This is a genomic window from Mesorhizobium sp. LEGMi-168a, assembly GCF_058312955.1.
Genome location: NZ_JBZEGV010000042.1, coordinates 1 through 44,041, shown reverse-complemented (window position 1 = coordinate 44,041; position 44,041 = coordinate 1). Strand labels below are relative to the sequence as shown.

At 63.9% G+C, this 44,041-nt stretch carries 56 protein-coding genes and 2 tRNA genes; 32 read left to right on the top strand and 26 right to left on the bottom strand.

Annotated features, from left to right (window positions below; all coding sequences use genetic code 11):
* Together AC4FWB_RS31755 and AC4FWB_RS31750 are read left to right on the top strand one after the other, a co-directional pair.
* Positions 1-252 (top strand): CrcB family protein (locus AC4FWB_RS31755; protein ID WP_491030182.1); only part of this gene is annotated, 252 nt, incomplete at its 5' end.
* 14 nt (positions 253-266) lie between these two features.
* A complete protein-coding gene (locus tag AC4FWB_RS31750) occupies positions 267-605 on the top strand; it encodes a DUF190 domain-containing protein (RefSeq protein WP_491030181.1) in 339 nt (112 codons plus the stop codon).
* A gap of 18 nt (positions 606-623) precedes the next feature.
* Here the strand turns inward: AC4FWB_RS31750 and AC4FWB_RS31745 are convergent, their stop codons facing one another.
* Together AC4FWB_RS31745 and ndk are read right to left on the bottom strand one after the other, a co-directional pair.
* The gene (locus AC4FWB_RS31745) at positions 624-830 is read right to left on the bottom strand and encodes a hypothetical protein (protein WP_491030179.1); all 207 of its coding nucleotides are present in this window, start codon (positions 828-830) and stop codon (positions 624-626) included.
* A 172-nt stretch (positions 831-1,002) separates the two neighbouring features.
* Entirely contained in the window at positions 1,003-1,425 is a 423-nt protein-coding gene (gene ndk / locus AC4FWB_RS31740) for a nucleoside-diphosphate kinase (RefSeq protein ID WP_491030178.1), read from the bottom strand.
* A gap of 180 nt (positions 1,426-1,605) precedes the next feature.
* On the opposite strand from ndk, the gene AC4FWB_RS31735 reads away from it, so the two are divergent.
* Positions 1,606-1,827, top strand: a complete 222-nt coding sequence (locus tag AC4FWB_RS31735; protein WP_491030176.1) for a hypothetical protein — start codon at positions 1,606-1,608, stop codon at positions 1,825-1,827.
* A 3-nt stretch (positions 1,828-1,830) separates the two neighbouring features.
* Here the strand turns inward: AC4FWB_RS31735 and AC4FWB_RS31730 are convergent, their stop codons facing one another.
* Positions 1,831-2,127, bottom strand: a complete 297-nt coding sequence (locus AC4FWB_RS31730; protein ID WP_491030174.1) for a DUF1905 domain-containing protein — start codon at positions 2,125-2,127, stop codon at positions 1,831-1,833.
* 93 nt (positions 2,128-2,220) lie between these two features.
* Positions 2,221-2,913 (bottom strand): glutathione S-transferase family protein, encoded by a 693-nt coding sequence (locus AC4FWB_RS31725; protein WP_491030172.1) that lies wholly within the window; start codon positions 2,911-2,913, stop codon positions 2,221-2,223.
* 54 nt (positions 2,914-2,967) lie between these two features.
* Between AC4FWB_RS31725 and AC4FWB_RS31720 the strand changes: the two genes are divergently transcribed.
* Together AC4FWB_RS31720 and AC4FWB_RS31715 are read left to right on the top strand one after the other, a co-directional pair.
* A complete protein-coding gene (locus AC4FWB_RS31720) occupies positions 2,968-3,480 on the top strand; it encodes a DinB family protein (protein WP_491030170.1) in 513 nt (170 codons plus the stop codon).
* Between the two features lie 144 nt (positions 3,481-3,624).
* Positions 3,625-4,410, top strand: coding sequence for a GGDEF domain-containing protein (locus AC4FWB_RS31715; RefSeq protein ID WP_491030168.1), 786 nt, complete (start codon positions 3,625-3,627; stop codon positions 4,408-4,410).
* A 31-nt stretch (positions 4,411-4,441) separates the two neighbouring features.
* Here AC4FWB_RS31715 and AC4FWB_RS31710 read toward each other — a convergent pair whose 3' ends face one another.
* The 6 genes from AC4FWB_RS31710 to AC4FWB_RS31685 form a co-directional block, all read right to left on the bottom strand.
* Positions 4,442-4,861: a hypothetical protein gene (locus AC4FWB_RS31710; protein ID WP_491030167.1), complete on the bottom strand. Its 420-nt coding sequence runs from the start codon at positions 4,859-4,861 to the stop codon at positions 4,442-4,444.
* A gap of 255 nt (positions 4,862-5,116) precedes the next feature.
* A complete protein-coding gene (locus AC4FWB_RS31705) occupies positions 5,117-5,419 on the bottom strand; it encodes a DUF982 domain-containing protein (RefSeq protein ID WP_491030165.1) in 303 nt (100 codons plus the stop codon).
* Between the two features lie 161 nt (positions 5,420-5,580).
* Complete coding sequence (locus tag AC4FWB_RS31700) at positions 5,581-5,766, bottom strand: hypothetical protein (protein WP_491030163.1); 186 nt, start codon at positions 5,764-5,766, stop codon at positions 5,581-5,583.
* A 51-nt stretch (positions 5,767-5,817) separates the two neighbouring features.
* A complete protein-coding gene (locus AC4FWB_RS31695) occupies positions 5,818-6,129 on the bottom strand; it encodes a hypothetical protein (protein WP_491030161.1) in 312 nt (103 codons plus the stop codon).
* 137 nt (positions 6,130-6,266) lie between these two features.
* Positions 6,267-8,348 (bottom strand): ATP-dependent helicase, encoded by a 2,082-nt coding sequence (locus tag AC4FWB_RS31690; RefSeq protein ID WP_491030159.1) that lies wholly within the window; start codon positions 8,346-8,348, stop codon positions 6,267-6,269.
* A gap of 66 nt (positions 8,349-8,414) precedes the next feature.
* Positions 8,415-8,582: a hypothetical protein gene (locus tag AC4FWB_RS31685; protein WP_491030157.1), complete on the bottom strand. Its 168-nt coding sequence runs from the start codon at positions 8,580-8,582 to the stop codon at positions 8,415-8,417.
* 135 nt (positions 8,583-8,717) lie between these two features.
* Here AC4FWB_RS31685 and AC4FWB_RS31680 point away from each other — a divergent pair, with 135 nt between their 5' ends.
* Entirely contained in the window at positions 8,718-8,894 is a 177-nt protein-coding gene (locus AC4FWB_RS31680; protein WP_491030155.1) for a hypothetical protein, read from the top strand.
* A gap of 232 nt (positions 8,895-9,126) precedes the next feature.
* Here the strand turns inward: AC4FWB_RS31680 and AC4FWB_RS31675 are convergent, their stop codons facing one another.
* Both AC4FWB_RS31675 and AC4FWB_RS31670 read right to left on the bottom strand, forming a co-directional pair.
* A complete protein-coding gene (locus AC4FWB_RS31675; protein ID WP_491030153.1) occupies positions 9,127-9,279 on the bottom strand; it encodes a hypothetical protein in 153 nt (50 codons plus the stop codon).
* A 151-nt stretch (positions 9,280-9,430) separates the two neighbouring features.
* Positions 9,431-10,399: a LysR substrate-binding domain-containing protein gene (locus AC4FWB_RS31670; RefSeq protein ID WP_491030152.1), complete on the bottom strand. Its 969-nt coding sequence runs from the start codon at positions 10,397-10,399 to the stop codon at positions 9,431-9,433.
* Between the two features lie 112 nt (positions 10,400-10,511).
* On the opposite strand from AC4FWB_RS31670, the gene AC4FWB_RS31665 reads away from it, so the two are divergent.
* The 5 genes from AC4FWB_RS31665 (at position 10,512) to AC4FWB_RS31645 (ending at position 13,785) form a co-directional block, all read left to right on the top strand.
* Entirely contained in the window at positions 10,512-11,345 is an 834-nt protein-coding gene (locus tag AC4FWB_RS31665) for a hypothetical protein (protein WP_491030151.1), read from the top strand.
* Positions 11,346-11,452: 107 nt separating this feature from the next.
* Positions 11,453-12,457, top strand: coding sequence for a DMT family transporter (locus AC4FWB_RS31660; RefSeq protein ID WP_491030188.1), 1,005 nt, complete (start codon positions 11,453-11,455; stop codon positions 12,455-12,457).
* A gap of 17 nt (positions 12,458-12,474) precedes the next feature.
* Positions 12,475-12,684, top strand: coding sequence for a hypothetical protein (locus tag AC4FWB_RS31655; RefSeq protein ID WP_491030186.1), 210 nt, complete (start codon positions 12,475-12,477; stop codon positions 12,682-12,684).
* 367 nt (positions 12,685-13,051) lie between these two features.
* Positions 13,052-13,492 (top strand): Ros/MucR family transcriptional regulator, encoded by a 441-nt coding sequence (locus tag AC4FWB_RS31650; protein ID WP_491030150.1) that lies wholly within the window; start codon positions 13,052-13,054, stop codon positions 13,490-13,492.
* An 11-nt stretch (positions 13,493-13,503) separates the two neighbouring features.
* Positions 13,504-13,785, top strand: coding sequence for a hypothetical protein (locus AC4FWB_RS31645; RefSeq protein ID WP_491030149.1), 282 nt, complete (start codon positions 13,504-13,506; stop codon positions 13,783-13,785).
* Positions 13,786-13,800: 15 nt separating this feature from the next.
* Here the strand turns inward: AC4FWB_RS31645 and AC4FWB_RS31640 are convergent, their stop codons facing one another.
* The 3 genes from AC4FWB_RS31640 to AC4FWB_RS31630 all read right to left on the bottom strand — a co-directional run bounded on the left by AC4FWB_RS31640 (position 13,801) and on the right by AC4FWB_RS31630 (position 15,216).
* Complete coding sequence (locus AC4FWB_RS31640; RefSeq protein ID WP_491030148.1) at positions 13,801-13,992, bottom strand: hypothetical protein; 192 nt, start codon at positions 13,990-13,992, stop codon at positions 13,801-13,803.
* Positions 13,993-14,293: 301 nt separating this feature from the next.
* A complete protein-coding gene (locus tag AC4FWB_RS31635; protein ID WP_491030147.1) occupies positions 14,294-14,929 on the bottom strand; it encodes a lysozyme inhibitor LprI family protein in 636 nt (211 codons plus the stop codon).
* A gap of 149 nt (positions 14,930-15,078) precedes the next feature.
* Positions 15,079-15,216 carry a hypothetical protein gene (locus AC4FWB_RS31630; RefSeq protein ID WP_491030145.1) on the bottom strand — a complete coding sequence of 46 codons (138 nt, stop codon included), beginning with the start codon at positions 15,214-15,216 and terminating at the stop codon, positions 15,079-15,081.
* Between the two features lie 146 nt (positions 15,217-15,362).
* On the opposite strand from AC4FWB_RS31630, the gene AC4FWB_RS31625 reads away from it, so the two are divergent.
* From AC4FWB_RS31625 to AC4FWB_RS31615, 3 genes are all read left to right on the top strand, one after another.
* Entirely contained in the window at positions 15,363-17,240 is a 1,878-nt protein-coding gene (locus tag AC4FWB_RS31625; protein WP_491030144.1) for an ABC-F family ATP-binding cassette domain-containing protein, read from the top strand.
* Between the two features lie 144 nt (positions 17,241-17,384).
* Positions 17,385-17,882, top strand: a complete 498-nt coding sequence (locus tag AC4FWB_RS31620) for a DoxX family protein (RefSeq protein ID WP_491030143.1) — start codon at positions 17,385-17,387, stop codon at positions 17,880-17,882.
* 261 nt (positions 17,883-18,143) lie between these two features.
* On the top strand, positions 18,144-20,249 hold the full coding sequence (locus AC4FWB_RS31615) for a molybdopterin-containing oxidoreductase family protein (protein ID WP_491030185.1): 2,106 nt from the start codon (positions 18,144-18,146) through the stop codon (positions 20,247-20,249).
* 52 nt (positions 20,250-20,301) lie between these two features.
* Here the strand turns inward: AC4FWB_RS31615 and AC4FWB_RS31610 are convergent, their stop codons facing one another.
* A complete protein-coding gene (locus AC4FWB_RS31610; RefSeq protein ID WP_491030142.1) occupies positions 20,302-23,067 on the bottom strand; it encodes an SEL1-like repeat protein in 2,766 nt (921 codons plus the stop codon).
* 210 nt (positions 23,068-23,277) lie between these two features.
* On the opposite strand from AC4FWB_RS31610, the gene AC4FWB_RS31605 reads away from it, so the two are divergent.
* The 5 genes from AC4FWB_RS31605 to AC4FWB_RS31585 all read left to right on the top strand — a co-directional run bounded on the left by AC4FWB_RS31605 (position 23,278) and on the right by AC4FWB_RS31585 (position 28,025).
* On the top strand, positions 23,278-24,087 hold the full coding sequence (locus tag AC4FWB_RS31605) for an arginase family protein (RefSeq protein WP_491030141.1): 810 nt from the start codon (positions 23,278-23,280) through the stop codon (positions 24,085-24,087).
* Between the two features lie 62 nt (positions 24,088-24,149).
* Entirely contained in the window at positions 24,150-24,926 is a 777-nt protein-coding gene (gene dapB / locus AC4FWB_RS31600; RefSeq protein ID WP_491030140.1) for a 4-hydroxy-tetrahydrodipicolinate reductase, read from the top strand.
* A 188-nt stretch (positions 24,927-25,114) separates the two neighbouring features.
* Positions 25,115-26,116 (top strand): ABC transporter substrate-binding protein, encoded by a 1,002-nt coding sequence (locus AC4FWB_RS31595; protein WP_491030184.1) that lies wholly within the window; start codon positions 25,115-25,117, stop codon positions 26,114-26,116.
* 164 nt (positions 26,117-26,280) lie between these two features.
* On the top strand, positions 26,281-27,135 hold the full coding sequence (locus AC4FWB_RS31590) for an ABC transporter ATP-binding protein (protein ID WP_491030139.1): 855 nt from the start codon (positions 26,281-26,283) through the stop codon (positions 27,133-27,135).
* 14 nt (positions 27,136-27,149) lie between these two features.
* Positions 27,150-28,025, top strand: coding sequence for an ABC transporter permease (locus AC4FWB_RS31585; RefSeq protein ID WP_491030138.1), 876 nt, complete (start codon positions 27,150-27,152; stop codon positions 28,023-28,025).
* Here AC4FWB_RS31585 and AC4FWB_RS31580 read toward each other — a convergent pair.
* Both AC4FWB_RS31580 and AC4FWB_RS31575 read right to left on the bottom strand, forming a co-directional pair.
* Entirely contained in the window at positions 28,006-29,394 is a 1,389-nt protein-coding gene (locus tag AC4FWB_RS31580; RefSeq protein ID WP_491030137.1) for a sensor histidine kinase, read from the bottom strand. The genes AC4FWB_RS31585 and AC4FWB_RS31580 overlap by 20 nt on opposite strands.
* Before the next feature lie 21 nt (positions 29,395-29,415).
* Positions 29,416-30,084: a response regulator gene (locus AC4FWB_RS31575; protein ID WP_491030136.1), complete on the bottom strand. Its 669-nt coding sequence runs from the start codon at positions 30,082-30,084 to the stop codon at positions 29,416-29,418.
* Positions 30,085-30,566: 482 nt separating this feature from the next.
* Between AC4FWB_RS31575 and AC4FWB_RS31570 the strand changes: the two genes are divergently transcribed.
* From AC4FWB_RS31570 to AC4FWB_RS31555, 4 genes are all read left to right on the top strand, one after another.
* Positions 30,567-30,830, top strand: coding sequence for a DUF680 domain-containing protein (locus tag AC4FWB_RS31570; protein WP_491030135.1), 264 nt, complete (start codon positions 30,567-30,569; stop codon positions 30,828-30,830).
* A gap of 52 nt (positions 30,831-30,882) precedes the next feature.
* On the top strand, positions 30,883-31,089 hold the full coding sequence (locus AC4FWB_RS31565) for a DUF680 domain-containing protein (RefSeq protein ID WP_491030134.1): 207 nt from the start codon (positions 30,883-30,885) through the stop codon (positions 31,087-31,089).
* Positions 31,090-31,370: 281 nt separating this feature from the next.
* Positions 31,371-31,616 (top strand): DUF680 domain-containing protein, encoded by a 246-nt coding sequence (locus AC4FWB_RS31560; protein ID WP_491030132.1) that lies wholly within the window; start codon positions 31,371-31,373, stop codon positions 31,614-31,616.
* A 57-nt stretch (positions 31,617-31,673) separates the two neighbouring features.
* Positions 31,674-31,916, top strand: coding sequence for a DUF680 domain-containing protein (locus AC4FWB_RS31555; protein ID WP_491030131.1), 243 nt, complete (start codon positions 31,674-31,676; stop codon positions 31,914-31,916).
* A 226-nt stretch (positions 31,917-32,142) separates the two neighbouring features.
* Here AC4FWB_RS31555 and AC4FWB_RS31550 read toward each other — a convergent pair whose 3' ends face one another.
* The 5 genes from AC4FWB_RS31550 to purM all read right to left on the bottom strand — a co-directional run bounded on the left by AC4FWB_RS31550 (position 32,143) and on the right by purM (position 35,099).
* Positions 32,143-32,652 (bottom strand): SixA phosphatase family protein, encoded by a 510-nt coding sequence (locus tag AC4FWB_RS31550; protein WP_491030130.1) that lies wholly within the window; start codon positions 32,650-32,652, stop codon positions 32,143-32,145.
* A 9-nt stretch (positions 32,653-32,661) separates the two neighbouring features.
* Complete coding sequence (locus AC4FWB_RS31545; protein ID WP_491030129.1) at positions 32,662-33,003, bottom strand: type II toxin-antitoxin system HicB family antitoxin; 342 nt, start codon at positions 33,001-33,003, stop codon at positions 32,662-32,664.
* Positions 33,000-33,254 carry a type II toxin-antitoxin system HicA family toxin gene (locus AC4FWB_RS31540; protein WP_491030128.1) on the bottom strand — a complete coding sequence of 85 codons (255 nt, stop codon included), beginning with the start codon at positions 33,252-33,254 and terminating at the stop codon, positions 33,000-33,002. Before AC4FWB_RS31540 ends, AC4FWB_RS31545 begins: the two co-directional genes overlap by 4 nt.
* 61 nt (positions 33,255-33,315) lie before the next feature.
* Entirely contained in the window at positions 33,316-34,023 is a 708-nt protein-coding gene (purN, locus tag AC4FWB_RS31535) for a phosphoribosylglycinamide formyltransferase (RefSeq protein WP_491030127.1), read from the bottom strand.
* Positions 34,020-35,099 (bottom strand): phosphoribosylformylglycinamidine cyclo-ligase, encoded by a 1,080-nt coding sequence (purM, locus tag AC4FWB_RS31530; protein ID WP_491030126.1) that lies wholly within the window; start codon positions 35,097-35,099, stop codon positions 34,020-34,022. The genes purN and purM overlap by 4 nt, the downstream gene beginning before the upstream one ends.
* Positions 35,100-35,433: 334 nt before the next feature.
* Between purM and AC4FWB_RS31525 the strand changes: the two genes are divergently transcribed.
* Genes AC4FWB_RS31525 through hdaA form a run of 3 tightly spaced genes read left to right on the top strand, consistent with a single transcriptional unit; the run spans position 35,434 to position 37,862 of the window.
* A complete protein-coding gene (locus tag AC4FWB_RS31525) occupies positions 35,434-36,006 on the top strand; it encodes a CDP-alcohol phosphatidyltransferase family protein (RefSeq protein WP_491030125.1) in 573 nt (190 codons plus the stop codon).
* Positions 35,963-37,156 carry an AI-2E family transporter gene (locus AC4FWB_RS31520; protein WP_491030124.1) on the top strand — a complete coding sequence of 398 codons (1,194 nt, stop codon included), beginning with the start codon at positions 35,963-35,965 and terminating at the stop codon, positions 37,154-37,156. Before AC4FWB_RS31525 ends, AC4FWB_RS31520 begins: the two co-directional genes overlap by 44 nt.
* 1 nt (position 37,157) lies before the next feature.
* A complete protein-coding gene (hdaA, locus tag AC4FWB_RS31515) occupies positions 37,158-37,862 on the top strand; it encodes a DnaA regulatory inactivator HdaA (RefSeq protein WP_491030123.1) in 705 nt (234 codons plus the stop codon).
* 265 nt (positions 37,863-38,127) lie between these two features.
* Here the strand turns inward: hdaA and AC4FWB_RS31510 are convergent.
* Positions 38,128-38,204: transfer RNA gene (locus tag AC4FWB_RS31510), tRNA-Pro, on the bottom strand.
* Between the two features lie 74 nt (positions 38,205-38,278).
* Complete coding sequence (locus AC4FWB_RS31505) at positions 38,279-39,475, bottom strand: flavin-containing monooxygenase (RefSeq protein ID WP_491030122.1); 1,197 nt, start codon at positions 39,473-39,475, stop codon at positions 38,279-38,281.
* 369 nt (positions 39,476-39,844) lie between these two features.
* Between AC4FWB_RS31505 and AC4FWB_RS31500 the strand changes: the two genes are divergently transcribed.
* The 4 genes from AC4FWB_RS31500 to AC4FWB_RS31485 all read left to right on the top strand — a co-directional run bounded on the left by AC4FWB_RS31500 (position 39,845) and on the right by AC4FWB_RS31485 (position 40,866).
* Positions 39,845-40,150: an ETC complex I subunit gene (locus AC4FWB_RS31500; RefSeq protein ID WP_126084876.1), complete on the top strand. Its 306-nt coding sequence runs from the start codon at positions 39,845-39,847 to the stop codon at positions 40,148-40,150.
* Between the two features lie 56 nt (positions 40,151-40,206).
* Positions 40,207-40,283 (top strand) — tRNA-Arg (locus AC4FWB_RS31495).
* Between the two features lie 70 nt (positions 40,284-40,353).
* Positions 40,354-40,662, top strand: a complete 309-nt coding sequence (locus AC4FWB_RS31490) for a HigA family addiction module antitoxin (RefSeq protein ID WP_491030121.1) — start codon at positions 40,354-40,356, stop codon at positions 40,660-40,662.
* Between the two features lie 51 nt (positions 40,663-40,713).
* Positions 40,714-40,866: a hypothetical protein gene (locus tag AC4FWB_RS31485; RefSeq protein WP_491030120.1), complete on the top strand. Its 153-nt coding sequence runs from the start codon at positions 40,714-40,716 to the stop codon at positions 40,864-40,866.
* A 106-nt stretch (positions 40,867-40,972) separates the two neighbouring features.
* Here AC4FWB_RS31485 and AC4FWB_RS31480 read toward each other — a convergent pair whose 3' ends face one another.
* Positions 40,973-41,758 (bottom strand): hypothetical protein, encoded by a 786-nt coding sequence (locus AC4FWB_RS31480; protein ID WP_491030119.1) that lies wholly within the window; start codon positions 41,756-41,758, stop codon positions 40,973-40,975.
* A gap of 250 nt (positions 41,759-42,008) precedes the next feature.
* On the opposite strand from AC4FWB_RS31480, the gene AC4FWB_RS31475 reads away from it, so the two are divergent.
* Together AC4FWB_RS31475 and AC4FWB_RS31470 are read left to right on the top strand one after the other, a co-directional pair.
* Positions 42,009-42,590: a CatB-related O-acetyltransferase gene (locus AC4FWB_RS31475; RefSeq protein WP_491030118.1), complete on the top strand. Its 582-nt coding sequence runs from the start codon at positions 42,009-42,011 to the stop codon at positions 42,588-42,590.
* 94 nt (positions 42,591-42,684) lie between these two features.
* The gene (locus AC4FWB_RS31470; protein WP_491030117.1) at positions 42,685-43,647 is read left to right on the top strand and encodes a glycosyltransferase family 8 protein; all 963 of its coding nucleotides are present in this window, start codon (positions 42,685-42,687) and stop codon (positions 43,645-43,647) included.
* Positions 43,648-44,041: the final 394 nt, after the last annotated feature.

Genomic DNA, 44,041 nt, shown 5'->3' with positions numbered 1-44,041 from the left:
CCCGCCCCGCGCCCCCGCCCGCCGGGCCCCAGCGGGGCCGCCCCGCCCGCCCGCCAGTTCGTCACTGGCGGCTTCTGCGGCGGCCTCACCACCTTCTCGGCCATGAGCCTCGACACCTTCATCCTGCTTTTCGAGGGCGACTTCCGGCTGGCCGCGACCTATCTCATCAGTGTGGTCGGGCTGTCGTTGGCGTCCGCCTGGCTTGGCTATGTCATGGCAGCGAGGTTCAACCGCTTGCCGGTCAACAGGTGAGGAGGGAGGAAAACATGGAACTTCCCGCGCAATGCGTGCTGCTCAGGATCTTCTTCGGCGAGGACGACAGGGCGGCCGACGGCATGCCGCTGCATGAGGCAATCGTCATCAAGGCACGCGAGACCGGCATGGCTGGCGCGACAGTGCTCAGGGGACCGCTCGGCTTCGGCCGTTCGAGCGTGCTCCATACCGCCAAGATCCTGCGGCTGTCGCAGGACCTGCCCATCGTCGTCGAGATCGTCGATGCGCCGGAGAAGATCGATGCGCTGATCCCTCAGATCAAGGCGCTGACCATGAGTTGCCTGATCACCAAGGAGAAGGTTGAAGTGATCCGCTACGGCGACGGGGATTGAACTCGGCCGGCCGCGCGGTCAGCAATGGCGAAGACGACGGCCGATCGTGCCTTCGTCGAAAATGCCGGCGGAAAACAGCCTCATGGCCTCGATGGCCAGCTCCGATGCCTCCGGGCTGCCGGGGATAATACCCCGCTCCTCGCAGACCTCGTCATAGATGCGCTTCAACAGGACGAGATCGTCCGGATATGCAACGCCGCTCTTGGAAACATGGGGTTCGATCATGCTTCCCTCCCTGTTGTTAGACGGAAGCGCGATGGTCGCTCGCAGCCGGCGACGGCCTGGTCATTTGTCGCCGATCGAACGGACCTAGGGCGCCCGGCCAGCCTGCCCAGCCCATTGCGACAAAAAAGGCGGCCGAGGGCCGCCTTCATTGCGTGAGCGGAAAACTTCCGGCTCAGCCGACGATCTCGGTATCGGAGAACCAGTAGCGGATCTCCTGCGCGGCGGTTTCCGGCGCGTCCGAGCCGTGCACCGAATTCTCGCCGATCGACAGCGCATGCACCTTGCGGATGGTGCCATCGGCCGCGTTGGCCGGGTTGGTGGCGCCCATCACGTCGCGGTTCTTGGCAATGGCGTTCTCGCCCTCCAGCACCTGCACGATTGTCGGGCCCGACGACATGAACTCGACGAGCTCGCCGAAGAACGGGCGTTCCTTGTGGACGGCGTAGAAGCCTTCGGCCTCGCGGCGGCTCATCCACACGCGGCGCGACGCGATGACGCGCAGGCCGGCGTCTTCCAGCATCTTGGTGATGGCGCCGGTCAGATTGCGCTTGGTCGCATCCGGCTTGATCATGGAGAAGGTGCGTTCGGTCGCCATTGGGTCGTCCTTGTTCTGGGAATGGAAATTGGAGTGGCGGGCTCTATACAAGCCGCCCGGCGGCTTGCCAAGGGGACGGCTTGCCTCGCCTGCTCTGGCCAAAGCCTGCCCCTTGCGCGACAATGGAGCGCTTGCGCACGCAAGCCAAAAGCGATCCCGCCTGGGACCCGGAGGCAGACAATGAACTGGCCTCACCTCAGACCAGGAGACATCACCGGCATTCTCTTCGTGGTCGTCCTTGTTGGTATCGTCGTCCTTCTGCTGTTGCTTTTTCGCGGGCTGAAGCGGAACGAGAATTTCGGTTTCGGCCCGGAATGGCAGTGCACCCGCATGGAGCAGGGCGATCCGATCTGCGTCAGGCTGGTCGACAAGGATACGCCAAACAAGGGCGCGCCAAGGTAGAGGCTAGAGCTCGACCTCTATGATCAATGCCGGCGTGTCGCCGGCCTTCAGCCCTTCACGCTGCCGCACCGAGGCTTTGATCGGCAGAAGCAGGCTGCCGGACGCCTTGTCGGGGAAGAGCGACGTGCTCCATCTTGTCTTGCCGATGACGGCCGTCACGCCGAGCGAGCCCCAGGGCCGCGCCAGCCCCGCCATCGCCGCCTTGATCCGCGCCGCGAACTCGGCCGGCAGCGTCACGAAATGCCAGCCGCCCTTGCCCGGATAGACCCAGATCGCGGCCCGCATCTCATAGCGCAGCATGACGATCCTGCCGCTCGCGGCCTCCTATGCATGTCGCCCAAAAAGTGCGTAGCGGTTTTGGGAGAACGAGATGCATCAAAACCAAGACTTCCGTCACGCCGCCGCCGCAACCTGCCGGCCGATCCCGCCATGCAGGTCGAGGCAGCGCTCGAACCATTGGGATACGCTGTCGCTGTCCTCGAGCAGCCGGTAAGGCGAGGAGATGCGCGCCCATTGCAGCGCGCCGAACACGATGTAATCGGCAAACAGCGGCGAGGCTCCGCCGATGAAGGGCTGGTAGGTGAGCATCGAGCGCAGCGGCTCCAGCGAGGCGCGGAAGCCGGCGAGCCCCGCGTCGCGACCGGCCACCACGTCTTCCAGCCGCTTGCCGTAGCGCTGCTCGCGGTTTTCGCGGAAATAGGCGGCGTTCGTCTCATCCTGCATGGCGTTGAGATCGGTGAGCGCCACCGTGGCGACGTAAGGGTGGATGGTGAGCTGCGACCAGCGTTCGATGAAGCGCGCCATCGCCTTGCCGCCATCGCCGGAAAACAGCGTCGGCCGTTCGGGATAGGCCTCGTCGAGATAAAGCGCGATGGCGAAGGAATCGGCCACCACGCGGTCGCCGTCTCGGATCACCGGCACCGTCTTCGACACGCCGCCTTCCACCTTGGGCACTTCCAGGAAGCGCGTCGGCACCTTGGTGGCGTCGAGCCCCTTGTGGGCCAGCGCCATCTTGGTCTTCCAGCAATGCGGACTGAACGGGCGTTGGGTGTCGTGGCCGACGAGATCATAGAACAGAATGGTCATTGCCGTTCCTGCGGGTTACGAAGAGCCGGGATTCGTTGCGAACCGGATGGAAGAATGAAACAGCATTTCATGATGTTTGCGGCCTACAATCAATGGGCCAATGCGCGCATCTACGATGCCGCTGCCGATCTCAGCGACGAGGAATTCAACCGCGATACCGGCGCCTTCTTCGGCTCTATGATGGGAACGCTCAACCATATCCTGACCGCCGACCGTATCTGGATGAAGCGTTTCACTGGCGAGGGACACGCACCATCGTCCCTTGACGCCATTCTTTACAAGGCGTTGCCACCTTTGCACAGCGCGCGCGAGGCGGAGGACAAGCGGATCATGGACTGGGTCGGCGGCATGAGCGAGAAGGCGCTCGCCGGCCGCTTCTCCTACATGACGCTTTCCGACATGCGCACCGTCTCGCAGCGGCTGGCGCCGGCGCTCAGCCATTTCTTCAACCATCAGACCCACCATCGGGGCCAGGCGCACATGATCCTCACCGTGCTCGGCCGGCCTTCCGTGCCGCTCGACCTGATGCTGTTCCAGCGCGCCGAGGAAGGCCGCGCTTACGCCTGAGGCCATCGTTGGCGGGCCTTCTGGCGCCAGCCTTCGCGAAATCGGCACGACGGCCGGTTAACCAAGCTTGCATCGAAGCTAATGTATTAGGACTTCGTTTGTGCTCGCGCTGCACAATGAGTGAGTTGCAGTGGGAGCAATGACATGCGCATCGATTTGTCTGCCACCAGTTGGGGCAGGGTCGCGCTGGTCACCGTCGCCGGCACGGCTTTCTTCATTGCGGCTGCCTTCTTTGTCGATTCCTTCAACTTTCCCTCGCTGTCGCCCGATGCCCTGCTTTGGGCCAAGCTCACCGACCTGTTCCTGCCGCTTGTGCTTGGCGGCTCCTTCCTGTTCTTCCTGATGTGGAAGATGCGCCAGCTGGCGATCGCCCAGAAGGAACTCAGCATTGTCGCCGCGACCGACAGCCTGACGGCGGTCTTCAACCGCGGCGCCTTCTCGATGCTGGTCGAGGCCTATCTCGAGCAGGCGCGCTGCCATGACGTTGCCGATGCCGGCGCGCTGCTGATCGTCGATGCCGATCATTTCAAGTCGATCAACGACCGTCTCGGCCACGATTGCGGCGACCAGGCGCTGAAGCTGATCGCCAGGACGATCCAGGGCCAGCTCCACGGCGCCGACATCGTCGGACGCATCGGCGGCGAGGAATTCGCGGTCTTTCTTCCGGGCGCCGACGCGACGCGCTCCTTCCTGGTCGCGGAGACTATCAGGCTGCGCATCCGCGAGGCCGAGTTCGCGCCCGGCGGCCAGCGATGCCCGCTCTCGGTCAGCATCGGCGGCATCGCCTTCAGCGGGCCCACCACCTATCACGACATGTTCAAGGTCGCCGACAGGCATCTCTACAAGGCGAAGTCGAACGGACGCGACCAGGTGAGTTTCGAAAGCCCGCGCGGCGTACCGTCGGACGACGTCGCCAGCACGTTCCATTGATCGGCTCCGCGCGGCAGAGACCTGGCCGGCATCACCGGTGGTTGCGGTTGAGCAGCGGCCTGTATCGGCGGATCAGCTGGCGCTCGACGTCGATATACGGCCTGATCAGCCCGGCTGCCGTCAATGTCGGCTCAGGCTGATGGACGACTGCCGTCAGCATGCCATGCGCGGTCAGCAGGCCCAGCCACTTCAACGCTTCCCATTTCGGCGTTGTGCCGCCGCGTCCGGCCAGGCTCCGGTTGATGTAGCCTGGATAGGAGAGCAGGCGCTTGCCCGCCGATGAGCCGCAGGCGCCGATCCTGACCGGCTTGCCGTCGGCGGTGATCCAGGCATAGACGGCCTCGCTGGACTCGCACGCCTTCTGGTCCACGATCGTGACGCGGATCGACGTTTTGTCCCGGGCGAGCCTCATCTCCGCCGCCGGCTTGAACTGGTCGCGATCGAGAAACATTCGCCCCCCGCAGCATGTGCGCAAACCTGCATGGGGCGCGCGAATGTTCTGTGCGATGTTTCACGCAACGGGTCGTTCTGTGCGATGTTTCACGCAGCGGCCTGTTCCATGCGATGCTTCACGCAGTGCCGGAAAAGTTTGCGGCCGAGGCAGCGGCATGCAGTCGAAAGGTCAGGTCAAACAAAAAACCCGCCCGAGAGTCGTCCCAGGCGGGTTGTGTGAGGGGCCTCTGTTGGCCGCGCCGGCTGGCTGATTTCAGCCGGCGAAGCCGCTATGGCCGCGCGCGGCTGATTTCACCGAGACAATCGGCTGGTCCGCCGGCCACAGGATGCCGGCGGTCACCGCAAAGGTGATCAACGCGTCGCGCGCCGATTCGGCGGAGATTTCTCCGGCCCGCGCGGCTTCGCAGGCCCTCACCGCGGCGCCGTAGCTCAGCCGCCGGCGCGACGGCGGGAACTCGGTCAGGAACTCATGCATGTCGGACAGCGAGGCGATCATGCGCTTGTGGCCGGCGCCGACACTGACCACGACCGGGGTGAAGAACATCCTGTCGTGCATCTGGACCTCTCGGATTGGAGCGGAGGATGGCGGGGCCGCCACTCTCCGTCTTGGGGTAGGCGCCGGACAACGCGCCTTGCGGGGGGAGGTTCCATGGGTTGGGCATTCTTTCGCTCCGCCGCCGGAGGGCTGCAGGTGCGGGCAGGCACGACAGGCGGCTGTTACGGGCCGGAGCCAGCTGTGATTGTCACTCCCGCAGGGGGTTGCGGAACCTGGTAGTGCGCCGACGATGCCAGCAGGAGGATCGCGACCCCTGCGATCAGTGCCGTGACGATGTTGACGAAAAGCTGACCGGCCAGCTCACCGAGTCGTTGACGCCAGCTCATCGCCGATGGGATGAAGCGCATTTTCCACCTGTTCTCATGGTACGCGTCACGTTTCGATGACCGGGTCTAGCCTCAGCGGTACCAGCCTCTGTGGAGGCCGCAGCTCGAGACTCTCTTCACGACCCAATGATGGTGATGCCAGCGCTTGTGCACCCTGACCATGCAGTCGCGATGGTGGCGATAACCGCGCCAGTCGCGCATCTCGTATCGGCCACGGTAGCGCCAACTATCGTCGCGCATGTGATGGCGGCGCCAGTAGTAATCGTCATTATATCGGCCCATGCCGTCATCGGTGGTGATGGTCAGGCTTGTTGCCTGTGTCGGAACCGTCATTGGCGCCAAAGTAGCCATGCCCAGCATGGCGGCGAGAATGAGATTCTTCATAACTGCCTCCTTGCATTAGATTTTACTAACGGAAATCCACTATCGGGTGAAAAGTTCCATGGCGAGCCGCGGGGCGCCGGGTCGCGGCGGCTTGGCGAGTTGGTGTGGAAGACCGTCCAGCGATGTTTCGGCGCGCGCTATTTCCACATGCCGCGCATGCGCGCGCCGAGGTCGATCTTGACGCCCGGCCGTTGGCGCGGGTCGTCCTTGATCGCAGCGCTTGCCCACGAGCTCTGCTCGAAGGCTGAAAGCATCGAAGCCGGGATGAAGCGGGTGCGCGAGGCGTAGACGTGGCGGTCGCCGCGCGCCGGCTGGTTGTGCGGATAAAAGCGCTGCGGCACCACCAGATGCAGGCTGTCCTTCGCCCGCGTCATTGCCACATAGAGCAGCCTGCGCTCCTCCTCGATGTCCTCCTTGGTGCCGACGCCGAGATCGGCCGGGATGCAGCCGTCGACGGTGTTGAGCACGAAGACGTTCTTCCACTCCTGGCCCTTGGCCGAATGGATGGTCGATAGGATGAGATAATCCTCGTCGCGATGCGGCGGGCCGGCCTGGTCGCTGGTGGCGTCGGGCGGATCGAGCGTCAGCTCGGTCAGGAAACGCTCGCGCGACGGATAGCCCGACGCGATCTGCTCGAGCTGCAGAAGGTCGGCCCGGCGCGTGATCGCGTCCTCATGGATGCGCTCCATATGCGGCTCGTACCAGAGCCTGACGCGCTCGAGGTCGGCGGGCCATTTCGGGCCGGCGCGCAGCCCGCTGTAGATGTCGAGGAAGACCGGCCAATCTTCAGCCGCGCGCTGCGGCGGCCGGAAGCGGGCAAGGCCCAGCGTCTCGTCCAACGAGGTCGCCATTGCCTCGACGATCTGCGAGGCGGCCGAAGGGCCGATGCCCGGCATAAGTTGCAGCACGCGAAAACCGGCGACGCGGTCGCGCGGATTCTCGGCAAAACGCAGCATCGCCAGCATGTCCTTGACATGCGCGGCGTCGAGGAATTTCAGCCCGCCGAATTTCACGAAGGGAATGTTGCGGCGTGTCAGCTCGATCTCCAGCGGACCGCTGTGATGCGAGGCGCGGAAGAGCACCGCTTGCGCCTTCAGCGCCGTGCCCACCTCGCGCTCGGCGAGGATTGCCTGGCAGACATAATTGGCCTGCTCGGCCTCGTCGCGCACGCTCACCAGTTGCGGCCTGTGCGACGATCTTCGCTCGGTCCAGAGGTTCTTGGTGAAGCGCTCGCTCGCCTCGCCGATCACCGTGTTGGCGGCGGCAAGGATCGTCTCGGTCGAGCGGTAGTTGCGTTCCAGCATGACGATCTCGGCGCCTTGCGCGAATTGCTTTGGAAAGTCGAGGATGTTGCGCACTTCCGCGGCGCGGAAGGAATAGATCGACTGGGCGTCGTCGCCGACCACGGTCAAGCCCGCGCCGTCCGGCTTCAATGCCAGCAGGATCGAGGCCTGCAGCCGGTTGGTGTCCTGGTATTCGTCGACCAGCACATGGTCGAATCGGCTGCCGAGATGCGCCGCGATCTCCGGCTCGGCCGCCATCTGCGCCCAGTAGAGCAGGAGGTCGTCGTAATCGAGGACGTTCTGCGCCTGCTTGGCCTCGACATAACGGGCGAACAGCTCTTTCAGCTGTTCTGCCCAACCTGAGCACCACGGAAAGGCCGAGCCCAGCACCTCGCCGAGCGGCGCCTGGGCATTGACCGCGCGGGAGTAGATTTGGAGACACGTGCCCTTGGTCGGGAAGCGGCTCTCGGTCTTGGAAAAGCCGAGCTCGTGGCGCGTGAGGTTCATCAGGTCGGCGGAATCCTCGCGGTCGTGGATGGTGAAGGCGGGATCGAGGCCGATCTGCTCGGCATAGTCGCGCAAAAGCCTGGCGCCGATGCCGTGGAAAGTGCCGGCCCAGGCGAGCGCGTCGGCGATGATCGCGGCGTCGCGCCCCAGCACCTCGCCGGCGATGCGCTCGACGCGCTTGGCCATTTCCGACGCCGCGCGGCGCGAGAAGGTCATCAACAGGATGCGGCGCGGGTCGGCGCCCTTGACGATGAGATGGGCGACGCGATGCGCCAGCGTGTTGGTCTTGCCTGAGCCTGCGCCGGCGATCACCAGCAGCGGTGCGGCCACCTTGCCGTCGCCATGCACCACCGCCAGCCGCTGCTCGTCATTCAGTCGGGCAAGATAGGCGGGCGCTTCGAAGGACGAATCACGGGCGGCGATGTTCATCGCCCATCAAGCATCGTTTCCGCTTTGTTCGCAACGCAATTGATCTCCCCCTCAAGCGGGGAGATCCTACCTTTTCGGCTCGACCCCCATCGCGGCCGACTGGCGCCGTAGCGCATGCCGTTCATCGCCCGGCATGTCCAGCGGCGCGACGTCGCCTGGCACTTCCTTGATGATCCTCATCGTGACGCGGTACGTCGCATAGACGAACAGGCCGATAAGCAGCAGGCGGATCATAGCCACCTCCTTGCGCGGTTCGAAATCATTGTGAATTCAACCGGGACTTGGGTGATTGGTTCCCGCCGGCGCACGCAACCAAACCGCCACCGCCTCGTTTGCCTCATGAAAAGGGGCGAACGAGAGGAGGTCGTCATGAAGAAGCTTCCTGTGCTGCTGGCCCTTGCGGCAGGGCTCGCGCTCGCCGCCTGCGACAACAGCATACCGCCCACCAAGGCGCCCGCCGTCGACCAGAACCCGCAGGTCGACAAGAACCCGGTGCCGAAATCGACCACCGGCGGCGACCAGCTGGGCACTCCGCCGAAGCAATGATCGCGGCGGATCGGCCACGCGATCTCAACTGGGAATTCTGTACGGGCGGTGTCGGCTGCAAATCGCCGCCGCCACAGAAGAAGGCCGGCGCTGCTTGGGAGGAAGCTGGAAAGCGCCGGCCAAGCGGGAAATCAGGCCCGCCGCACAGTCAAAGATAGCTGAGTCTCTGCGCCGCGTCATGGTGCGATCGCGCTAGCCGGCTTTGCAGGTTATTGGTGTGCAGACTTGCCGATCAGATCGGTATGCCGTCAACATAGATTTGCTCAACGATTTTCGACCAGCCGGGGTTCATACGTATGCCCGAGCCGGGGTTGGTGCGCAGGAAAGCTGCTGCATCGTCCAACGTAGCGAACGGAATTGCCAGCTTGTTAGAACCGTCGGCCAAGCAAACATATTTTCCTCTATGGGCTCCGCGGCTGGCTCTCTCGGCTGACAAGACAACAGAGCCGCCAACTATCTTTTCAATTCTGCTAACTGGCATTTCGGAGCCCGGAAAATAGATGTGGACGCGGTCAGCCCGCTTTACCGATGACCCCTCACGCCATCGCCACTCGTTTCACCGGTATGCTGGCGATCTCAATGTCCAGCTGGCGCTGCGTCAGTGCTGCCTCGGCCATGATCCACTGCTTGAACAGCTCCACCTTGCGCGCGCCGAGCGCGTTGATCGGGCTGACGAAATACCAGCCGGCGGTGTTGGGATGATGCACCGCGAAGGGCGCCACCAGCCGCTCGGCGCGGATGTCGCTCGCCATATAGGCGCGGTTGGCGACGGCAAAACCCATGCCGGCATTGGCCGCCTCGTAGGACATCATGCAGGAATCGAAATAGATGCTCTTGGTCTCGCCGAGCACGAAGCTCGCGCCGGCAAAGCCCAGCCACGATTGCCAGTTCTGGGTGCAGGTGTCGGAGTGGAGCAAAGTGAAGTGCCTAAGGTCTTCGGGCGTCACTCTGGACAGCGGCTTGTCGCCCAGCACCTCGTGGAACAGCTTGCGGCTGCACACCGGCGTCAAATCCTCCTTGAACAGCAGCTCGGAATTGAGGCCCGGGAAGTTGCCGTCGCCGTAGCGGATTTCGAGGTCGTATTCGGAGGCCGAGAATTCATGCGTGGCGTAAGAAGTCGAGACCCGCATCTCGATGTCCGGATACTGCCGCTGGAAAGTGGAGAGGCGCGGAAACAGCCAGCGCGCCGCAAAGGTCGGCAGCACGCAGATCTTCAAGACATGCGCTTGGGATTGCCCGGTCGCCTCCATGCTGGCCGCCACGATCCGCTCCAGCGCCTCGCGCACGCGCGCCACATAGGTCTCGCCCTCCGGCGTCAGCGACACCGCATTGCCGCCGCGCTGGAAGATCTTGAATCGCAGCTGGTCCTCCAGGCTCTTCACCCGCTGGCTGACGGCGGAGGCGGTGATGAACTGCTCCTCGCCGGCGCGCGTGAAGTTCTTATGCCTGGCAGCGCTCTCGACGATTTTCAGCGAGTTTAGGTTGACCTGACTGAGCAGACGCACGGGGTTTCGACCTTTAGCTGGGCTTAAAGTAGCACCAGCATTCCTAAATTTACAGGGGCGGGCGGCTTAATCGACTGTTTACCAAGTGTTGCCCCCACCTTGGAGAAGTAGAATGAACGCCCATACAATCCCCGAATTGCGCTATGCGATGAGCCGTGAAGCCATCATCGGCCATGATACGGCGTGGAAAGTGTCGAGCTTCGGCGTCGCCCAGTATCTTCACGGCTACGATCCCGCGCTGCTCGCCGCGATCGAGGAGGCGGCGCTCAAGCTCAAGGCCAGCCATGCCGTGCACAAGCATCTCGACCTCACCTTCATCACCGGCGCCGACCGCTACATTCCGGAGATCAAGGAGCTGCTCAACGACAAGCTGCGCCTGGAACGGCTGTCCGACATGATGGGCACCAAGCTCGAACCCTATCCGCTGTCGATCGTCGGCTCGACCGTCACCTTCATGAACCCCAAGGACGGCGCCGTCGAATGGCACTGCGACGGCGTTCCGGTGACGGAGCTCATTCCGCTCTCGATCAGCGACCCTCTGATCGGCGGCCATCTTGAAATCTATTGCGACGATTCCGAGACCGGCCGCGCCCTTCTCGAATCCGGCCGCGACCTGCCGCGCAACAAGGTCATGCGCATCGACCACAAGATGAATTATGCCACGCTCGGCCAGTTCCTCGGCGTGCTCCATCGCACCGCGCCCATCCAACTCGGCTCGCGCGTCACCCTGGTGCTCAATCAACGCTCGGTGACCAAGCCTTATGTCGACGACAACCGCATGTTCTACCTCGCCGCCGACAACGACCAGGATCGCACCTGGGTGAGCGAACTCGCCGACGACGTCTGGACGAACCAGCTGCCCGCCTATCGCCGTCATGCCGAAGAGCATCCCGTGCCGAAGCCGGCTGTCGAGCCCGTCTCGGGCGGAGCCAGGGAATCGTGGTAGTGGATGATGACCTGGCCGGGCGCCGGCCGCCTTCGGCGTCGCTGGGCCTCGGCCCGGCCACGGCCGCCAGGCAGAAGAACCGGTCCGGTGCTGCTTCCTCGGAGGGACTGGCCTTCGCCTTCGGCGCGGTGGCGCTCTGGGCGACCAATGCCCTGGTCGGCAAGACGCTGCTTGCCAGTCACCCGGTATCGCATGTGCAGTTCCTGCAGTTCTGCGGCGCGGCCCTGGTCTTTGCGCTGATCAGGCTGGCACGGACCTCCCCTTCTCCCCTTGTGGGAGAAGGTGGATCGGCGCGTAGCGCCGAGACGGATGAGGGGTGCTCCAGCTTGGCGAACACTTTCATCCAAAGGGGCGCACTGCGACGGATCGCTACCCCCTCATTCCTTCCAGCACCCCTCATCCGTCGCCTTCGGCGACACCTTCTCCCACAAGGGGAGAAGGCGAGGTCGGCCGCTTACACCGTCGGCTTCATCGGCCTGGTCGGCACCATGGTGCTGCAATACATCGCCTTTGCTTCGATGCCGGTCATCGAGGCCAATCTCGTTGCCTATACCTGGCCGCTGATGGTCGCCGCCGCGATCATTGTGCTTGGCCGCCCGGAGCGCCCGCTGCTGCTTGGGCTCACTGCCGTGCTCGGCTTCGCCGGCGTGGCGCTGGTCATCTCCGGCGGACGCGCGCAGGCCTGGTTCGAAGGCAGCCTCGTCGGCTACTGCGCCGCCTTCGGTTCGGCACTTTGCATGGCCTTCTATTCGCTCGCCGTCGGCCGGCTTGCCGTGTCGCCGGATCGGCTTCTGCTGCCATCGGCGCTGATCGGCGTCGCGCTGACCTTCGCCTGGTGCCTGTATGACGGCGTCGCCGGCCTGGGCGGCATGCACTTGCTGCTCGGCCTTTATCTCGGCGCAGGGCCGATGGGGCTCGGCTATTATTTCTGGTCGCGCGCGCTGAGCCTCGACCAGGGTGGGCGGCTCGCGATCGTTGCGTATCTCACGCCGATCGCTTCCACGCTTTTGCTGGCGCTGTCGGGCGAAAGCCTGTCGATGACGGCCGTCGCCGGCGCCGTCCTCGTCATCGGCAGCTGCATCGCTGTCGGCATTGAACGTTCGGAGGCCTGAACATCATGCCAGGTATCATACTTGACGACGACGAACGCCGCGCCAGACGGGAGGCGCACTGGCTGGTGAGGGAATTCGGCGCCGAGGCGCCACTCTATGCCGCCATGAAGGCCGAGAAGGCCATCGAGCAGAGGGATTTCGGCCGCTGCGCGCGCTGGAAGCGTGTGCTTGAGATACTGGCCGACGGCGGATCGATGAAACTGCCGCGCGGCGCCGCCGCGAAATAAGCGACTCGCCGTAACGTCATCGAATCGGGCATGATCGGTCACAATCGGTCATCCGAGCGCCGATGCTGCTCGCCAGCACCGGCTTTCGGTCCTGAACTTCGATTTTTGCAGGAGTTATTGGCAAAAATCGAAGTGCTGTTGTGCGTTTGCAGCCTCGTGCGGCCTTCGGTGCTGTAAAGTGTTTGTTATAGGTATTAGAATTCCTAACTTGCGCGGTTGCGACCCGCAGTGAAAACATACCTCCGGTATTGAGTCTCGTGCGTTTATTGACTCTGGACGGTCCGTTGGGGGACAGGTCCAATACGATACCTAGACCAAAGTCTTAAAAACAGCTGGTCATTTTGAGAGCCAGCAAAGGGTGAAAAAATTGTCCAATATCGACGACAAGACTGCAATCGAGCTGACCGCCGACATTGTTTCGGCCTATGTAGGCAACAATCCGCTTCCGGCTTCCGGCCTGCCTGATCTGATCGCCAGCGTCAGCGCATCGGTGCGCAAGCTCGCCGGCGCCGCCGCCGTCAAGGAGAGCGTGCCGCTGACGCCGGCCGTCAATCCGAAGCGCTCGGTGTTCCCCGATCACATCGTCTGCCTGGAGGACGGAAAGAAGTTCAAGTCGCTGAAGCGGCACCTGTCGACAGACCATGGGCTGACGCCGGACGAGTATCGCGCCAAATGGGGCCTGCCAGCAGACTATCCGATGGTGGCGCCCAGCTATTCGGCAACCCGTTCGGCGCTCGCCAAGTCTTCCGGCCTGGGCCGCAAGCCGGCCGCGGATTCCGGCAAGGGCAAGCGCAAAACCAGGGCCTGAGGCCGGCGGCCATGTTGCCAGCAACGGACGACGCCACGCCGTCGGCCGACTGCTTGGCCATGCTCGACGCACTGCGTCGCAGAGTGGCCAATCAGTCTTCCGTCGATGCCGGCGAGGGGGTCAAGGCGCGCCGCGCCTTGTTCTCGGCAAGCATGCCGGCCGTCGATCTGCGCGCTGCGCTCGACGCGCTCGACAATTTCGAGCGCGCCATCGTCGAGCATGACGGTCGGCTGATCGTCGAGGCGCGACGGCTGAGATGCCTCGCCATCCTGGACGGCATCATCGGCGGATGAATGCAATGGCCGCCGTCAGTTGCGAGGCGGTTTGCGCGCCTCCGCGCGGCGATCTTGCTCTGCCGCGAGGCTGTCCGCCTCGACAGCGGTCATCTCCAGAAAATAGACAAGCATCTGATAGCGCGTGCGTGAAAGCATCTTCGCAAGCCTGCGCGTGACCTCCGCCACATATCTCAGCATGCGCAGATCGTTGGCCGACACGTCCATCGTGAACTCCTGACACAATCAAGTTATTATTTTATATTTTGTTTGTTTTTAGCGCCAACGCGCGACTCACGGCACATTGATAGATTCGCAGGATCGAAGCAAAAACCGAAATGAATTTTCGACAAACATCACGCCTGGGCCCAAAAGGTTTCAGTTTTTTTTCGGTGGTGTCGATACCAGCCTCCCTAATATAAGCCAAAGCGGAACTTGCGGCTGTCTTGACCCAGTCGGCTTGATCTTCCGTGAGGGAATGATCATTGCCCGCAGCTTGGCGGGCCGAACGTCCGGACCGCCATGCCGCTCAACCCTTGTAGGCGGAACAGAAGCCCGGTGGATTGTCGTTGCCGATCATGGCGCAGCCCCTTTTGATCTCGTCGATCATCGTGCTGCACGCATTCTCACCATTGCAGGGCGGATTGGTCGCCGGCGATACCTGAATGCATTGCGAGACATATTGGTCCGACTTCGCCTTGCCGGCCGATTGCAGACATGGCCGCGTGTCGTTCTGGCTTGCCTGGGCAGGCGCGGCGCCGCCGGCGGCTTGCGGCACGCAGGAGAGGTCGCCTTCCGGACATTGCAGTTGATGCTGCAACTGCGCCAGCCGCGCCTTGGTCAAATCCGTCTTGCAAGTTTCGACCAGGCTCGAATACACCGAGCCATCGGCATAAGGCTGGGTGCGGAAGGCGCATTCCTTGTCGCGGAACGGGATCCAGGCGCGCTGCGCGTCGCGAAGACGTTGCTGGTCGGCGGCCGGGAGGCGTGCCGACAGCGCCTTATAGACGGCATTCAGCGCCGCGTCGGCCGTAGCCGCGTCCTTGGCTGTGCATGTGGCGAGGTCGGCCTGCGTCTTCGCCGCCGCGCAGTCCGTCGCTTCCGCATGCACCGCTGGCGTGATGAAAAACAGGGCGAGGCCGGTGGCGTAGAGCAATCGCTTCATAAGGCACCTCGTGATGTCTGCAAGCCCGCCGCTGGCGCCAGCATAGGTTGAGAAGATAGCGGCCATCAACGTCAAACCGGTGACGTGGCAAGCAAAGGGTAACCGGAGGCGGAGAGGCGACGGGAGCCAGGGCCTGGACAAAGAGGCCGTCAGCGCTGTGTGTCCACCTGCTGCAGTAAGGACGCGCCGGGTGCTCCCGCATCCTCGAACAGAACCACCTGCGTCGCCAGCGCTGCGGTCGTGGCGACCTGAAAGAAGATGAAGGCGAGGGCGAAATAACGGATCACGGGGCCCCAAACGCTCCAGCAGGCAACTGGTTCCAGTCCTGCCGGACTTTATCGGCCTTCGCCGGGCGGCCGGAGAGCGCGCGCGGCGAGCCTCATCCAGGGCCTGGCTCTTGCGAAGCGGAGACGTCCCGTGCAAAAGCCCGGCCATGCTTATCATCAACGACCTCTCGCTGCGCATGGCGGGGCGCCTGCTTCTCGACCATGCCTCGCTGACCTTGCCGGCCGGCACCAAGGCCGGCCTCGTCGGCCGTAACGGCACCGGCAAGACGACGCTGTTCAAGGCGATTACCGGCGATTTCCCGTCCGAGACCGGCTCGATCAGCCTGCCCAAGAATACCCGCATCGGCCAGGTGGCGCAGGAAGCGCCGGGCACCGAGGAGCCGCTGATCGACATCGTGCTCAAGGCCGATGTCGAGCGTGCGGCGCTGCTGGAGGAGGAGAAGACCGCCACCGATCCGCATCGCATTGCCGAGATCCATACACGGCTCGCCGACATCGACGCGCATTCGGCCGAATCCCGCGCCGCCACCATCCTTGCCGGCCTCGGCTTCGACGATGCCGCGCAGAAGCGGCCCGCCTCGTCCTTTTCCGGCGGCTGGCGTATGCGCGTGGCGCTTGCGGCCGTGCTGTTCTCCGAGCCCGACCTTCTGCTGCTCGACGAGCCGACCAACTATCTCGACCTCGAAGGCACGCTGTGGCTGGAGAATTATGTCTCCAAGTACCCGCACACGGTGCTGTTGATCTCGCACGACCGCGACCTGCTCAACCGCGCCGTCAACTCGATCGTCCATCTCGACCAGAAGAAGCTGACCTTCTGGCGCGGCGGCTACGACCAGTTCGAGCGCCAGCTCACCGAGCAGCGCGAATTGCAGGAAAAGAGCCGCGTCAAGCAGGAAGCGCAGCGCAAGCATATGGAATCCTTCGTCGAGCGTTTTCGCGCGAAGGCTTCCAAGGCCAGGCAGGCGCAGTCGCGCCTGAAGGCGTTGGAGAAGCTGAAGCCGATCGCGGCGGTCATGAACGACACCGTGCGGCCTTTCTCCTTTCCTGAGCCGGTCAAGACGGTGGCCTCACCGATCGTGGCGCTGAACGCCGTCAATGTCGGCTACACCGAGGGCAACCCGGTTTTGAAGAAGATGACGCTGCGCATCGATGCCGACGACCGCATCGCGCTGCTCGGCGCCAACGGCAACGGCAAGTCGACCTTCGCCAAGCTGCTCGCCGGCCGCCTGAAGGGCGAGACCGGCACCATGACGATCGCGCCGGGCCTGAAGGTGGCGATCTTCGCCCAGCACCAGCTCGACGATCTGCGCCCCGAGGAAAGTGCCTACGAGCATGTGCGCCGGCTGATGCCGGACGCGCCGGAAGCCAAGGTGCGCGCCCGCGTCGCCCAGTTCGGCCTGTCGACCGAGAAGATGAACACCGCCGCCAAGGACCTGTCCGGCGGCGAGAAGGCGCGTCTTTTGATGGGTCTTTCGGCCTTCGAAGGGCCGAACCTCTTCATTCTCGACGAGCCGACCAACCACCTCGACATCGACAGCCGTGAATCGCTGATCCATGCGCTCAACGATTTTCCGGGCGCCGTGATCCTGATCTCGCACGACCGGCATCTGCTCGAAGCGACGGCCGACCGGCTGTGGCTGGTGAAGGACGGCGCGGTCAACCCCTATGACGGCGACCTCGAGGACTATAAAACGCTGGTCACCGGCGTCTCGTCCAATCGCCGCGAGCAGAAGGAAGCGGACAAGGCATCCAAGGCCGACCGCCGCCGCGAGGCGGCCGCCCGACGCTCGGCGCTCGAGCCTTTAGCCAAGGAGATCCGCGCCACCGAGGCGCTGATGGACCGCATCCGCAAGCGCATCGACCTGATCGAGGACGAGCTCGCCAACCCGGCGATCTACGAGAGGGACCCTTCGACCGCGACGCGTCTGGCCAAGGAACGCTCGCAGCTTGCCCACACGCTTGCGCTGAACGAGGACAAGTGGCTGACCATGTCGGCGGAATATGAGGAAGGGATCGCGGAGTAGCGTTCCCTTCTTCAGTCACGTTGTCGTGAGACAGTAACGCTCGCCGAGCGGAAAACGAATACGAGGCTGTCTCCTGGCCTCGGTAGGCCTTGCCAATTGTGCCGCCTCCTCGGTCAGACCTCTCACCATGGAAAGTCTCCAGGCATGCAACGTTCCGGATTCCTATCGAAAGTCGCTCTGTTTTCCGCCCCGCCGGCTCTGGCCGAATGGGCGCCGCTGCCGATCCGGTTGATGGTGGGTTTTGGTTTCGTGGCGCATGGTTTCGCCAAGCTCGGCAGGGGCCCCGAAAAGTTCGGGGTCGTTCTGGACACGTTGGGGGTTCCGCTGCCACAGATCCTGGCTTGGCTGACGACGCTGGTCGAGCTTGTCGGCGGAGCCGCCGTGTTGGCGGGCGCTTTCATTCCATTGGTCAGCGTGCCTATGGCAATCGTGTTGCTGACGGCACTGTACACCGTGCACGCCCGATACGGCTTCTTCTCGGTGAAATTCACTGAGGTGACTGCCGACGGCATCAAATTTGGCACCGTCGGCTACGAGATTATCCTGCTCTACCTTGCAGGTCTCCTCATGCTTGCGGTTGGCGGGCCGGGCCGACTTTCACTTGAGACAGTCCTGCGCCGGCGGCCAAAAAAGGAACACTGACGATCTCGGCGGAATATGAGGAAGGGATTGCGGAGCGAGAGCGTGATCTCCCCCCTCGAGGGGGAGATGTCGCCAAAGGCGACAAAGGGGTCGCCGCGCGTGAAGCGCCAACTCCTTGCCGTCATCGAAGAGGAAGTTGGCGCTCTACGTGAGACGACCCCCTCTGGCCGCTTCGCGGCCATCTCCCCCTCAAGGGGGAGACAGGCGCTTGCGCCGCATCTGGCCCTACACCTCTCCCCCAAAACCCGCTACACACCTCGCATGAACCAGCACGCCAAGCTCAGGATTGGCCATTCGGCCTGTCCGCATGACTGCCCGTCCACCTGCGCGCTCGAGGTCGAGCTGCTCGACCAAAACCGCATCGGCCGCGTCCATGGCGCCAAGACGAACAGCTACACGGCCGGCGTCGTCTGCGCCAAGGTCGCGCGCTATGCGGACCGTGTCCATCACCCCGACCGCCTGCTGAAGCCGCTGGTGCGCGCAGGCGCCAAGGGCGAGGGCGCCTGGAAGGAATCCAGCTGGGAAGCGGCGCTCGACCTCGTTGCGGAGAAATTCATTGCCGCCGAGGAAAAGTACGGCTCGGAAACCGTCTGGCCCTATTACTATGCCGGCACGATGGGGCTGGTGCAGCGCGACGGCATCGAGCGGCTGCGGCATGCCAAGAAATACTCGGGCTTCTTCGGCTCGATTTGCACCAATCTGGCCTGGACCGGCTGGATGATGGGCGCGGGGGCACTGCGCGGGCCTGATCCGCGCGAGATGGCGAAGGCCGACTGCGTGGTGATCTGGGGCACCAACGCCGTGGTCACGCAGGTCAATGTCATGACCCATGCGACCAGGGCGCGCAAAGAGCGCGGCGCGAAGATCGTCGTCATCGACATCTATGACAACGCCACGATGAAGCAGGCCGATCTTGGCCTGGTGCTGAAGCCCGGCACCGACGGCGCGCTCGCCTGCGCGGTCATGCATGTGCTGTTCCGCGATTGTCTCGCCGACCGCGCCTATCTCGAAAAATACACCGACGATCCGCGCGGGCTGGAGGAGCATCTTCGGAGCAAAACACCGCAATGGGCTGCCGCCATCACGGGCTTGAGCGTCGCCGAGATCGAGGCCTTCGCGCATCTCGTCGGCACGACGAAGAAGACCTATTTCCGCCTCGGCTATGGCTTTGCCCGCCAGCGCAACGGTTCGGTCAACATGCACGCCGTGGCCTCGATCGCCGCCGTCACCGGCGCCTGGCAATATGAGGGCGGCGGCGCCTTCCACTCCAATTCCGGCATCTTCAAGCTGAACCAGGACGTGCTCGAGGGAACCGCGATGCGCGACCCGAACATCCGCTATCTTGACCATTCGCGCATCGGCCCGGTGTTGACCGGAGCGGCGGACGCGCTCTATGGCGGCCCGCCGGTGACGGCGATGCTGATCCAGAACACCAACCCCGCCAATGTCGCGCCGGAGCAGCGGCTGGTGAAGCAGGGTTTCCTGCGCGAGGACCTGTTCGCCTGCGTGCACGAGCAGTTCATGACCGATACGGCCAAGCTCGCCGACGTCGTGCTGCCGGCGACGATGTTTTTGGAGCATGACGACATCTACAAGGGCGGCGGCAACCAGCACATCACGCTCGGCCCCAAGCTGATCGAGCCGCCGGAAGGCCCGCGCACCAACCACTATGTCAATGAGGAGCTCGGCAAACGGTTGGGTGTCGGCGATCGGCCGGGCTTCGGCCTGACCGAGCGGCAGCATATCGACATCATCCTCGGCAAGCGCGGGATCGGCAGCTTCGACAGCCTCAAGGAACAGAAGTGGGTCGACCTGCAGCCCGATTTCGACGACGCGCATTTCATCAACGGCTTCGGCCATGCCGACAAGAAATTCCACTTCCGGGCTAACTGGACCGGACAGTCGGCACCCAACCGGCCGCCGAAGATCATGGGCCTGTTCGGGCCGGTCGAGCGGCTGCCGGAGTTCCCCGACCATGTCGACCTGATCGAGGTGGCGGACGAGGAGCATCCGTTCCGGCTGACGACATCGCCGGCGCGCAACTTTTTGAACTCGACCTTTGCCGAGACGCCGGTGTCGAAGGCCAAGGAAGGCCGGCCGGAACTGCTGCTCCATCCCGAGGATGCGGCCGCGCTCGGCATCGAGGATGGCGGCCGCGTCGAGGTCGGAAACCGGCGCGGCGACCTCGTGCTGCATGCAAAACTCTTCGACGGCGTGAAGCGCGGCGTGGTGGTGGCCGAAGGCATCTGGCCGAACAGCGCGCATGAGCGCGGCGAGGGCATCAACGTGCTGACCGGCGCCGACGCGCCGGCACCCTATGGCGGCGCCGCGTTCCACGACAACAAAGTCTGGCTCAGGGCGCTTTAAAGCAATTCCAGGAAAGACGGTTTTCCGTCCGGAATTGCATAAACTGCTCTGACTACTTAGAGGCCTGTGCGTCCAGCGTCTTGATCTCCTCCGCCGCCGACTTACGCGCCGCGGCATCGATGCCGGATGTGCCCTTGTCCTTGGCGAAGCCGATAAGGGCGGCGCGCGTTTGCTCGTCGCATCCGTCCTCGCCCACCGCGTTGATGCCGGCTTTGCGGGCCGCGGCGAGCACGGAGTCGCAGGCGTCGGGCGCGAAGGCGAACTGCCCCATGATGGCGCCGAGCGTCAGCGGATCTTGCAGGCGCGGATCATCGCGGATCGCCTGTAGGGTGGCGCCGCCCACGGCGCGCGATTTCCGGTCCTTCGCGATCTGTGTCAGGTCGAAGATGAACTCGAACTCGGGCTTGTCGACGCCGTCGGGTTTCGACACCAAGAGGTCGAGCGCATAACGTGTGACTTCGTCGGGTGTGACGACCGCGCGCACGGCCTTTGCCTGATGGTAGTTGCGCACCAGCGCCCAGCGCGAGGGGAGGTCCCCGTAGCGGGCGAGCATATCGAGCTGCTTGATGGCGGCAAGCTTCTGCTTCTCGGTCTTGGCGGCCTGCGCCTGGGTGAAGACCTTGTTGCGGACGCGGTCGAGGATTTCGCCCGCGAGCTGGCCTGAAGCCGGCGCGGCTTGCTCTGTCCCGGCCGCAGCCTGCGGGCTGGGAGCATCGGCGAGCGGACCTTTCGCATCGACCCACGCGGCCAGCGCCTTGCGCGCGTCCGGGCCGAAATAGCCCTTCGGCTCGCCGGCATAAAAAGCTTCGCTCTTCAGCGTCGTCTCGATCGCAACGCGGATTTCGTCCGGCAGCGCCTTGCCGATGCCGACCAGGTTCTCCTCCTCGAGGCCGGCCGGCGCTTCGCGAAAGGCGTCCATCACCGCGGCCGCCACCGCCGCCGTTCCGGCGCTGGAGGCCGGTCCGGAAAACAGCCCGCTCAGTTCGATGTCGGCACCGCCGCCGAACACGCCGGCGCCCATTCTGCCGAAGCCGTCATTGTAAAGCGCGATGCGCTCGGTGATGCCTTCGCGCAGCGTCATCAGCCGGTCGAAACTGTCGAAGGTGAAGGCATCGGCGAGCTTGCCCTTTGCCTTGAGCGAGCCCAGCCGCGCCGCCTCGCGCCACGCATGCAGCCGCTCGCGCGGGTTCTTGTCGATGCCGAGCCCGTTGTCGTAGGCGTCGCCGAGCAGCAGCATCGCCTCGACGCTGCCGAGATTGGCGGCGTTGATCAGCATGGCGGTCGCCCTGGCGTCATCCTGCGGGTAGACCACGCCGCGCCGCAGCAGCTTGGCGTGAAGCAGAAAGGCCTGCGGTTCCTTCCTGGCTTCACCCTGGTCGATCAGGGTTTTCAGTTGATCGTCGCTCAAGCCGTCGTCGCGGCGCGATGGCTGATAGCTGGTCGAATTGAGATTGGCATATTGCGTCGAGGCGTAGAGCCAGAGCGCGTCGCGGTCGCCCGCATCCGCCAGCGGCTTCAGCATGGCGCGCGCGGTGTCCTCGCTCTTGAACTGCTGATTGTCCGAGAGCTGCAGCCGCGCCAGCGCCAGCGCCGCGCCGGGCTCGCCGGCATCGGCGCCGTCGCTCAGGCGTTCGACCAGCAGATCGGGGTTGTCGACCCGCACGCCATCATAGTCGAGGAGCACGCCCGCAAGCCTGATGCCGGCGTCGAGGTCCCAAGGGGCGTTGAGCAGCTGGATCGCCGCCCGCGGCTGGCGGCCGACGAATTTGCCGTCCAGCAGCAGGCCGGCCAGCATTGGCCCGGCCCCAGCGACGTTATTGGTTGCGCCGCGCAGCATGGCGATGGCGCGCTTGCCGTCCACCGGACCGCCTTCGCCCTTGGCCAGCATGTCGGCCAGCATCGGAATGGCATACTCGTCATGACCGACGCGCGCCTCCAGCAACTGCCTGGCCTTCGTCGCGTCCTGCTGCGTCCCGCGGCCCAGCCGCAGCGCCTTGATGTAAGCGAGCGCCGATCGTTCGGAGCCATTGGTTCCGGCCTGGGAATCCGTCTCGACGGCATGAAAGGCCTTTTGCTGTTCGTCGCTCGTGAAGCCGTCTTCGGTCAGTGTCGTCTGCGCAATCAGCAGCGGCATGGCGGCGCGGAACCGGCTGTCCCATTCGCCGGGCGACTGGCCTTGGGCCGGTGCGTCGATGACGCGCTGCGCGGTCTCGACCAGCTTGTGCGCGTCGCGGCGCAGCAGCGGCCCCTCGTTATATTGACGGAGCAGCGCCGCAAGCGCCGTGAGATGACCGGCGCTGCCGGCCTTCTGCAAGGCATCGAGCGCCATCGCCCGCGTGACCGGCGGCGGACCTGCATCGGCGCTGTCGTGCCGATGCACCGAATAGAACTCGTAGAGGAGGTAGTTCGCTTCCGGGCTGCCGCCGTCGGCAAGCAGCTTGACCTGCGGGATGAGCCAGGTCAGCCCAGGTTGGTTGAGCGCCACTTCGACCCGCAGCCATTGCAGCGTCAGCCGCTTCTCCTGTGGCGCGCCCAGCATCGCCGCCTGGCATTTGTCGGCCAACGCCTTGAGCTTGCTGAGGTCGAAATCCTGCGGGAAGAGCGCGCCATACTGGACCGGCGGCGCCTTGGCTTCGGGGTCGAGCGGCACGGAGGCGCCATGGTCACAGGTGCTGATCGCCTCGGCGAGCGCGGCCTTCTTCGCCGCATCGTCGGGTTTGTCGGAAGATGCCTGGGCGGCGAAGGCCCCGCCGGCAAGCGGCGGCAGAGAAAGGGCAGCGAGGCAGGAAAGAACCAGGACATGCACTGGCCGCAACATGGGCGTCCCCCTCGGAACCCGGTCCAGGCGTCAGCGAGCTGCCGGACACTCACGCTAAAGTAGCACATCGCATAGGCGGTGATGAGTGTGGCGCTTCACATTCGCCGCCTCAGCCTACGGCTTTGCGATCTGGCCCAAGCGCCTCCGGTCGCACTTGCCAGCTCCGGCGGCTATAGAGGCACCCTGTCTCCAGTGACATGGGAGGATGTCGTGGCCAAGGTCTCGCTTCTGGGCATTCCGCATGACGAGAACTCGTCCTGGCTGCGCGGGCCGGCCGAGGCGCCGCCGCTGATCCGGCGAGAGCTTGCCAGTGACGCGTACACCTCATGGTCGGAAACCGGCTTCGATCTGACCGACCGCTTCATCGATCATGGCGACATCGATTTCACCCAACCCGGCGATCCGTGGCTGCGGATCGAGAACGAGGTCGGCCGCGCGCTCGATGTCGGTCACCCGCTGATCTCGCTCGGCGGCGACCATGCCATCTCCTGGCCGGTGCTGCGTGGCGTTCGCCGGCGCCATCCGAGCCTGACCATCGTCCATATCGACGCGCATCCGGACATCTATCATTCCTACGGCGACAATCCGCGCTCGCACACCTCGCCTTTCGCCCGCATCATGGAGGAACAGCTCGCCGACCGGCTGATCCAGATCGGCTTGCGCACCGTCAACGACCACCACCGCGAGCAGTTCGCGCGCTTCGACGTCGAGGCTGTGGAGATGCGGCATTTCAACGAAGGGCTGCGGCTCAACCTCGATACGCCCGTCTATATCTCGATGGATCTCGACGCGCTCGATCCGGCCTTCGCTCCGGGTGTCTCCCATCGTGAACCGGGCGGCTTCGACACCCGCCAGGTGATCGGCCTGATCCAGTCGATCGATCAGCCAATCGTCGCCGCGGACGTCGTCGAATACAATCCGCGCCAGGACCTCTCCAACGTCACCGCGCTCGTCGCCGCCAAGCTGGTCAAGGAGATTGCGGGCATGATGCTGAAGACCAACGGCGCGACACCGGGCTGAATCAATTTGGCAAGGCGGCGTGCTAGACCATTGTTCGGATTCGCCTTTCAACAAGGATTGCCATGCCGCAGCCGCTCAAGATAGCCATCGCCGGCGCGCTCGGCCGCATGGGCCGGCAGATGGCAGCGGCCGCTGCAACCGATCCGCGGCTGGACCTCGTCGCCCGCTTCCACCGGCCGGGCAGCACGGGCGAGGGGCTGGTCGAGCGGGATAAGGCGCTGGCGCTTGCCGATGTGGTGATCGACTTCACCACGCCAGCGGCTTCCGTCGACCTGGCGAAGGCTTGTGCCGCGCGCGGCGGCCCGGCGCTGGTCATCGGCTCGACCGGCTTCGATACCGCCGGACTGGAGACGATCGCTGAGGCTGCGAAGACAATCGCCCTCGTGCGCTCCGGCAGCTATTCACTGGGGCTCAACATGCTGACCGGCCTGGTCGAGCAGGCGGCGCGGGCGCTCGGTGCCGACGACTGCGATATCGAGATTCTGGAAGCGCATCACCGCTCCAAGGTCGACGCGCCGTCAGGCACGGCGCTGATGCTGGGCGAGGCGGCCGCGCGCGGGCGGGGCGTCAGGCTGGACGATGTGGCGAAGCGTGCCCGCGACGGCATTGTTGGCCCGCGCCCGCAGGGCGAGATCGGTTTTGCCGTGCTGCGCGGCGGCAGCATCGTCGGCGAGCACAGCGTGAGCTTCCTCGCTGAAGGCGAGAGACTCGCGCTTTCGCATACCGCCGGCGACCGCTCGATGTTCGCCCGTGGCGCCATCGCGGCGGCTCTCTGGGTGGCCGGACGGCCGCCCGGCCAATACGACATGCGCGACGTGCTTGGCTTCGCCGCTTCGTGACCGACAATTGCCGCTAATTCGTTCGGTCGGCCGTTAAAACGGCTGAAAGCCAGCTGAAAGCTTGGGCATGCCATGACAGTTTTGTGGCGTTCGCCACGTGACCGGTCGGGGAGCGGCCGGCAAGGAGGAAATGCGGTGCTGCCTGGAGGGCGCGCCGCCCAGGTGGAGGAAGTTACGTGACCGGTCTCATCTCGAAGTGCATCCTGCGTTCGGCAGCGCTTTCGCTTGCCATCGTCGCCACGGGTGCCACGGCGGCGTCGGCTGCCGACAAGATCACCATCATCGTCGGCGGCATGGAAAAGCAGATCTATCTGCCGGCCGTGCTCACCCAGCAACTCGGTTACTTCAAGGATGAAGGGCTCGATGTCGAGCTGGTCAATTCGCGCGCCGGCGTCGAGGCCGAGAACGAATTGCTGGCGGGCGCCGTGCAGGGCGTCGTCGGCTTCTACGACCACACCGTCGACCTGCAGTCGAAGGGCAAATACATCCAGTCGATCGTGCAGTTCAGCCAGGCGCCCGGCGAGGTGGAGCTGGTCTCGGCCAAGCACCCGGAGATCAAGTCGCCGGCCGACTTCAAGGGCGCGACGCTGGGCGTCACCGGCCTCGGCTCCTCGACTGATTTTCTCACCCAATATCTCGCGGTGCGCAACGGCCTGAAGCCGGGCGACTACACGCTCCTGCCCGTGGGCGCCGGCAACACCTTCATCGCCGCCGTGAAGCAGGACCAGATCCAGGCCGGCATGACCACCGAGCCGACCATCGCCAAGCTGCTCCAGACCGGCGAGGCCAAGGTGTTGGTCGACATGCGCACGCCCGAGAAGACCAAGGAAGCGCTGGGCGGCAATTATCCGGCGGCATCCTTCTATGTTCAGTCCGCCTGGATCGAGAGCCACAAGGACGAGGCGCAGAAGCTCGCCAACGCCTTCGTCAAGACGATGAAGTACATCGCCAGCCATTCGGCCGAAGAGATCGCCGACCAGATGCCGAAGGACTATTACGCCGGCAACAAGGACCTCTATGTGCAGGGCCTGGCCGGCGGCAAGGCGATGTTCACGCCCGACGGCCGCATGCCCGCCGATGGCCCGGAGACGGTACTGAAAGTTCTGTCGACCTTCTCCAAGAGCCTGCAGGGCAAGCAGATCGACCTGTCGAAGACCTACACCACCGCATTCGTCGACGCCGCCAAGTAGGCCGATAGCCGAGGGCGGAGGTTTCTGTCCGTCCTTGCAGAACAACAGCTTGCGCCGCTTGCCTGAAATCAATTTGGCAGCGGCGCTTTCCGGATGCCGATGCATGGCAAGCCTAAGGGGCTTGAGCCGCAGGCATCCTCGCACCATCGCCACAGGAGTGTGCCATGCAGTTGCAAACCATGGCGGCCGAGAGGCTGTCTCAGGCCGCGCCGCCGGCCGATGCTGCGATCGCCATCGACGACGTGACGCTGCGCTTCGTCACCCCCGACGGCCACATGATGACGGCGATCCGCGATTTCACCATGACGGTGGCGCGCGGCGAATTCGCCTGCGTCGTCGGGCCGACCGGCTGCGGCAAGTCGACGACGCTCAACCTCGTCACCGGTCTGTTGCGGCCGACAACGGGCAATGTCCGCGTCATGGGCAATCCGGTCACCGAGATCAGCCGCGACATCGGCTTCGTCTTCCAGGCCGACGCGCTGTTTCCGTGGCGCAGCGTCATCGACAATGTCGCCGCCGGCCCGCTCTATCGCGGTACCCCGAAGGCAGAGGCTTATGAGCGGGCGCGCGACTGGATTGCCCGCGTCGGCCTTGCCCGCTTCGAGAAACACTATCCGCACCAGCTTTCGGGCGGCATGAGGAAGCGCGTCGCACTGGCGCAGACCTTCATCAACCAACCAAAAATCCTGCTGATGGACGAACCGTTCAGTGCGCTCGACATGCAGACCCGAACCGCCATGCAGGACGAGCTTCTGGGCCTCTGGTCGGAGCTCAAATCCTCCGTCGTCTTCGTCACCCATGACCTCGAGGAGGCGGTCGCGCTGGCGGACAAGGTCTATGTCCTCACCGCCGGGCCGGGCACGGTGAAGAGCGTCTACCGCATCGACCTGCCGCGCCCGCGCGTCATGGCCGACATCCGCTACGATCAGAAATTCATCGAGATCGCCAAGGTGATCTGGAACGACCTGCGCGAGGAAGTGCAGCTCGGCCAGAGCCTCAGCCTGCAGACTGGCCATTGAAAGGAGATTCCGCAATGACCGCCATCTCTTCCACCGACCAGGCTGCCGTGCGGGCAACCTCGATCGTCGCCGCCGAAGCCCGGGCGAGGGCGCGGCTGCGCCGCCGCCATGCTTTGGTCATCGGCCTGCGTCTGGCGATCCTGATTGTTTTCCTCGGCCTTTGGGAACTCTGCGCCGACTACAACATCATCGATCCGTTCTTCTTCTCCAGCCCCTCCGGCATCTGGGAGCAGATCTGGTCCTGGGTCACGGAGGGCACCTCGCAGGGGCCGCTCTGGCTGCAGATCTATGTGACGCTGGAAGAAACCTTCCTTGGCTTCGCCATCGGCGCTTTGGGCGGCATCGCCGCCGGCATCATCCTCGGCCGCAACAAGCTCCTGGCGGATGTCTTTTCCATCTACATCAAGATAGCCAATTCCGTGCCGCGCGTCGTGCTCGGCTCGGTGTTTATCATCGCGCTCGGGCTCGGCATGGCTTCCAAGGTGGCGCTGGCCGTCGTCATGGTGTTCTTCGTCGTCTTCGCCAACGCCTTCCAGGGCGTGCGCGAGGCCGACAGGGCGATGATCGCCAACGCCCAGATCCTCGGCGCCTCGCCCTATCAGATCACCCGCACCGTCATCATCCCGTCGGCGATGAGCTGGATCCTCGCAAGTCTCCATGTCAGCTTCGGCTTCGCGCTGGTCGGCGCCGTGGTCGGCGAGTTCCTCGGCGCCAAGCAAGGCATGGGCTTGTTGATCTCGACCGCACAGGGCGCCTTCAACGCCAACGGCGTCTTCGCCGCCATGATCATCCTGGCGGTGATGGCGCTGGTGGTGGAGTTCCTCATCACCCGCTTCGAGAACTATGTGGTGAAGTGGCGTCCAGCGCCGTTCAACGAGCAGGGGACCTGATCGCTCCGTCATCGGATGAGGCCAGCGGCAGCCGTACCTCAACCTTGAGCCCGCCGCCGGCGGCATCGCCAAGCGAAACACTGCCGCCGGCATTCTCGACCACCTCGCGCACGATGGCGAGGCCGAGCCCGCTGCCTTCCTCGGTAGCACCGGCCATGCGGTAGAAGCGCTCGAAGACCTGCTCCCGCTCGTCGGCCGGAATGCCGGGGCCGGTATCGGTGACCGTCAGCACGCCCTCGCGATCGATCGCGGCCAGCCTGACGGTCACGGTTCCGCCAGCCGGCGTGTAGCGCAGCGCGTTGTCGACGAGGTTGACGATCATCTCGCGCAGCATGGTGCCGTCGCCTATGACGGGCACCGGGCCGGTTTCCTCGAGCCCGAGATCGATGTTGCGCTCGATTGCCTTCGGCGCGTGCGTTTCCAGCACCTGACGGGCGGCTTCGGTGAGGTCGATGCGGTCGGCGCGCGGCCGCCGGCTGCCTGGCTCGGCGCGTGACAGGGTGAGCAGTTGTTCAGCCAGACGCGCCAGGCGGCCGGAACTCGCCTGCAAGGCGACCAGCGCCTCCTGGCGCTGGTCGGCCGCACTCTCGCGCAGCGCATAGCTTGCCTGCGTCGACAAGAGCGCCAGCGGCGTGCGCAACTGATGCGCGGCATTGGCAATGAAGCGGCGCTGCGCTGCCATCTGCGCCCGCACGCGCTCCATATAGGCGTTGAGCGCATCGATCAGCGGCCGGATCTCGCTTTGCGCGCCAGGCACCTCGACCGGATCGAGATCGCTGCGCTCCGGCGAGCGCACCGCATCGCGCAGCCTGATCAGCGGCGCCAGCCCGCGGCGCAGGCCGAGCAGCACGAACACGCCGGCAATCGCCACCAACGCCAACTGCTGGGCGAAGGCGCTGAACCACAGCCGCTTTACCATCGCGTCATGACCGGCAAGCGTGACGCCGACGGTGACCTTGATCGGCGAATCCGCGCCGGCGCCGATCACGGCATGGTCGAGCGTCGCAAGACGCAAGGGGTGATCGCGATAGGAAGCCTCGATGCTTCCGCCCCGCGGCGCGTCGGGCAGGTCGGGATAACCGGTGAGCAACCGGCCGTTCGCGGTCTCGACGCGGTAATAGACGCTGTCGCGGTCGCCGGTGTCGAACATCTCGATCGCCGCCGGCGGAATGGTGGCGTCGAGAACGCCGTCGGCCATCGCCACCTGCTCGGCGATCGCGCGCGCCGAGCCGACCAGCATGCGGTCGGTGACGAGGTCCGCGGTCGCCAGCGCGTTGCGCTGGCTGGTCCAAAGGTTGACGGTCGCCAGCGCGGCCAGCGGCAGCACCACCCAGGCCAGCAATTGCAGGCGGAGGCTGCTAATCCTCATGGCGCTTAATCTTCATGGCCCCTAATCTTCATGGCGAAGCAGATAGCCGAGGCCGCGCAAGGTGGCGATCTGCACGCGCGAGCCTTCCAGCTTCTTGCGCAGGCGATGCACGTAGATTTCGATGGCGCTGGGGTCGGCGTCGGTCTCGAAATCGTAGATCGCTGCCGACAGCGCCGCCTTGCTCACCGTGCGCCCGGCCTTGACCACCAGCTGCTCCAGCACCGCATGCTCGCGCGGTGTCAGCGACAGCGTCTCGCCGGCGAGCGAGAACAGCCTGGTGTTGGTGTCGAAGACGAGATCGCCGCAGGAAATGATCGGCGCGGTCCGGTCGTTGGCGCGGCGCAGCTGCACGCGGATGCGCGCTTCCAGTTCCTCGATCTGGAAGGGTTTCGCCAGATAGTCGTCGGCGCCTTCGTTGAGGCCCTTGACCCGGCCGTCGAGGCTGGCGTTGGCGGTGAGCACGATCACCGGCACCGGATTGCCGCGCGCCCTCAGCCGCTTCAGCACCTCCATCCCGCCCATGCGCGGCAGGGCAAGGTCGAGGATGATCAGCGCATGATCGCCGGCCGCAAGCGCATGCTCGACGTCCTCGCCGTCATGGACGACGTCGACGACATAGCTCGCCTGGCGCAGCGTCTTGCTCAGCCAATCGGCCAGTTCGCGATTGTCTTCGACAAGCAGGAGCCGCATCGTTGATCGCTGTTCAGGAATGCCTTTGTCCGATGGCGACGGCGCTTCGCAAGGTACGGCCGGCGATCCCAACGGATGCTTGAAGACAATCGATAATATCGATCCGCCGGCAAGGCAAACGCCAGCTAAGACCCGCACCGGCGACCGGTTCAAGTCCAAATTCGCTCCGCCAAGAAATCAAACCGAACGGTTCGGTTCAATTTATGTTGACGGATCGTGTAATCTGAGTGAACGGTGGCTGGCCGGTCCGAGAGCTCGTGTTCTGCAACCTGGAAGATAAGCTATTGATATTAAATCATAAGAATGTGGCAGCCGCGCTGTTCGCACGATTTCAAGTCCGAACCGTTCGGTTCGATTTGCACATTTTCGTGATTGGAAACGGCAATAGGGCCGACCCATCTCGGGGTGGTCCGAGCGACGCGAATTTCCATTACGGCACGCCACTAGACGGACACGACTTTTGAAAATCTGGAGTATCTAAAATGAACAAGATTGCTCTTACCGCCGCGGCCCTTCTCGTTGCCACGGGCAGCGCCTTTGCCGGCAGCGACCATTATGGTTCCGACAATGTCAACCAGCCGACCGCCAACCAGTCGGCCGTGGCCCAGTCCGGCGACAACATCGACCGCACTCCCACGGCTTCGATCCGCAGGCCGGTCGAGCGCCGCCGCGAGTTCGCCCATGAGTTCAGGCTGACGCCCGAGCAGGTCCAGCCGGAATCCGGCCAGGGCATCTGGGGCCGCTAAGGCGGTCTCGCCCCGAGCCAAACACATCAACCTCAAATCCGGAGTAACCAAAATGACCAAGATCGCTCTTACCGCCGCCGCCCTTCTGGTCGCCACGGGTGCCGCTTTCGCCGGCTCCGACAACTACGGCTCGGCCAACGCCAACCAGCCGGCCGCCTCAGTCGACACCTCGTATACCGCTTCGATCAAGAAGTCGGATGCGAATGTCCAGAAGCCGCTGACCCAGGGCGCTGACCACGACCTCTTCGGCAACCACTAAACGGTTCCGACCTTCGAAAGAACCTCAAAGCGGCGGGCTTGTCCCGCCGCTCTGTTTTTGTGGAGCCGGCTATCGGTGGGCTTGAATCGGCTCCAAAGCAACTCCTCCTATCTCTTTGTTCGAGAGGGGCTTTTTGGCGGGAGCCTGATCGTTGTCCCTCGGGCGACCGGCGAACGAGAAATTTCGCCCGGGAATAAAACCGGGCCGTTCCGGGTCTTGTCGGCAGCGGGGCCATCCTCCCAAGGCACCGCCGATGAAACGACAGGACAAGGAACACTGAGATGACCAGGATCGCATTCGCCGCCGCCGCCATGCTCGTCGCTGCCATGGGCAGCGCCTCTGCCGGCAGCGACCATTATGGCGCCGACGGCGCCAACCAGCCGACCGCCGGCGCCGATCACATGATGACCAGCTCAATCCGCGTGCGGGACATGGCGCACCACCAGGCTTCGCTGGCGGCCGCAACCAGCCAGACCGTCGCCGACATCATTGCCCGGCACAATGACGACGGCCTTTGGGGCCGCTGACGCCGCTTCGACCTCCCAAAACCTCCACCACACTTTCAGGACAAAGGAACCGCTGAAATGACCAGGATCGCTCTCACCGCTGCTGCCATGCTTCTCGCCATCGGTTCTGCCTTTGCAGGCAGCGACCACTATGGCGCCGACAATGCCAATCAGCCGACCGCGGGTGTCGACCGCGGGCTCACCGCCTCGGTCCGCAAGCACGAGGCCGCCAAGTCCGCAAATGTGGATTCCACAATGACGACCGAATCCGCGCCGTCGCAGGCCTGGCCGGATCCGGGCCAAGGCATCTGGGGCAATTGATTTTTCTCCCGGAGAACGAAAGGCGGCGGGCTTGCTCCGCCGATGACGCGCCAATCTCCCCCCTTGTGGGGGAGATGTCCGGCAGGACAGAGGGGGGCGCGAAGGAACGCTACCAAGCAATTTCGGCCTATGGGTTGTGAAACACAGGAGAAGTCGGCGGGACAGCGCCCCCCTCTGCCTTGCCAGGCATCTCCCCCACGAGGGGGGAGATTGGCAGCTTTGGCGTCTACCCCAAATCCTTCGGCCTGATGAAATGCGTCAGCCTGGCGTCACCGAAATCGAGCTTCGCCCAATCCTCGTCCACCGTGAGCCGCACCAGCGCCGCCGTCGGAAATTTCGCTTCGATCTTCTTGAACACATCCGCATCAGATCCAGCACCGGCGAGCCGCAGCGCAAAATTCTGCAGGCCGGGGTTATGGCCGATCACCAAAAGGCTCGTTGCCTTTGCTTGCCGCACCCGCGCCAGAATGGCGGCCGGCGCCGCCTCGTAGAGCTCCTCAGCGAACTCAGCCGGCACATGCTTCGGCAGTTCCTGAGCAACCAGCCGCCAGGTGTCGCGGGTGCGCAACGCCGGCGAGACCAGCGCCAGATCCGGCAGCCAACCGCGCCGCGAAAGCTCCCGCCCCATTAGCGGCCCCGTCTTCAATCCCCGGCCCGAGAGAGGCCGGTCGAAGTCAGCGAGTTTGGAGTCGTCCCAACTCGATTTCGCATGGCGCAGGATGAGCAGTTGCCTCATTGGCATTGTTCAGCCGACCTGCTTGTCGGCAGCTTCCCGCAAAACCTCTTCCCCCCACTGGTTCAGGCTCTTGCCGGCGATTTCGGCGGCCAATGCGACCTTTGAGTGAATCGACGGATCGACGCGGAGCATCAGATTGCCGGAGTAGGGCTTTTGCGGCGATTTGCCGATCTTGGCGCAGGTTTCGATATAGTCGTCAACGGCCTCATGGAAGGCTGCCTTCAACGCTGCCACCGTGTCCGCGTGGAAAGACACGCCGTCGCGAATGCCGGCAATCCGACCGAAGAAAATCTCGTCGTCATCATCATAGTCGACGCGGGCGGAATAGCCCTTGTAGGTCATCGCGTTCATGGTCTTACTCCGATCCTCGACAGAAACTGGCGAGCTTCTCTCACCTGATATCGTTTCGCTTCCTTTGCCGGATGTGGGCGATGGAAGGTCTCCACCTCGCCTTTGAACACGAAACGCACGCGCGAGCCGCTTCCCTCGACCAGTTGGCAGCCGACCGCTATCAGCAAAGCCTCAATATCGGCCCATTCGATGCTGCTCGAAACCGGGTCGGCGAAGATCGCTCTAAGCACGCGTTTGTGCTTGCTGTTCATGCAAGCACAAATAGGCAAGTGACGATGGATTTGCAATCAAATTATGATTGCATATTGCGCGCTACGGCGTGATCCGCGCCAGCTGTTCGAGGTCGGTTTCCTCGCGCAACGGGTTCGGCGCCATCACCACCGAGGTGGCGTTGTCGGCGTCGTCGGCGAAATGGGCAAGCACGGTGTGGCCCTTTTCCATGCGCGCCTTGCCCTCGGCGACCAGACCGAGCGCCAGCGGATACAGCCGGTGCTCCACCTTCAGCACCCGCGCGGCTAAAGTGTCCTCATTGTCGCCGACCATCACCGGCACGGCGGCCTGCGCGATAATCGGGCCGTCATCCATCTCGGGCGTGACGAAATGCACCGAGCAGCCATGAATGCGCACGCCGGCGCGGATGGCGCGCGCATGCGTGTCCAGGCCCTTGAAGGCCGGCAGCAGGGCAGGGTGGATGTTGACCATGCGGCCTTGCCATTTCTCGACCAGGCCACGGCCGAGGATGCGCATATAGCCTGCAAGCGCCACGATCTCGGCGCCGAAATCGGCAAGCGCGGCATCGATCGTGGCATCAAATGCGTCCTTGCTCGGATGGTCGGCCCGCTGGATCACCTTGGTGGCGATGCCGCGCGCGGCCGCGATGCCAAGGCCCGCGGCGTTCGCCCGGTCGGAAATCACGCCGACGATCTCGGCCGGATAGGTCGGGTCGGACGCCGCCGCGATCAGCGCCGTCATGTTGGAGCCGCGCCCCGAGATCAGGACGACCGTGCGTTTCCTGCTCATAGGCCGATCGAGCCCCGATAAATCACGCCGGCATCACGGCGCGGCACGATACGGCCAATCGGCGTCACAGTCTCGCCCGCTTCCTGCAGCACCGCCGCAACCTGCGCCGCCTGACCGGAAGCGACGGCCAGGATCATGCCGATGCCGCAGTTGAAGGTGCGCATCATCTCTTCCGGCGCGACGCCGCCGGTCTTGGCAAGCCATGAGAACACCGGCGGCACGTCGATCGCCTCGAGGTCGAGCTCGGCCGAAAAATCCTTGGGCAGCACGCGCGGGATGTTTTCGGGAAAACCGCCGCCGGTGATGTGGGCCAGCGCCTTGATGCCATGCGTGTTGCGGATCGCCTTCAGGATCGACTTCACATAGATGCGCGTCGGCTCGAGCAGCGCCTCGGCGAGGCTCAGCTCCTCGTTGAACGGCGCCGGATCGGTCCAGCCAAGCCCGCTTGCCGCAACGATCCGGCGCACCAGCGAAAAGCCGTTGGAATGCAGGCCGGAGGAGGCGAGGCCGAGCAGCACGTCGCCCTCGACGATGTCGTCGGTCGGAAGCAACTGGCCGCGCTCGGCCGCGCCCACGGCGAAGCCGGCGAGGTCGTAGTCCTTGTCGTGATACATGCCGGGCATCTCGGCTGTCTCGCCGCCGATCAGCGCGCAGCCGGCCTGACGGCAGCCTTGCGCGATGCCGCCGACGATCGAAGCGCCCTGGTCAGGATCGAGCTTGCCGGTGGCGAAATAATCGAGGAAGAACAGCGGCTCCGCGCCCTGCACGACGATGTCGTTGACGCACATGGCGACGAGGTCGATGCCGATCGTGTCGTGCTTGCCGGAATCGATGGCGATCTTGAGCTTGGTGCCGACGCCGTCATTGGCAGCGACCAGCACCGGGTCGGTGAAGCCGGCCGCCTTCAAATCGAACAGGCCGCCGAAGCCGCCGATCTCGCCATCGGCACCCGGCCGGCGCGTCGCGCGCACCAGCGGCTTGATCTTCTCGACCATCAAATTGCCGGCATCGATATCGACGCCCGCCTCGGCATAGGTGAGCCCGTTCTTGCGCTTGGCCTTATCGCCCTTGCTCATCTTCGGCTCGTCCCTGTTTCCATTGCGGGCTCTTCGCATGAATGGTTTCGGGGAGCAAGGCATGCGACAGCCAATCTCCCCCCTTGTGGGGGAGATGTCCGGCAGGACAGAGGGGGCGCTGTCCCGCCGGCTTCTCAGTGAATCGTCTGCTCAAACTCCTAGACGACCTTTCGAACCATTTTTCCGCCAACCTTGAACGTTGGCGTTCCTTCGCGCCCCCCTCTGGCCTGCCGGCCATCTCCCCCACAAGGGGGGAGATCGGCAGCTCCTCCCTTGCGCCCACGTCTGATCTCCCTCATCTATTTCCCAAAACGCGCCACGACGGGACATGCGGTTGACCATACCCAACATGATCACGATCATGCGGCTGCTGCTGGTGCCCGCGGTGGTGCTGGCGATGCTGCAGGCGCGTTGGGAGTGGGCCTTTGCCGGCTTCCTTGTCGCCGGCCTTTCCGACGGCGTCGACGGCTTCATCGCCCGTCGCTATCAATTGTCCTCGCGGCTCGGCGCCTATCTCGATCCGATGGCCGACAAGCTTCTGCTGGTATCGGTGTTCGTCGTCATGGGTTTTGCCGGCGAATTGCCGCTTTGGCTTGTCGTGACCATGGTTTCGCGCGATGGGCTGATCATCGGCGCCGTGCTTTTGTCCAGCGTGATGGCGCATCCGGTCGAGATGAAGCCGCTGTTCGTGTCCAAGGTGAACACCGCCGTGCAGATCGCGCTGGCGGCGCTGGTGCTGGGCGAGCTTGCCTTTTCCGTTCATCTCGATCCGCTTCGGCCGGCGCTCATATTGCTGTCCGGGGTCTTGACCGTGGCTTCGGCCGCGGCCTATCTCGTGGCCTGGCTAAGGCATATGAGCGGCTATGGCGAAGGCTCCCAGAACGGCAGTTCCAAGACGGGCACCTGACAGCGAAGCTTGGACGGCCGCGGCGTCGACCGCGTTGCGCCGGCAGATCGCGTTCTGGCTGATCGTCGCCGTGCTTCTGGCGCTGTTCCTCTACGTCTTCTCGGGCATCCTGCTGCCTTTTGTCGCCGGCATGGTGCTGGCCTATTTCCTCGATCCGGTCGCCGATCGACTGGAGCGGCTGGGGCTTTCCCGGCTGATGGCGACGGTGGTGATCCTCATCGCCTTCATCGTCGTCGTCGTGCTGGCCTTCGTCATCCTGGTGCCGGTGCTGGCGACCCAGATGGCCGATTTCGCCCGCAAGCTGCCGGAATATCTCACGCGCCTGCAGTCGCTGATCACCAGCTTCGATCCGAAATGGCTGGAGCAGCGTTTTGGCGTCAACGCCGCCGGCCTGCGCGACGGGCTGAACTCGCTGCTCACCTCCGGCTTCAGCCTGTTGACCACGGTCTTCACCTCGATCTGGAGCTCGGGCGTGGCGCTGGTCTCGGTCGTCAGCCTCTTCGTCGTCACCCCGGTCGTCGCCTTCTACATGCTGCTCGACTGGGACCGCATGGTGGCCGTGGTCGACAGCTGGGTGCCGCGCGACTATGTCGAGACGGTGCGCGCGCTCGCCCGCGACATCAATACCGCCACCGCCGGCTTCGTGCGCGGGCAGGGCACGCTCTGCCTTGTGCTCGGCGGCATGTACGCCACGGGCCTGACGCTGACCGGGCTGAACTTCGCCATCCTCATCGGCTTCTTCGCCGGGCTGATCTCCTTCATCCCCTATGTCGGCTCGCTGACCGGGCTGGTGCTCGCCGTCGGCGTCGCCTTCGTCCAGTTCTGGCCCGACTGGACGATGATCGTGGCGGTGGCCTGCGTGTTCTTCGTCGGCCAGTTCATCGAGGGCAACATCCTGCAGCCGAGGCTGGTCGGCAAAAGCGTCGGCCTGCATCCGGTCTGGCTGATGTTCGCGCTGTTCGCCTTCGGCGCGCTGTTCGGCTTCGTCGGCCTCTTGATCGCGGTGCCGGCCTCGGCGGCGATAGCGGTGCTGGTGCGCTTTGCGATTGCCCGCTATCTGGAATCGCCGCTCTACAATGGCCATGCCACCGAACCCGCGCCGCCGCTGCCGGCGGATCGCGGCGGCGGCCACCGCTCGCCGCGTGGCTGAAATGTCTGATCATAGATCCGATCCGCCGCGCCAACTGCCGCTCGACCTCGGCCACGGCACCGGCTATTCGCGCGACGAGCTCGTCGTCTCCGGCACGAACGCCGAGGCCGCGGCACTCGTCGACCGCTGGCCTGACTGGCCCTCGCCGGTGGTGGTGCTGGCCGGCCCTCCGGGTTCCGGCAAGACGCACCTTGCCCAGATCTGGCAGACACACGCCGATGCGGTGGCCATAGATCCCGACAGGATCGGCGAGCACATCGCCGGCCTTGGCGCCAGGCCTGCGCTCATCGACGACATCGACAGGGGTCCGATCGACGAGCAGGGCCTGTTCCACCTGATCAACACCGTGCGCGGCGCCGGCTCAACGCTGCTCCTGACGGCGCGCCGTTTTCCCTCCGCCTGGCGCGTCGCGTTGCCCGACCTCATCTCGCGGCTGAAGGCGGCGGCGACGGTCGAGATCCACGAGCCGGACGACCTGCTGCTCGCCGGCGTCATCACAAAGCTGTTCGCCGACCGTCAGGTCGAGGTCGAGCCGCATGTCGTGCAATATCTGGTGCGGCGCATCGAGCGCTCGCTGGCGACCGCGATGCGCGTCGTCGAACGCCTCGACCGCGCGGCGCTGGAACGCAAGACGCCGATCACCCGCGCTCTCGCCGCCGAAACCGTCAGCGCCATGGACGAAGGGCAGGGCGAGTTCGATATTTAGACCGCCGACCTTCTGGCTGTCCCATTCCGGGACGATCCCGCTGGCATCCATCTTGCAACGTGAAATACGCCGGTTAATCCCGGTCCCGGTCCGCGTTTCAGATCGGGTTGTAGGCTCGCCGGGCTTGAGGTTGTTGGGGACTCGCCCGGCGGGTTTACGGTTTTCTCGAAGCTTCGAATTGAGTTGGGCGGCCGACGATCGCTCCGGCCCCGGACCGACCTGCTTGGTTGCGCGGAGCGCAGGCTGCAAGGCTTTCAGAAAAAACTGGTCGGAGTGGCGTGATTCGAACACGCGACCCCCTGATCCCAAATCAGGTGCGCTACCAGGCTGCGCTACACTCCGACGCTCGCGGCGTATAGGGTTCCGTGGCCCGGAAGGCAACCCAAAAACGGAAGCTCCGCACGCAGAATAGCGCCTCAGCGCTTTTGCCTGGCAATCCTACCGGCGATCGCGGCGCCCTGGATGCGGGCATTGGCGAAGCAGCCGCGAATGCTCGGCCGCATGCCGGTGAACCAGAGGCCCGGCAGCTTGGGGTCGCTCGCCGCGCCGTTGAACAGTGGCACGCCCTTGGCGTCGAGCACACCGAGCCCGCCTACCATCGCTTCCAGCCCGGTACGGTAGCCGGTCGCGGCAATGACGATGTCGGGCGCGATCGCCTGGCCGTCTTCCAGAACGACGCTGTCGTGCCTGAATTCCTTGACCTGCGGCACGACGATGATGCGGCCGGCCTTTATCGCGTCGACCGCGCCGTCGTCGGCGGCGATCGCCGTATAATCCGAGCCGAGGCGGCTGGCGCCCCCCGCCGGGGCAGGGGGCAGGCCGAATTTCTTGAGGTCGCCGAAGACCAGCCGCTGCGTCGCCGCCATCACCGCATCCGCCAGTCGGGCCGGCAGGCTCGCCATGAAGGGCGAGAAGCGATGCACGGCGATCTTGCCGATGCGCTTGGGCAAGAGCGACGGCCCGTTGCGCGCCGAAAGCCACATGTGCCCCGTCTCGGCGCCGGAAAGATGGTTGAGCGCGTCGAAGCCGGAATTGCCGGCACCGACCACCAGCACTTTTTTCCCGGCGTAGTCGCTCGCCCGGCCGAAATCCGCCGAGTGGATGATCCGCCCTGCGAAATCCTTCATGCCTTTCCAGGCCGGGATGAAAGGCTGCCGGTCGCGTCCGGTGGCGATCACCACGTGGCGGGCCGCCCGAGGTCCCGTGCTGGTCTTCACCAGCCAGTGATCGCCGCGCAATTCGATTTCCTCGACGACGACGCCGAAAGCGATCGGCAGCCGGTGCGTCGCGGCGAAGTCGTTGAACAGGCGGATCACAAGGCTGCGGTGCGGAAAGGCGGGGGTGCCTTTCGGAAAGGAAACGCCGGGCAGCGTCGAGAGGTCGCGATGCGTGTTGAGATGCAGGTTCTCATGGCGGTTGTGCCAGGGCTCGGCCAGCCGTCCCTCGCGCTCGAGGATCTCGGTGGCGACCCCGGCCTCGATCAGCGCGTATGCAGCCGCCAACCCCGCCGCGCCGGCGCCGATCACGATCGCGCCGTCGAGGATCGCCGGCGCCCCGGTCCAATCCGGCGAGATTTCCGCTTCCATGCCCATTCTTGTCTTTGTCGTCGTCATGGCCCTGCAGTGCCACGGTCATGTATCCGACATATGCCGCTGGCAAGGCAATGGGAATAGGCCGCGGTTGCAAAGAGCCCCGGCATTGTGTCGCGGATAGGGTGGTTAGCCGTTTCGGCCGTTCGCCGGATCGGCTTGACGATGCACCCAGCTTGAAGGGCCTTGCAAGCCGTCATCCGATGGCTGGAGCGGCCAGGCTGGTCGCCTGACCTTCCGTTAATGTCCGGACCGGCGCGAGGTTCCGCCATCCGTGGCCGCTTGCCGCCGGCGCCGTTGCACAGTATTGACGGATTGGCGCGCGACCCAACCCGGTTTTTGGACGGGCGCCGCAAAAAGGGTGCCCGGTCGTCGGGCGGCAACGAGGTGGTCATGTCCGCGCGCATTTTCAGCCCAGCCAAAACCGCGATGCAGTCCGGCAAGGCCAAGACCGGCCATTGGGTGCTGGAGTTCGATCCGGCCCAGCGCAAGAAGATCGACCCGCTGATGGGCTACACCACCTCGGGCGATATGCTGAGCCAGGTGCGGCTCACCTTCGACACGAAGGAGGAGGCGGTTGCTTACGCCGAGAAGCAGGGCATCGCCTTCCGCGTCGAGGAGCCGAAGGAGACGAAGCGCCGGCAGATTTCCTATTCGGACAATTTCCGCTATGACCGCAGGACGCCCTGGACGCATTAGGCAAGAGACGAGCGTCGCCCGGCGTAAGTCGCATCAACCGGCCCTGGCCGGCCAGCGGTCCCGTAGCTCAGCTGGATAGAGCACCGGCCTTCTAAGCCGATGGTCGCAGGTTCGAATCCTGCCGGGATCGCCATTCCTCAATTCCCGACCTGGAGAATGGCAGAGCGCATCCCGGCGGCGGACAGATTGGAGAAGTCCGGTTTATGAGCGAGCACAGGCCGAAGCGTCCGATCGAGCGCTGCCCGTCCCATCCGGGAGCGCTGCTTGAGGACATCATCCCGGCAACCGGAAAGACCAAGGTGGAGATTGCCAGGCTGCTCGGCATTTCGCGGCAGCAGCTCTACGATATCACCCGCGAGAGGAAGCCGATATCGCCAGCCGTCGCGGCGCGGCTTGGAAAGATGTTCGGCGATGGCGCCGCCATCTGGCTTCGCATGCAGGCCGCCCATGACGCCTGGCACGCCGAACGGGAAGTCGATGTGAGCGCCATTCCGACCTTGCGCGCTGCGTGAGAGTGTCGGCGCGGTGATCGCGGCGCTACGTCCCGCAGTTTCGGTGGGCGAATGGCGGCGCGCGGCCGCGTCTATCTGTCGAACGCGACGATCGGCGGCCGGTTCGCGCTGCACGCCTGGTTCGTCAACCGCTGGACCGTCGATGATTTCGTGGAAGCGATCGTTCCCGAGGTGACCGCCGCCGCCAGGGAACTGAACGCCTGACCACGCCGGAAATTGTGCTTGATCGACAGCCTTCTGGAATCCGTAGGCCTCAGATTTCCACATTTCAAGGCGGCTGCGCCGGCCGAAAATCCGCTGGGATCCAAGGTCAAAATGACCACTTATGCCGCTGGTGCCACAAATCTACAGGCGTTCTCCAAAGCCGATATCGGGCCCCTTCCGCGATCTGCTCCGGAATTGGCAGCGCCTGGAATGCGCTGAAGAATTGACGAACGCGCGGTCCGGCGAAGAGCTTTTTGCCCCTCGTATTGTAGTCCCAGACAGGAAGGCGATGCGGTCTGATATTACGGCCATTTTGGGATAGAGCTACACCAATGCAGAACTGCTCTGGGGCATCTGTTTTTGTCAATTCGCGCACGGCCAACATGGCACCGTAGGCATCTTGTATGGCGCCGAGATTTTCCCTGTGAATGCCAAGGATGCCGCTCTGCCACATCGGTTCGTGGCCGGTAAGCACGTAGTTGCCGATCTTGACGCCCCTTCCGGCTAGAACCGGATACATGGAGTGCGGCCCCTCGCACTTTCTCATGAAAGAAACGGTCGGCATGATTTCGCGAAAGCCGTTAGACGGGTCCGCAATCGGGTAATGGTCCGAGTCCATGAAAATCAGACGATCTGCCTGCTTTAGCAATTCAATCAGGAATCCAGCCTTGACGCCAAAATGGTAGCGCTGGTTGAACGATAACTGCTGTTTGCGCTCATCTGTGATGGGCATCGTCTCGAACGGGTAACCTCGAAAGAGTTCGGGCTTGTCGGTTGCGACGATAATCCTGGCTTTCGGGCTATGATGCAAAAGCTTAAGCGCGCTGAGTAGCGCGCCGAGATGATAAAGCTCGTTATCGCCATAGGCGATGTAACCAAAGACGTCATTCATTCAGTCAAGTCGTTCATTCTGTTGATTAGAAGGGGCCATTCCCTCTTGCACTATCAACACTCCCAGTCGCAATCCACCGCAAAACACAGGGTCAACAGACGAAAAAAGGCGGCAACCGACATCTTCGGCATTTGGTCCCAAACTGAAGATCTCTCCGCTCGGTCGAATGCGCGGCGTATGAAGCCCCAGGCTTGTAGATTTGGCCCGTCTGCGGCTATGTCGGTAATGTGCTGGGGGCAGGTTCTTCACAATGTCCATATTTTCCAAATGGCTGAGGGATGCGCGCTCCAAATTGCCGGAGGATGTGACGGTCGGTCGCCACACCTATGGCGTGACCTGGCGAAAGGTCTTGTTCCCTTCCAGGGACGCTCCGCTGAGAATCGGAGCCTTCTGTTCGGTAGCGGGGGAAGTGCTTTTCATGTGCGCCGGTCAGCACCCGACCGACAGCGCCACGACATTTCCGATCCATAGCCGAATGCTGAACCAGCCCGATCCGTTCGGGAATGGCGGTAGACCAAGCGGCATCACGATCGGTAATGACGTCTGGATCGGCCACGGCGCCATAATATTGCCAGGGATAGCGATCGGCGACGGCGCGGTGGTCGGCGCCGGGGCGGTGGTCACGAAGAACGTGTCGTCCTACGCGATCGTCGGCGGTTCTCCGGCCCGACTGATCAGATATCGCTTTTCTGAAGACGTCATCTCGAAACTGCTGGCAATCCGGTGGTGGGAATGGGGTGACGATAAGATCGAAAAGGAGGCCGGTACCCTCACTGGGCCCATCGAGACTTTCATCGAGAGGCATTTTGTGGCAGGCAGCGCTTCGGAATAGCGCGGCCAGGATAAATATTTGGGCGACCCGGCCAAGGTAACCGCACCGATTTTTGATTGGCCCTTTACGCGAACTGATCTCACGGGGGGCAGGCTTGAAGCGCCCATGCTACTTTCTGGCCGCCGACGCCAGCTATTTTCCTTATGCCTGCCTGACGGCGCGCCGGATACTGGATGTTTCCGCGCCAATTGATGGTTTCATACTCCACGTCAAGGTTGATGACGGCGCCATGCAAGTCGCGAGGAGGCTGCTTGGCGACAGGGTAGCGCTGCTCGACGTGTCCGACTTCATGAATCGGGTAGGCTTCCGCTTTGGTACCTCCAGCATCGCTGCCTATGTCCGCCTGTTCGCGGACCTGCTGCCGCAATTCGATGGCTATGACCGGCTCGCTTATACCGATTGTGACGTTCTATTTAATCGGGACATCAATGACCTTGCCGGCCAAGAGTTGCGCGCGCCACTGCTCGCAGCTCACGACGATTACATGTACTTTCGACCCTCTTATCGCGAAGACCTTAAAATGCAGCCGGGGGCGCCGTATTTCAATTCTGGGGTCGTGCTCTTCGACATGGATGCCGTTCGCAAGGAAGGTCTTCTGGAGCGAACGCGCCAAATCGCCATTCAGGGAAAAATGAACGATCAGAATGCCCTCAACGTCGCCTTCGAGGGCAAATGGCAGACGATGCACCCGAACTGGAATCTGCAATCGCTTGGGACAAGGGAATTTCGCTTCTTGCAAGCCTATGCCCGGCATTTCGCCGGTGGCAAGCCATGGGGCAACCAGGTTGGGGTCGAGCTTGAAGCCATCAATATTTGGCGCGATCTGGCAAAGGATACGCCGTGGGGTAAGCCCTTTCAGCAGCGGGTGCCGTTCGAGCGCGGCGTGATGAAGCGCTTCGCACGGCGGTTTGACGCTGTCGCCGGCCTCTTCGGCAAGGATGTCCATCGTCGGCGTGCGCACTATGACGGAGCGAAGATGCACCAGATTTATGCCAAGCATGCAGACGAAGGCGCGATGGCCGTTCAATTCCCGGAAGTGCTTGGCGGGTTCGGCTGATTGAGGTGCCGAACCTGTTCGGAGGTGACACCCCTGTGGATAGTAACCACTCATTCATCACGCCCCGGCCTTGGCGTTGAACGCGAACGTCCGACGCGGTGAAAATGAGAGGGCCTGAACAACAGGCGCCCCGAAGCCCGGCGACCGACGTTTTCATGTACCCCGTGGGATGCGCTCTGAACGCTCCAAGTATGCGTCGGTCGCCGCGGTTCTCCGCCCTGGACCGGCGCGGCGCACGCTGCCCGGAATCAAGCCCGCCCCGGCGATGGCAGGGGAATCGCACATGAGTAGAATTGGACTCTTGCGGCGGTTATCGAAATGGATTCTGAAGGACCTCTGGATGATCGGAGGTCGGCATGGTGTTTCTGGATGTATTTGGCGAGGTTCCGGACCC

What these genes read in the sequence shown, in the direction of transcription:
- AC4FWB_RS31735 (WP_491030176.1), top strand. Translation starts at nt 1,606, where the DNA reads ATGAACTGGCCTCACCTCAGACCAGGAGACATCACCGGCATTCTCTTC.
- dapB (WP_491030140.1), top strand. Translation starts at nt 24,150, where the DNA reads ATGCCGCAGCCGCTCAAGATAGCCATCGCCGGCGCGCTCGGCCGCATG.
- AC4FWB_RS31570 (WP_491030135.1), top strand. Translation starts at nt 30,567, where the DNA reads ATGAACAAGATTGCTCTTACCGCCGCGGCCCTTCTCGTTGCCACGGGC.
- AC4FWB_RS31690 (WP_491030159.1), bottom strand. Translation starts at nt 8,348, where the DNA reads ATGAACATCGCCGCCCGTGATTCGTCCTTCGAAGCGCCCGCCTATCTT.
- AC4FWB_RS31695 (WP_491030161.1), bottom strand. Translation starts at nt 6,129, where the DNA reads ATGAAGAATCTCATTCTCGCCGCCATGCTGGGCATGGCTACTTTGGCG.
- AC4FWB_RS31715 (WP_491030168.1), top strand. Translation starts at nt 3,625, where the DNA reads ATGCGCATCGATTTGTCTGCCACCAGTTGGGGCAGGGTCGCGCTGGTC.
- AC4FWB_RS31540 (WP_491030128.1), bottom strand. Translation starts at nt 33,254, where the DNA reads ATGAACAGCAAGCACAAACGCGTGCTTAGAGCGATCTTCGCCGACCCG.
- AC4FWB_RS31480 (WP_491030119.1), bottom strand. Translation starts at nt 41,758, where the DNA reads ATGAATGACGTCTTTGGTTACATCGCCTATGGCGATAACGAGCTTTAT.
- AC4FWB_RS31645 (WP_491030149.1), top strand. Translation starts at nt 13,504, where the DNA reads ATGTTGCCAGCAACGGACGACGCCACGCCGTCGGCCGACTGCTTGGCC.
- AC4FWB_RS31545 (WP_491030129.1), bottom strand. Translation starts at nt 33,003, where the DNA reads ATGAACGCGATGACCTACAAGGGCTATTCCGCCCGCGTCGACTATGAT.
- AC4FWB_RS31555 (WP_491030131.1), top strand. Translation starts at nt 31,674, where the DNA reads ATGACCAGGATCGCTCTCACCGCTGCTGCCATGCTTCTCGCCATCGGT.
- AC4FWB_RS31475 (WP_491030118.1), top strand. Translation starts at nt 42,009, where the DNA reads ATGTCCATATTTTCCAAATGGCTGAGGGATGCGCGCTCCAAATTGCCG.
- AC4FWB_RS31550 (WP_491030130.1), bottom strand. Translation starts at nt 32,652, where the DNA reads ATGAGGCAACTGCTCATCCTGCGCCATGCGAAATCGAGTTGGGACGAC.
- AC4FWB_RS31500 (WP_126084876.1), top strand. Translation starts at nt 39,845, where the DNA reads ATGTCCGCGCGCATTTTCAGCCCAGCCAAAACCGCGATGCAGTCCGGC.
- AC4FWB_RS31705 (WP_491030165.1), bottom strand. Translation starts at nt 5,419, where the DNA reads ATGCACGACAGGATGTTCTTCACCCCGGTCGTGGTCAGTGTCGGCGCC.
- AC4FWB_RS31680 (WP_491030155.1), top strand. Translation starts at nt 8,718, where the DNA reads ATGAAGAAGCTTCCTGTGCTGCTGGCCCTTGCGGCAGGGCTCGCGCTC.
- AC4FWB_RS31615 (WP_491030185.1), top strand. Translation starts at nt 18,144, where the DNA reads ATGAACCAGCACGCCAAGCTCAGGATTGGCCATTCGGCCTGTCCGCAT.
- ndk (WP_491030178.1), bottom strand. Translation starts at nt 1,425, where the DNA reads ATGGCGACCGAACGCACCTTCTCCATGATCAAGCCGGATGCGACCAAG.
- AC4FWB_RS31745 (WP_491030179.1), bottom strand. Translation starts at nt 830, where the DNA reads ATGATCGAACCCCATGTTTCCAAGAGCGGCGTTGCATATCCGGACGAT.
- AC4FWB_RS31685 (WP_491030157.1), bottom strand. Translation starts at nt 8,582, where the DNA reads ATGATCCGCCTGCTGCTTATCGGCCTGTTCGTCTATGCGACGTACCGC.
- AC4FWB_RS31665 (WP_491030151.1), top strand. Translation starts at nt 10,512, where the DNA reads ATGAACGCCCATACAATCCCCGAATTGCGCTATGCGATGAGCCGTGAA.
- AC4FWB_RS31640 (WP_491030148.1), bottom strand. Translation starts at nt 13,992, where the DNA reads ATGGACGTGTCGGCCAACGATCTGCGCATGCTGAGATATGTGGCGGAG.
- purM (WP_491030126.1), bottom strand. Translation starts at nt 35,099, where the DNA reads ATGAGCAAGGGCGATAAGGCCAAGCGCAAGAACGGGCTCACCTATGCC.
- AC4FWB_RS31635 (WP_491030147.1), bottom strand. Translation starts at nt 14,929, where the DNA reads ATGAAGCGATTGCTCTACGCCACCGGCCTCGCCCTGTTTTTCATCACG.
- AC4FWB_RS31505 (WP_491030122.1), bottom strand. Translation starts at nt 39,475, where the DNA reads ATGACGACGACAAAGACAAGAATGGGCATGGAAGCGGAAATCTCGCCG.
- AC4FWB_RS31565 (WP_491030134.1), top strand. Translation starts at nt 30,883, where the DNA reads ATGACCAAGATCGCTCTTACCGCCGCCGCCCTTCTGGTCGCCACGGGT.
- AC4FWB_RS31700 (WP_491030163.1), bottom strand. Translation starts at nt 5,766, where the DNA reads ATGCGCTTCATCCCATCGGCGATGAGCTGGCGTCAACGACTCGGTGAG.
- AC4FWB_RS31580 (WP_491030137.1), bottom strand. Translation starts at nt 29,394, where the DNA reads ATGAGGATTAGCAGCCTCCGCCTGCAATTGCTGGCCTGGGTGGTGCTG.
- AC4FWB_RS31730 (WP_491030174.1), bottom strand. Translation starts at nt 2,127, where the DNA reads ATGCTGCGCTATGAGATGCGGGCCGCGATCTGGGTCTATCCGGGCAAG.
- AC4FWB_RS31585 (WP_491030138.1), top strand. Translation starts at nt 27,150, where the DNA reads ATGACCGCCATCTCTTCCACCGACCAGGCTGCCGTGCGGGCAACCTCG.
- hdaA (WP_491030123.1), top strand. Translation starts at nt 37,158, where the DNA reads ATGTCTGATCATAGATCCGATCCGCCGCGCCAACTGCCGCTCGACCTC.
- AC4FWB_RS31620 (WP_491030143.1), top strand. Translation starts at nt 17,385, where the DNA reads ATGCAACGTTCCGGATTCCTATCGAAAGTCGCTCTGTTTTCCGCCCCG.
- purN (WP_491030127.1), bottom strand. Translation starts at nt 34,023, where the DNA reads ATGAGCAGGAAACGCACGGTCGTCCTGATCTCGGGGCGCGGCTCCAAC.
- AC4FWB_RS31725 (WP_491030172.1), bottom strand. Translation starts at nt 2,913, where the DNA reads ATGACCATTCTGTTCTATGATCTCGTCGGCCACGACACCCAACGCCCG.
- AC4FWB_RS31520 (WP_491030124.1), top strand. Translation starts at nt 35,963, where the DNA reads ATGGCGAAGGCTCCCAGAACGGCAGTTCCAAGACGGGCACCTGACAGC.
- AC4FWB_RS31490 (WP_491030121.1), top strand. Translation starts at nt 40,354, where the DNA reads ATGAGCGAGCACAGGCCGAAGCGTCCGATCGAGCGCTGCCCGTCCCAT.
- AC4FWB_RS31575 (WP_491030136.1), bottom strand. Translation starts at nt 30,084, where the DNA reads ATGCGGCTCCTGCTTGTCGAAGACAATCGCGAACTGGCCGATTGGCTG.
- AC4FWB_RS31590 (WP_491030139.1), top strand. Translation starts at nt 26,281, where the DNA reads ATGCAGTTGCAAACCATGGCGGCCGAGAGGCTGTCTCAGGCCGCGCCG.
- AC4FWB_RS31750 (WP_491030181.1), top strand. Translation starts at nt 267, where the DNA reads ATGGAACTTCCCGCGCAATGCGTGCTGCTCAGGATCTTCTTCGGCGAG.
- AC4FWB_RS31710 (WP_491030167.1), bottom strand. Translation starts at nt 4,861, where the DNA reads ATGTTTCTCGATCGCGACCAGTTCAAGCCGGCGGCGGAGATGAGGCTC.
- AC4FWB_RS31485 (WP_491030120.1), top strand. Translation starts at nt 40,714, where the DNA reads ATGGCGGCGCGCGGCCGCGTCTATCTGTCGAACGCGACGATCGGCGGC.
- AC4FWB_RS31560 (WP_491030132.1), top strand. Translation starts at nt 31,371, where the DNA reads ATGACCAGGATCGCATTCGCCGCCGCCGCCATGCTCGTCGCTGCCATG.
- AC4FWB_RS31720 (WP_491030170.1), top strand. Translation starts at nt 2,968, where the DNA reads ATGAAACAGCATTTCATGATGTTTGCGGCCTACAATCAATGGGCCAAT.
- AC4FWB_RS31610 (WP_491030142.1), bottom strand. Translation starts at nt 23,067, where the DNA reads ATGTTGCGGCCAGTGCATGTCCTGGTTCTTTCCTGCCTCGCTGCCCTT.
- AC4FWB_RS31625 (WP_491030144.1), top strand. Translation starts at nt 15,363, where the DNA reads ATGCTTATCATCAACGACCTCTCGCTGCGCATGGCGGGGCGCCTGCTT.